Consider the following 57,671-nt stretch of genomic DNA (forward strand, 5'->3'; position numbering starts at 1 on the left):
AAGCTGCTGCCTTTGACTCATCCCACAAATAGCTTACATGCTTAAAATTCATATGTGTTGTATTTATATTCGACATTGGTTATAATTGGTTGGTTATTTGTTTTTTTTTATAATGAATTTCCGATTCCGACTAAAACAATCGAAAGCATAATTAATCCGATACCCCATAAAAAAGTTCTGAATGTCTTTTTTGACACTCCTGACCATTCTTTCAAATAGAATCCCCAGAAATTTGCTGTCAGGATAATGGTTGCCATGTGTAGAATCCATGAACTTGCTCCGTTTCCTAATTTGCTTTCTCCCATTCCGTAGAAGAAAAATTGCAAAAACCACATGGTTCCGGCAAGAGCAGAAAAAAGAACATTTTTAGTGATAGGAGTTGCTGTATTAGTATAGTCTCCAAACGTTTTGTTTTTGAAATTAAGATACATGCACCAAATAAAATTGGTTGTCAATCCGCCCCAAAGCAAAACGATATAGGTAACATTATTTTGGAATAAAGGGTTGCAACCAGATGCAACAGCTGCTTCAGCCATTGGTTTTCCAGCTTCAATTCCGAAGTTGAAAAATGAACTCAGAATGCCTGAAATTACTGCTATAATAAGTCCTTTTACAAGACTGAAATCTTTGTCTTTATCTTCATGTCCTGTTGCAAAATCTTTTTCTTTCAAAATTCCGGCTTTCCCGGAAATGGCAATTCCCAAAAGGCAAACTGCAACTCCCAATAAAACCAGTTGTCCACCTGGATTTGAAAGCATATGACTAAATGAGATTTTTCCTTCGGTAGGATATATATCATAATAAATAGAAGGTACTAAAGCTCCAAAAGCAGAACAAAATCCTAAAATGATAGAGTTTCCAAGAGACATTCCAAGGTAACGAACTCCTAACCCGTAAGTTAGTCCGCCAATTCCCCAAATTAATCCCATTGTATAGGTAAAGGCTTTGATTGTTGGTGATGCTGCCGCTATAACTTCTGTAAAGTGTGGAATCGTTAAATAAGCTGCAATTGGTGGTACAATTAACCAGGAAAAAAAACCTCCTACAATCCAGTAGCTTTCCCAAGCCCAATTTTTAACTTTTTTGAATGGCATATAAAAACTCCCTGAAGAAAATCCTCCTATGGAGTGAAAAATGATTCCTAATAATGATTCCATTTAGTATTTTTGTTTGTGGTTATTTGTGATAGTTAATCTCGTTTTGTAAAATAAGAGAATGTAGAAAACAAAACTATCCTGTACTATCCTTTATGATTTGCATTTATGTTAAAACCGAATAATATTGCAAAGAAGAACACATTTATAGTCGATAAATAAATTTAAAATTTCTATTTTAGCAATCGATTTCGCAATTGTTATATCCGCAATTAGCCTTTAAATAAGCAAATCACCCAAATATGAAAGTATTACCTTATTTAATTGGATACTTTTATCAAAAAAGCAGCAAAAAATGGTGTTCAGAAGCTTTTTCGAATTCAGCTTTTAATACAAATTATAATTCAGAATTATGTTACGCTTTTATTTAAAACATAATTTGTAAGACTTACAAAATGATTAAACTTATTAAAATCGATGAAGATTCAAGGGTTCCTAAATACAAACAGATTGTAGACTCTATATTGCAAAATATTGCTAACGGAAATTTGAAGATAAATCAAAAAATACCTTCGATAAATAGCTTTAGTGAAGAGTTCTATATGTCTCGCGATACGGTTGAAAAGGCGTATAATATTCTAAAGGAACGAAAAATTATTTCTTCTATCAGAGGAAAGGGCTATTATATTACCCGAACCAAACTTGAATCTAAAGTAAACATATTATTTCTTTTTAATAAATTGAGTGCGTACAAAATGAAAACGTACAATTCGTTTATTGATACTGTCGGCGCTAATGCTCATACTGATTTACATATTTACCACTGCGATGAAACCTTGTTTTTGAATTTACTGGACAAGTTTGAAGGTGCCTATGATTATTATGTAATCACAACGCATTTTAAAACCGATGAACTGAAACATTTAAGCTTTACAGATGATGTTGTAAAAGCTATTCAAAGAATTCCACAGGAAAAGCTGGTTATTATGGATAACATCAAGCTGAACATGGAAGGTGAAATTATCAAGATTTATCAAGATTTTGAAAACGACATTTACAACGCATTAAAAGAAGGTCTTTCAAAAATAAAAAAATACAAGAAACTTATTTTAGTTTATCCGGAGAAAGCTGTTTATCCTTACCCGCGCCGAATCTTACACGGATTTAGAAAATTCTGCGTGGAATATGAAATAAATTTTGAAATTCTGGATGAAGTTTACGATGATATGATCCTTAAAAAAGGAGATTTATTTATTACTATTGAAGAATCAGATTTGGTGAATTTGATGAAACAAATCAGAGATGAAGAATACGAATTAGGAAAAGATATTGGCGTTATTTCGTATAACGACACTCCTTTAAAAGAACTTCTCGGCATAACGGTAATGTCTACCGATTTTAATGTAATGGGAGAAACCGCCGGCCGAATGATTTTGAATAAAGAGAAAGGATCTGTAAAAGTGCCTTTTAATTTTATTGATCGAAATTCGATTTAGAATAAGTGAAGATTCCTTTTTATAAATACAATAAGCATAGTTTCAATATTTGTAAATAAATTTTCAAAATTGAATTGAAACGATCAGTTTTATAAAGAAAATCCTTTTCCCTTTTAGAGTACACCTAAAAGTTTATACCAATTTACAATTAAATTTTATAATAATGAGCTCGATATTGTATCGGGCTCATTCCTTTTATATTTCTTTCTTCAATAGTATAATTTAAATTACAGAATCAAACTTCTTATGATATATTTTTTTATCATAACTTTTAAACCAAGTAATGTCGATTCTACAAGTACTTTTTGTTTATTATTACGTATTAAAAACTTCAAAGGTATATTAACAATTTAAGAATAATTTTGTTAATATTACTTACAAAAAAAATGTTAAACCATTGATTTTATTAATTATGTTTGTTTTAATAGATAATAAAAAACAAATACTTTAATTAAGAAATCTTAACATGTATAAAACTTCTTCTCTAATAATTTCTATTAAATTTTTATTTCTCTACATTATCTTTTCTCCCTTACTATATAATTCCCCAACGTATTTCTCTTTTAGTATTAATACAACGGTATTTTATGTAAATGAAGATTTATTTCCAGATTAATCTCAAATATAAAAAGACCACCATACTATTATTTTGTAATAACAAATTAATAGCCGCCATGCATATGAATTTTCCAAAATATTAAATCATTAAAAATGTCCTGCTTATGAAATATTTTTTTCGTTTTAAAGTCTTATTTATTTATTTTCTATTTATAAATTTCTCTAATTCACAAGTTAGAATGCCCTTTAGTCCAGACGTAATGGCATTCAAGGAATATTCAGATTATCCTGTATCAGAATATACAGGAGTTGCAAGTATTGGATTCCCTATTCTTGATATGGATGGAGTAGCAATTAGTCTAAGATATCATTCATCCGGTATAAAAGTAAATCAGGAAGCTTCAAGTGTTGGTTTAGGCTGGAATTTACAAGTCGGTGGTGTTATAACTCAGGATATAAGGGGTTATGATGATTTTGATACCAGATATCCTTTCCCCTCTCAAAATGATGCTTTTTGGCAGTTAAATGGAGTAAACGCCAACAATCATTATGATAGGGAAAATATGCTTAGTGAAGTAAACCGTGCTCATCCTTACGTACCTTATACAGGTATTGATTATACAATTAAAAATTATTATACTGGAGTTGTAGAAGGACTTGTACAACCGGATATTTACAGTTATAGTTTTGGTGGTTATGATGGTAAGTTTGCAATAAATCCCGTTACAAAAGAGGTACTACTATTTGACAGAAGCCAAAACATTAAATTCGTATTCACTTTTAATACACTTAACCTGACTTCATTTACCGCTACAACACCAGATGGTACTAAGTATTACTTTGATAATGTTAAACAATCCTATGAATCTGGATACTATGCAGACAATGTACAACCTTATATTAGTCATAGTTTCTATTTGGATAGAATTGTAATGACTGATGGACAGCAAATAAAATTTGATTATAATGCTCCGCAGGGGACTTATGCCAATCCATATGGTAATATTATTGCAAAAGAAGTTGAAGTAAAAACATTAGGACCTAATATTGCCGTTTATGACTCTTATGCTGCAATTATAGAAGGGGGTTCTGCTCAAGCGTCTACAGGTACCGGCTCTAATCCATTTACTGGTTATAATAAATATACAAGTACTTCTAAATACAACAAGGTTACCTTAAAAAGTATAATAAGTGATAAAATTAAAGTTTATTTTGATTCTAGTCCCCGATTGGATTGTATGGATGAAGATAAAATAGACAGAATAAGAATAGAAGATTATTCTGGAAATACAATTAACAAATTTGATTTCTCATACTCTTATTTTAATGACGGCGTTACGTATTCTACAAATCAAGCTCGATATGATAATTTACGATTAAAATTAAATTCACTTACCGAAACAGGAAAACCTCCTTATCTGTTTAATTATAACGATAAAATACTTCAGGTTCAATATTCTCTGCCAAGTAAAAAAAGTTACAATTTTGATTTTTGGGGATATTATAATGGTAAAAACAACACTAGCGGTATAATTGATCCTAAACAAATGCTTTACTATGATGCTAAATACTTTGATAAAGATGATGATTTTGAAACTCTATTAAATCCTGGAGCTCTTTTTTGGGCCCCACCTGCACCAAGCTTTTTAGGTATTTATTATACGGCAAGTTATACTGGTGGAGGAACTGCCGATAAAATCGCAAGCGAAGATCATAATAAAATTGCAATACTTGATCAGATCACTTATCCAGAAGGAGGTAAAACTAAATTTACGTATGAGAGTAATACTTTTTCTAATAGAATATATCCATCTCAGGATGATATAGTGGCAGAAGTCGTGAGGGATGATAATTTTAACAAGAAATATGTTTTTTTTGAAGTTAAAGATACTGTAGGAATAAAAATTAAGACCGATTTCAGCATGGGAAATAATCCCGCTAATTTTGAAAAAATAATGGATCCTAACTCATCCTATATAAAAATTTATTCCTTTGCATCCGCGAAACCTATAGAAAACATCTCCACATCAGACACCAAAACTCTTATTATTAGTAAGGCCTGGAAATGGAAGGAAAGTATTCCTAATTATACCACAGCAACTTTGACAGATTATATATCTTATGGTGAGGATTACTATAAATTCTATCCTGGAAAATATATGATGGAGGTAGAATTAAGTGATAACTGTGGTGTACAGGGAAGTCCAGCCAATCACGCATACGTTTCGGCACAAATTGCTTATGCAAAAAGAAAGGTACGTATTAAGGGGCAGGATTACAGTAGTATGATTGGTAAAGGTGGCGGTTTGAGAATTAAGGAAATTAATAATTATGATTATGATAATCGACTTACTTCATTTCAAAAATATAATTACGATGAGCCAAATAAAACATATGGCAAATTAATACTTCCTGTTTTATTTAAAACGCATACGAAAGGCAAAGCATTAGAAATTTTAAACTTTGTTTTTGGCGGCTCAGGTAGTTTTGATTGTTCAGGCCAAGACTTAGCTCGGGATATAAATAGTAAATTAGCCAAAGCGGGATATCCAAATATACAATTAGATTTGCCTTCCTGTACAATGATAAGTGGGAGCGCTAGTTATACATATTCAAAGGCTTATTTATTGGGAGGACTCGATGTTTATGCTTTTGACTCTAATCCTGTTCCTGATATGTCAACTTTTGGATATGAGTATTTTGTTGGATATGACAAAGTAAAAGTTGAGAAAAGCAGTGATGGTGGTGGTTTTACTTATAAGTATTTTATAAATAATGTCGCAAAAGCGAATGGCCAATTATTAAAAGTTCCTGCAATTCCTAACACCCTTAATGGAAATATATCTAAAATAGAATTCTTAAATTCCAGCAAGGAATTACTTAAAAAAGAGGAGTATGAATATCAATCTTTTGATAAAAAATATCTAAGGGGATGTTTTGCACTTGATACTTATGCAGGAACTGCCAATTTTAAAGATACAGCATACACAAGTTTATATGTATATAACAATCCGGCTCCGGGAACACTAGTTGAAAAAATAATGGCAGGACGTTATCATATGTATTTTTATCCTATAAATTCTTCATTAGATGTAATTTCTAAGCATAAGGAAACCTTTTATTTTAATCAGGGAAATCCAGTTGTTAAAGAGACAAATTATTTTCATAACACTATTGGCCAACTTATAAAAGAAACTCTTTCAGAAAGCAATTTAGTAGTTTCATCAACAGAATATGAATATCCGTTCGATACTAATAATAATGCACTTTTAGAAAAAAACTTCCTTAACAACCCAACAAGAATAACAACAAAAAGAGGAAATACAATTTTAAAGGAAGATAAATTTTATTATGATATGCAAAGTACCAAAGGACCATTATTAAATTACAAAACAAGTGCTATTGGGGGGCAAACTGATTTAACAACTGATAATTATTTTTATTCTATTTATACTGATGTTTACAATAATTCTATAGCCAAGATTAATGAACAGGTTCAAACATACGGAAATGGTATTAATCCAACATATAACATACCTAATATCGTAAAAGGTCCTAAAACTAAGTATATATATGGATATAATTATAAATATATTGTCGCTAAAATCGAAGGAATTGATGCCGCTTCAACTGAAACTTTTATTGCTGATGCCGCTATTCAAAGTTATACTGGAATTGCTTTAGAAAATTATTTAAATCAAAATTTAAGAAATAATGCACAAGTAATTGCTTCGAATTTAATGGTAACTACGTATAATTATGATAGTACAACGGGTCAGCTTTTATCTACCACTGATCCTAAAGGATTAACAATAAACTATACTTATGACGCCTTACACCGATTAAAATATATAACAGATAATGATGGCAAAGTGATCAAGAGTATTAATTATAATTATAAACAATAATTGTATGAAAAAGTATTTACTAATTCTGGTTTTAATATATATAAAGTCTTATGGGCAATTAAGTCCAAACAAAAATTATATTTCAATAATTAAACCTAAGTCACCCGTTACAGTTTCAGAAATAACAACTACTAATTACACTAAAGATCAAGAAGTTAATTATTTTGATGGATTGGGCAGAAATATTCAAAATATTATTTTAGGAGTAACACCTTCTGGCAAAGATTTAATATACCCGATTGAATATGATAATCGTGGTTTAAAGAGTAGAGATTATTTACCTTATCCTGCTAATGCAAATAATAATGGAGCATATTCCAGTTCTGCGACAAGTGAGACTGCGAATTTTTATTCGCTGCAATTCCCCACAGAAGTTTCAAGTGCAGGACCAACTAGTTTTATGAATTCTTTTTCTGAAAAAATTACAGAAAACTCTCCTTTATTAAGAACTACAGAAATTTCAGCTCCAGGAAAAGACTGGAGAACATCTGATTATGCCTATATTTATACTTTTCCCGCTTATAGTTATTCATGGTCTTATAGCGAATTTGTTACAGGAAATGTAGCTGCTGGTTCCCCTATAACTTTTAATGTAACTTCTAACGGTCTGCTAAACATTCTTTTTAATTTTGGCGGTCCTGAATTTAAATTTAATTTGGGAAATATTAAATTTTTAGGATATGTACCCGATGCAGATTTAGGATATATAAAAAACGGAGGCGCTAATAGTTCCTATTTTCTTAGTATAAAAAATGGATACTTAAATATTGCTTCAAGTATTAATGAACCCTTACAAAATGTCTATTCTACTTTTTCCTATCAATTTGATAAAAAAAATACTCGACTTGGTTCTGCAAATACCATGAAAATTGAAAATGGAACAAACAAGCTAAGTCAGGTTATAAAATATGAAGTAGAATTAGATTCTGATAGAAATCCTAAACTACTGTATAAAGACTTTTATGACCAAAGTAAATTATTTAGAACGATCGTTAGAGATGAAAACTGGAAACCCAAGTATCATGTAGAATGGAATTGTAACGATTTTAGTTATTTAAATGGCGCTGTAACGGGTTCGAATATTGTTTTAGATATAAATAACAAAGTCTTAACCTTCGGAGTAAATCTTAATGTTAATCCATGGAGTGTAATAAAAACGGGGCCAGTAAAGACTTTTGATTTTGAAATTAATGATATGAATTTGGGCAATCTGGTAGATATTACTACAGGTCTTACACTATACAATGTTTATATTGAAAAAAATGCTCTTTGCATTAAAAGAATCTATACTGGAACTCTAACATCAGCAGTCAGATTTAATACTACTCTAACTGCTAACATACAATACTATAATAATTATAATGATAATTTAGGAAATACTGAATTTAAGGATTTTAATGACCGATTAATAGTAAAACGAAACTTAAACGCAGATCAAATTCATGATACTCAATATGTCTATGATAACTATGGTAATTTAACTTATGTAATTCCACCAGCTGCAACTGATGTATTGGTAAATTCCTTAAAAAATATTACGTCGGATGTTACCGCAGCAAATACTATAACAAGTGGTAGTACAGCAAATCTTACGGCATCAAATTCCATAAGATTATTACCTGGTTTTAATGCACAATCCGGAAGTAATTTTACAGCTTCAATAATAGCAGGCGGTTCTGCTATTTTGAATGATTTATGTTATCAATATAAATACGACAGTAGCAATCGTTTGATTGAAAAGAAATTACCTGGAAAAGACTGGGAATATATTGTCTATGATATACAAAGCAGGCCTATTTTAACTCAAGATGCAAACCTGAGAGCCAGCAATAAGTGGTTGTTTACAAAATACGATGTTTTTAACAGACCTGTTTATACCGGTCTTTACACAAATACTACCGAAATTACTCGTACAGCTATGCAAACCCTGGCAAAAACCAGTGCTGTTATATACGAAAAGAAACTAATAACAGGAAATCCAACAACACAATATTACAGCAATCTAGCTTTTCCAAGTTCAGGAATCGATGTATTAACGCTCACTTATTATGATAACTATTATATGTTTGATCTCGCTGGAGGAGTTTCAGAACCTTCCTATACTGTTACACCAACAACCAATGTTAAAGGTTTAATCACAGCAAGTAGAGTACGTATTTTAGATACTGACAAATGGATTACCAATGTTAACTATTATGACAATAAAGCAAGACCTATTTATGTTTATAGCTATAACGATTACTTAGCAACCATAGACAAAGTGAAATACAAGTTCGATTTTGTAGGAAAAATAAATGAAACAACCAAAATCCAAACCAGAGCGGGAATAACTAATACCATTGTTGATACTTATACCTATGACAATGCAGATAGGTTACTTAATCAAAAACAAAAAATAAACGCTCAAACAGAAGAAATAATAGTCTCTAATACATATAACGAAATAGGGAAGCTTGTTACTAAAGAGGTAGGGGGCAAAATCACACAAAACAGATTACAAACTGTTGATTATAAATACAATATTAGAGGATGGCTCAAGAGTATTAATGATCCTAATGCAATAGGCAATGATTTGTTTAGTTTTCAAATAAATTATAATGATCCTACAGCGACAGGAACTGCTTTATACAATGGAAATATAAGCCAAACATTTTGGAAAACTAAAAATACGGACAGTAGTTTAAAAAACTATAATTATAGCTACGATGCACTTAATAGACTAACCCTCGCAACAGATAATTTGAATCGCTATAATGAAAATATAACCTATGACAAAAATGGCAACATCACATCTTTGCAACGTAATGGAAATACTGATGCAAATGCTACTGTTTTTGGACAAATGGACAATTTAACCTATAACTATTCAGGAAATAAGCTTCTTAAAATAGAAGATATTGCAAGTAATGAAGGATTTAAAAATGGCAGCAATACAACTGTAGAATATACTTATGATGGTAATGGAAACATGAAAACCGATGCTAATAAAGGAATAACAAATATTACATACAATTATTTAAATTTGCCTGTTCAGGTAACTTTGGCTGGCAGTACTATTAATTATGTATACGATGCTACAGGTGCAAAACAAAGAAAAATAGCCGGTACTACAAACACTGATTATGCCAACGGGTTTCAGTATGAGAATAATGTGCTGCGATTTTACGCAATTTCAGAGGGATATGCCAGTTACAATTTGGGAACTTTTACATACATTTATCAATACAAAGATCATTTGGGGAATGTACGTTTAAGTTATGCCGATAATAATAATGACGGGGCAGTAACAAACGCAGAAATTGTGGAAGAAAGTAACTACTACCCTTTTGGGCTAAAACAAAAAGTTGCCGGAGAAGTAATATTTAATAGTAGTTATAAATATAAATACAACGGAAAAGAATTGCAGGACGAACTAGGGCTTAACATGTATGATTATGGAGCGAGACTATATGACCCTGCAAGAGCAGGTTGGAGTAATGTTGACCCGCTTACAGAGAAGTATCCTAATGAAAGCCCTTATGTGTATTGTGCTAATAATCCGATTATTTACATTGACCCAGACGGTAAAGAAAAAATAGTCGTAGTTGGAGACCAAGAAGGCAGTCCGAATTCCGATAGAAAAAATAGGGATAATAACACAGGATATAAGTACAAAGAAAACTCAAGACATTTCTTGCAGGCTGGTTTAGATTCAGCAAGAAAATATAAAGAGAGTGCAGGAGATGAAATGGTTACTATGATAATATACAAAGGACAATATACCAATGATGAATTAAAATTATATCAAGAAGCTGGAGCAAAATCTGGAATAAACGTAAAAGTAATCTCTGATGATGCTGATATTATAGATTATGTTAACAAGAAAAGTGAGTTTGCATTTTCGTCAAGTGCCAGAGATAATGATTTAATCACAGATTTTACTTACGTAGGACACGGATGGACTAAATCAATGTTAGTTGGTGGTGGCTCAATAATCACTAGTGATGGAATTACTCCAAGTGATTTGAATACAAAGGCATTTGATGAAAACGCAAATATATTTTTAAACTCTTGCGGTTCTGGTCACGGAAGCCTATTTTCAGGAATGAAAGAAAAAACAAAAGGAACTGTTACGGGCTTTAATTCGACCGTTATTTGGGGAGAAGGAGGTTTAGGTACGTACAGAGGAAATACACAAGAATATTATTTTCCTTGGCAAAATAGAGAAAGTACCGCAAGAAAGGAATTACCCGCTAATGAAGTCGTTAAAACAGAAAAAGGAACTAGAAAATGAAAAATATTAAATATAAATTGTACTTACTTTTGTTCTTTTTGTTAATCAGCTGTAACAATAACAATGTTTTTGTTAATAATAAAATTGTTTACTTATCAATAAAACAAGGCGAATTTATTATTGAAGGCGATGTTGATGAGAATCTGAATTCAGATAAATTTGAATTAGAACGTATTTTATCAAAAAAAGAAATCAATAATCTAAATAAAATCATAAATGATTTAAATTGTCAAAAGGACAACATTGATATAATTGATTGCCCAGTTGAAGGGTGTTATGTTTTTTATGAAAAAGGATTGCCTAAAAAGGTAATATATAATCTTTCAAATGGTCAGAAATTGTTTATTTATGAAATTGGTAAACCTAAAAAAACAGTATATGTAAAAACAGATATTTGTAAAATACCCTGAATTCTAAATCACAGCTCCCGCACGAATTCTTTCGTGTAGCGCAAAGGGAATCGATAAAGCATTGAAAAAGAAAACCTCATCAATTGGCGAGGTTTTTTGTTTTATAGTGTTGTTACATTTTTAACAAAGAAGTCTTTGAATTTTTTATTGGTTAGCATCTTGTCAATAAGCTTAAAGATGGTTTATCTTTTTCTTCTAGTTGTTTGATTAGCCTCATTTGTTCAATAATTGTTTTTATCAGGGTTCCTGAAACGTTTAATATTTTTGTATCGAAAAGACCGGACATCGAATTGAATTTTAACGACAATGTAGTAAAGAGGACTATTCCTGCTAAGGCACCTACACCTACCAATTTAAATGAATTTAATTCTAAATTATGATATAAGATGAAAAATATAATGGTTTTACTTTTTATAATTTTAAGTTATTCCTGTAATAAAGCAAATATTGATGATAATATCAGGATAAAAAATACTGATCTGAAAAATAAGATATTACAGTTCGACCAGGATGCAAAGCATTATACAGGAAAAGATACGGACAATACTGTTTCAGTTGCTTTCTGGAAGGATAGTAATGAAATTCGGGTCGGATTCTATTCGTCAAAAAAGCTTAAAGACCGGGATTACTTAGGAAAAACCAATGTGGATAAAATAACGGTCTATTTTTATTCGACTGATGCATCTGCTTTTAAAGATTTAATTGACGTCACATTTAGGGCAAAAACAATAACAAACAAAAAAGATGTTTCTCACACTTATACTTGTTTTTATGTATATAAAAAAGGAAAATTGGAGCTGATTACCCCAAAATAATCCATAAGTAATCTAATTGGATATTCTTTTAATTTTATTGATGAAATTCTATCTAAGGTACTAAGTTGCTAAGATACTAAGTTTCTAAGATTTTGCCACGAAGGCACAAAGACACTAAGTTTCTTTTTTAATCTCGCAAAGACGCAGAGTCGCAAAGTTTTTTTTTAATCATTTTAATAAATAAAGATGCAGAGTCGTAAGATTTAAGTTGTAAGATTTAAATTTTGCGACTCTGCGTCTTTGCGAGATTAAAAACTCCCTACAACCTTTGGACCTTTGCCCCTTTGTCACTTTGAACCTTAACCAAAACAATATTTGGTTTCGGAGCCGGTTTCATGTCTTTTCCCATATAAAAACTGGTATGTGGTGGCTGATTGTAGCCCACATTTTGCCAGGCAATACTCAATCTGTATTGCGGGTCGTGCATTAGTGTATATTGTCTCACTTCAGTTGGAATTGTTGTCGAATAAATTCTTAGTTCTTTATTGTCTTCCGATCTTAAAATCAATTCTTCTCTCCAGTCTCCTAAAATATCTGCAGAAAGTGCCGGTGTAGATTTTGTACCGTTATTTGATGCGGTTCCGTTAGCGGTAAACAATCTTCCAACATTATATTTATCGATATAGTTAGCATTTAGAAGTTCTCTTGAAGTATCGCCATCCCAATAAATTAAAAAATTAGTTGATGTTGGTGCTTTACCAATCACGTTTCCTTTCATGTCATGCAAGTCCGGAGAACCAGACCACCAGCATTGGGCGCCTTTTCTAGTTGGATCAATATTGTCTGCCACGCCACGTCCGACATCTTCATTTATAGAAGCAGTAAACAAAACTTTTCCATCAGCAGCAGAAAAGAATGTTACTCCCGGACCTGTTGTACCGTTTTCGATTTCATGTATTCCAAAAACTTCTAAACCCGGAACATCCAGATCAAGATCCGTAACATGCAAAGCATCGCCATGTCTGAAACCTGTTGTATACAAACCTTGTCCGTTATCATCGACACACATGGATCCGTAAACAATTTCATCTTTTCCGTCATTATCTACATCAGCAACTGAAAGTCCGTGATTTCCCATTCCGGAATATGGATTTTCGGAATCTTTACTATCAAAAACCCATCTTGAAGTCAGTTTTCCATTTTTAAAATCCCAGGCCGCCAAAACAGTTCTTCCATAATATCCACGACACATCACTACACTTGGATGAATTCCATCTAAATAGGCAATACAAGCCGTAAAACGATCAATTCTGTTTCCTTTGGTATCATTTCCACCACTTCCTCCGTGTCCTCCCCAGCCACCAAGATCGCCACGCTCTGCGATGTAATCGACGGTCGTAATCAGTTTTCCAGTTCTTCCATCAAAAACCGAAAGGTATTCCGGGCCTTTTAAAATTTTACCGTAAACGGGAGAATTCGGGTCTCTGTCTACCCAGTCTTTAGAAGCGTCTCCCACTACATTATTTTGGCTGTCCGTTGTTCCGTCAGCCGTTTTGCAAACAAATTCTGAAATCCCGTCACCATCTAAATCATAGACCATAAACTGCGTATAGTGTGCGCCTTCGCGGATATTTTTTCCTAAATTAATTTGCCATAAAAATTTTCCTTCTAATGTATATGCCTGAAAAATTGGAGGATCTGTGATTCCGGTATGCGAATTGTCATGACCTTTTCCAGTCATATGCACAATCAAATCATATTTTCCGTCACCATTCAAATCACCAACAGAAAGATCATTCGCAATATATCCTTCAATTGGTTTTAGTACAATGGACAAATAATCTTTATCCGGACTTGCTGCCGGAATCGTAAAACTTCCTTTTGCATCCGTTTCTTTTCCTTTCAAAACCGTTTTTACAAACCAGGTATTTTCTTCCTGTGGATTTGCTTTGGTATCTACAAAATTGGTAGCACCTGAAATTGGTTTGTCATTTAATTTGATCGCTTTTTTAGCACCACTTTTTCGGTATAAATTAAAAGAAAGATCATCCGAATCGGTTCCTAAAACACGCCAGCCAATAAAAAACTGACCTTTGTCTTTAACCGCAATAATACCACGATCTAAATTTTCCATTTGTCGTTGCGCAAAAATGGAACAGGAGAAAAATAATAGTAAGAATAGAATTCTATTTTTCATAATTGATTTTTTTTGAATTATAAAGTTTCACGCAGATTCAAAAGGATTTTGGCAGATAAACGCAGATTATTTCAAAGTATTCTTGTCATTCCGAGGAACGAAGAATCACAAAAAACCTTAGCACCTCAGAACGTTAGTATCTTAGATCTTAGAACCTTTAAAAATTTAAAACATTTTCTTAAATCCTTCACTTTTAACCTTCCATGTTCCGTCTTTTGGGAAGCCTGGATTTTCCTCTGTCGTTCCATCCCAACCCGCACACATCATCGCTACAGCGGTTAATAATCCTCCGTTTCCGGGAAGGTATAAAGTCAATCTTTCTGCCTGATAATTATGACCATTTTTCAAATACGTGTTTGTTGTAACATTCATAAACAAAGCATCAATAGCTTTTTCCGGCATATTCAAACGTGCTGCAGACATGGCTGTCATTGGGAAATCCCAACCCCAGGTTTTATCCCATGACCATGTTTCCCAAACCAGATCAAATGTATTTTTCATGATTTTTTTATCCAAAAGAGAAGTTTCAGGAAGCATTCCGAAAGTGCCTAAAACGGATGGATGATCTGTTTTAAATTCCGGATTGGTGTATGAATCTGTTGCACTTTCTGTTGCCAGATAAACCTGATTAGCAACTGGTAATGGAGATAATTTAGCTAAAACCGTTTCCCATTTTTCCGGCACTTTTTGGTTTAATTTTTTCTTCCATGCGATAGCAGTTTTCAAAGCCCAATTCCAATACGCCAATTCATAAGTTGGGTTAAATGTTTCCATTGCTTTAAAACGTTCCTGTGCCGGAATCACACCAGGCCCTAAAACATATCGATCATTTTTAGCATCGTAATTAGCGAACGAAGCCATGAAATCTGCTGTTGCAAAAACACGTTCACTGTATAAATTTAAAGTAGCCGTTGTTGGTTTATCGCGATACATTAATTCGGCATAAGTTATGAAATGCGGTTGTTGCCAAATCAAAAAAGAACCTACAGATGACGGGCTTTCGTTCCCGTCCGGATCTGTCATTTTTTGCCATCTTGCGCCTTCAAAACCTTGTCTTTTTGCAATATTTTTTGCTTTATCAAAGACCTTTTGATACCACGGAAGACTTTTCTCTAATAATTCGGGTCTGCTCCAAAGTGCAAAATGAACACCATGCCACCAATGCATTTCTAAGTGTGGTTTTCCGTACCAGCTATTATAAGTCAAACCTGTTTCCTGAGGTGGCACTTTTCCTGTGCATTGTACTTTTGTCAAGTATTCTGATAGTATAACTCTTCGCTCTAATTCGTGTGCACGTTTATCTGTACTTCCAGAAAAATCAACTGCTGCTCCACTTTTCCAGAATTGCTCCCAGCCTTTTATACTACTGTTTTGAATCTCAGCGAAAGAAGAATTTGTAGCCGATTTTTTATCTGCTAAAGCAAAAAGACAACTTAATTCCAAAGTATTTGTATTAGACGCTTCAACAACAAAATAATGATCGGCAGTCTTTTTAATTTGTGCATTTCCTTTCCAATTCAAATTGACATTGTATGAAATGCTGTCCATTACATGAGTTACAACAGCTTCAGTTTTAGACTTTTCTACAAGCGTACTTTTATAATCGTCTTTTCCCTCCCATTTTGTTCCCATATCGGCCCAATCTCCGGTTGGAAACGGAATCCTTAAACTGATTTTTAAACGTTTTTGTAGTAACAAATCTGATTTTACCTTTACGCCAATCGCATCTTTCTCCTGATGAGAGGCCGTAACAACCGTTACCGGAGTTCCTTCTACTTCAAAATAACTTTCGATTTCTCCTGTCCATAAATTTAATTTTTGAGAAATTGCTTTAATATCTTCTGGTTTTACTGCACTTCCGTCTTTTTTAGTGATTTCAAAACCTAAATTTCCCAACTGCAATAAATGCGGATTTTGTCTAAACCAGTTTACAGCCTCTACTTTTCTTGCTGGTTCTTTAATCTGAACGGTATACGAAATGTCTCTTCCATACTGTTTGTAATCACGTAAAGTTTCTGAGAATTTATATCCTTTTGTATTTTTATAACTGTCCCAACCCCACTCTGATTGTGTTCCTAACGGGATTCCGTTTTGATATTTCTTCGGAAAAGTCTGCAATCCGGTCGCATCAACAGTAAAAGCAAAAGCACCATTTCCAACAGTCAAAGAAGCCAAAGTATCAATAGCTGTGATTTGAACATTGTGTCTTGTTACCAAAGCTTTTCTGTCTATTTTTTGTGCCGACAACGACAAGGAAAATAATGCCGTAATAATTAATTGATATTTTTTCATTTGCCTGTAATTTGGTTATGTCGCCTCGATGGGGCTTAAATCTTGGGGTTAATTTTATTCTATAAACATATTGCTCCTCTGGAGCATTTTTCAACTTTAACTTGAACAATTATTTAATTTTCTAATTGACACATTTTCTCATTACCACATTATCTAACTAAAGTCACACTCATCAACCCAATCACGACATCATTTGCAATAGTTCTCAAAGTAAGGTTCTTTAGTGTTTTATTTTTATTCAAAGGCAAATCTAAAATCGTTCCCGCACCGCCGTCAACTCCATAACTTGAGAATCCTTTTATGTTTGTGAAATCTTTAAAGTTTCTTGAAATTTCTCCTGATTTAAAATAGACTCTTGGAGGTTTTGGAGCATCTGTTGTAAAAGCTAATCCGTCTACAAAATAATCCTGTTCAATTGGCCACCAGTTTTCCGGGTTTTTTAGTGATAAAATTTCTGATGTTCCATCTGTATATTCCACTTTAATTTCACCATTTACAATTCTACTTTGCATTGGATTTGTTGTTCCGGCCAGCATAAAATAAGCATGTGAAGCTTTTCCGTCAAGCGGAATAATTATACTTTGGGGAAAATTATCCCACATTGAAGTGAAAACGATATTTTTCAGATTTTCATCAGAAGGTGTTTGAAACGGAATTCCGTTTGGCATTGTAATTTGTCCGTTTGCTTTTGCTTTTTCACGCAACCCTTTATCATCAATTTTTACGAAAACATTAGGATAACACCAATTTCCGATTCCTTGTTTTGGTAATTGTAATGTTGCCGTTTTGGGTCTTGGTGACAAATACTTATAATTGAAAATATCTGTTACTTTCGAATTAAAAAAGGATGAAAGCGAAACGGTTTCGAAACGTGTTGCTTTATCGACAGGAATATCCCAGTTTGCAACCAATAGTTCTGATTCTTTTTTAGTTTTTAAATTGAATTCAATTGGTTTCCACCAAGAAAAATCACCTTGCTTTAATTGTATAAAAAATGTTTTGTTTCCTTCTCCATTTACAGTTGATTGAAATGTTCTTTCTGTTTTTACAATTTCTCCCAAAACAGCTTGCGGATCATAAACCGAAACAATTTCTCCCTTACCAATAAGAATATTTAAAGCGTCGCCAGAATTGTATGAAGGTTTAGTGAAAATTGTTGCCAAAGTGGCGCTTTTCCAATTTATAATTATATCATAAACTTTATTGTAAGGCACTTCAATACTGATTCTTGGCGTTCCAACACTTTCCGGAATTACTTTCCAACTCACTACTTTTCCATTTGCTTTGATATTTTCTATTCCGTCAAAAGGAGTGTTTAAGATCAATTTCAGATTCATTTTTGATGTTAAACGGTTCTCGATATGATAAGTATCTTGTTTATTTTCTCTTTTGAAAGAAAAAGAAATATCCGGAATTTCTAAAGAAGCTTCGTTCCATTTTGAAGGAAAACCGGGCTTAATCGTTAAAATTCCTGCAAGTGCATCTGGCTGAATTCCGTACAAACCTTCAACTAAAGTTCTGGAAGCCATCCCGATTGGATCTGCAAAATCACGATACAATTCACCACGAATGGCATCCTGATATAAAAGCTGTTCAAAACCTCCGGGAGAAGCGCCCAAATACATACTTTCAATCAGCGCACTTTCCCACATTTTGTAGGCTTCTTCTGTTTTTCCTCCTTGCCAAAAAGCCAATGACGTATGTAATTGTTCAGCCAAAGCCACATTATTAATCGACCAGGTATAAGGCTGCCAATTCGTTGTGCTAATGACATAAAGATCTTTTTTATCCAATCCTTCTGCTGAAATAGGAATATGTGGAATCTGATTATCGACATAACCCAACATTTGGTAGCTTTCAAACGGGTTCGACAGCTCCGAATCTATCGTGTGGTAAATGCTCCAAACGCCGGGTGTGTCATGTAATAATCGGTTTCCGAGTGCATCTTTATATTCGGCAAAGATTCCTTTATTCGGAATCCAAAGTTGGTCGTTTGTGGCTTTTAAAATTTTATCGGCTTCTTTTAAAAAGGGAATTGCATTTTCGTTTATTTTTTTTGCCGTTTCTGCAACGGTCTTATTCGCATAATAATTATAGGCCGAAGAGTGAATCACGCCACCGCCGCTATATTGCAACGCGTCACTCGCCCAAATTGAAGCGTAAGCATCGTAAAGTCCGTCGTTATCGGCATCAAAATTTCTTTTCTCCCAATTCAAATGTCTCTGAATTGTTGGCCACATTTCTCTCATAAAAGCAGTATCTCCCGTCCATTTAAAATGACGCAACATCTGATCAATAAAAACCAAATTCATATCATAATGATGAGCAACCGTATTTTTATTTGGATTTCGACTAATGTACCCGCTGCTGAACATGGAAGTTCCTATTTCTTCTTTCTGGCGCGCTAAATTCTTTTCTTCGTCAAAAACAACTGGACCATTTTCCGGAGTTGTCACCTGCGATTTACTGTAACTTTCAAAATGCGATTTTGCGCGATCGTGCCATCCCAAAGGATCAGCAGTGTAGGCACCACGCCACGCATTTAAATACATTCTCCAGGCAATTGCACCATGAAGATAGGCGGGACTTTCCCAAATTCCGTCAGAAGCAATCGACAGTGCTGCGCCTAAAGTATTAATATAAGGATCTGGCGTCATAACTTTAACTCTGTTAGCCAAAAGTTGCGTTTGCTGAACAGATTTCTCATAAAGTGCTGCCAAACCTTTTTGAGAAACATCTATTTTAAGGTCTTCAGTTGCCAAAAGCCAATAATTGCTTTTTTCCGTAATTGAATTTATTTTTCCTGTAATAACGGGCAATGTTTCTGCATTAGAATTAAACAATTCCAAAGGTGTTTTTTGCTGATTTGCATTCGCTAAATGTGTTGCCGATTCGGGAAAAAATCCAACCAGACTTTTGTTGTTTCCGTTTTTTTGCTTGTTGCTTTCAGAACCATATTCTAACAAAAAAGATTGTTTTTGAATCGTATATTTATTGTTGATGCAATAATCAGGTTGCAAATAAAACACCGACTCCGGATCGGCACCAATATCGCCGTCACGACTGAATTTCTTTCCTGTTGCCCCACCAAAAGCCCAAATTAAACTACTGTTTTTAGCAACATTTTTGCCATATATTTTTACAATAAAGCCTTCTTTTTCTTTTAGTGCAACTACATCAACAAATAATTTTCCGTTTCCTAAAATGGCATCTTCTACTATATAGTGCATGGTTCCCAAAACGTATCTTGTATCAATTTTAGACGCTTCGGTAATCCATTTGCTTTCTTCTCCGTTTACAATTCCAAGTTTTAAGTTCCCTCCCATTCCCGGCATGTACATGGCAAACTCTGGCAAATCTCCTGTTTCAACTCTAAAACCTGTATTTGAACCGTACAAAGCGCGATTGAATTTTCGCGTTCCATTTTTCAAAACAAAACTATTTCCTTCAGGTACATAATGTATTTTACGCACTGGCTTTTTTTCCTGACCAAATGTGATTATTGAAAAGAAAAAAAATACTCCAATAAAAAAGAAAAAATGTTGTGTTTTGATTTTCATAAAATTCATGCAAAAGGCTAATTAACAATATTTACTAAACAAGCAACTTTATCAATTTATTCCTAATTATTTGATAATTTAACCGCAATTTCTTTGTTTTTTTATGGTATACTATCCTGTACCTACCTGATTTTTATAATATAATAATTTATAATTTTATAATATTTTAACATCATAGTACAGGATACTATATAAAAATGGAACTATTAGATTTGAAATTGAATAAACTAAAATCCCAAAAAATTGGTCAAAATCAGTACTTATTTATGCGTTGTTTTTTGTCTTATTATGCCGGCTTCTATTTTTGTCCTGCATGCTGACACTACTTTAAATAATAGTTCCCTTTTATCAGAAAAAAATTTATCTGATAGTATTAAAAACACAAAATCATTCTTCTTTTCTTTTGGAACTTCTAAAAAAGCAAAAGGTATTTTAATTAACAAACCTTTAGAATATAGTACTGCAACAGGATATGGTTTCGATTTTAATTCTTCTTCGAAAATAAAAATCAATCCTAATTGTTTTTCTTCCGAAAAACCAACCTACTTTTCTGTACAACTTCCGGAAGGAAATTATCAGGTTGAAGTTACCATGGGAAACAATGAAAAGGCTTCAAACATTTCTATAAAAGCCGAATCAAGAAGGTTAATGTTAAATCAATTGTTATTACCAAAAGGACAAAAAGTTACCAAAACATTCAATGTAAATATTAGAAACCCAAAAATCGATAACCAGTTAAATGTTACTCTTAAAGACAGGGAAAAAGATATTTTAGATTGGGATGATAAATTAACGCTTGAATTTTTAGGTGAAGTTTCAATTCAAAGTATCAAAATCACTGCAAAAGATAATCTTACAGTTGTTTATTTAGCCGGAGATTCAACCGTTACGGATCAGGATGTTGAACCCTGGGCTTCCTGGGGACAATTTATTACCAACTATTTTGATGATAGTGTTGTCGTAGCAAACTATGCTTACTCGGGATCTTCTTTAAGTTCTTTTAAAAACGGAAATCGTTTAAAAAAGATACTTTCACAAATAAAAAAAGGAGATTATCTGTTTGTAGAATTTGGCCATAATGACGAAAAAATAAAAGGTGAAGGAAATGGAGCCTGGGGATCGTATTCAGATTTATTGACGGAGTTCGTAAAATCTGCAAAAGATAAAGGTGCCATTCCGGTTTTGGTAACGCCAACACAACGTAGATTCTTTAATGAAAATGGTACTTTAAAAGAAACCCACGGAGAATTTCCGGATGCCATGCGTGCCGTTGCCCAGAAAAACAATGTTGCTCTTATTGATGTTACTAAAATGACAACCGAATTATATGAAACCTGGGGCGACGAGCCGTCAAGAAAAGCTTTTGTACAGTATCCTGCCCATACTTTTCCGGGACAAGAGAAAGCATTAGACGATAATACTCATTTTAATAGTTTTGGCGCTAATGAAATTGCATTTTGTGTACTAAAAGGAATTCGTGAACTTGATATTCCGTTAAAGAAACAAATCAAAAAAGAAACACCAGATTATAACCCGAAGAAACCAAATTATATTTCGAGTTGGACGCTCCCAATGAGCGACCGATTTGAAATTGCTAAACCAGATGGTAATTAACCATCGTAGAATTCACCAATTATGCAACTAAAAAACACTATCCAAAATCTTACTATTGCGGCGTTTACACTTTTTATTGCTCAAAACAGCAACGCACAGCAAACTGATAAAGTTTATCTTTCAGGAAAGGATTTTGAACATCCTGTACAATGGGATTTTTATTGTACGGGTGGCAATAACAGTCAAAAATGGTCAAAAATAAACGTTCCCTCACAATGGGAACTGGAAGGTTTTGGAGAATATACCTATGGACGTTGGTACAAGGAATTGGAACAAAAAGAGCCTAGCAAGGAAGAAGGTTTGTATAAATATGAATTTGGAGTTCCTGCTAATTATAAAGATAAAGACGTTTTAATTGCCTTTGGAGGCGCCATGACAGATACCGAAGTTAAAGTAAACGGAAAACTGGCCGGAGCAATTCATCAGGGTGGTTTTTATGAATTTAAATATGATATTTCTTCTTTATTAAAATATGGCGCAAAGAATCTTTTAGAAGTTCATGTCTGGAAACATTCTGCCAATAAATCTGTTAATGCGGCTGAGAGAAGAGCGGACTGGTGGCTATTTGGTGGAATTTATCGTCCGGTTTGGCTGGAAGTTTCTCCAAAAACACATATTCAGCATATTGCTGTAAATCCAAAAATGGACGGATCTTTAACAGCTGATCTGAATCTTAAAAACATTCCGAAAAATACAACTATAGAGGCCTCTCTTAAAGGTTTAAATGGAGAATATTTCCAAACTTTTACTTTTCCGATTAAAGCAAAAAGCACCTCAGCAACTATCACAGCACAATGGAAAAACATAAAACCATGGAATCCTGAAAATCCTAATTTATATGATTTACAATTGGTTTTAAAACAAAACGGAACAATTTTACATCAATATGACAAACGAATTGGTTTTAGAACTTTAGAGTTTAAAAAACAAGATGGAATTTATGTGAATGGTGCTAAAATTTTAATGAAAGGAATTAACCGTCACTCCTTTTGGCCAGAAGGTGGTCGAAGCACCAGCAAACGCATTAGCGAGTTGGACGGAAAATTAATTAAAGACATGAACATGAATGCTGTTCGCGGGCATTATCCGCCAGATGAACACTTTTTAGAAGTTTGTGATTCTCTTGGTCTTTTTGTTTTGAATGAATTAGCCGGCTGGCAAAACTCTTATGATACCGAAACCGGAAAAAAATTAGCAACCGAAATGATTACACGTGATGTTAATCATGCTTCGGTAATTATTTGGGATAACGGAAATGAAGGTGGCTGGAATTATGATACCGATAAAGTTTTTGCAGACCTAGATCCGCAGAAAAGAATTGTGATTCATCCCTGGGCCGATTTTAATGGCTGGGACACACACCACTATCCTACTTACTTAACCGGAATGCATCGTTTTAATGCTGGTGAAAATGTATTTTTCCCAACTGAATTTATGCACGGAACTTATGATAATGGTCACGGAGCAGCTTTAGAGGATTTCTGGAATCGTTATAAAGAAAGTCCGCTTTTTGCCGGGGGATTTATGTGGGCGATGTTAGATGAGGCCGTAAAACGCTCTGATTGGACTGGTAAAGCACAATTTGACTCAAAAGGTTCATTGGCGGCAGATGGAATTTTAGGACCTCATCGCGAAAGAGAAGGAAGTTATTATACCGTAAAAGAAGTTTGGGCGCCAATTCAGTTTCAGCCAAAACAGGTTTCTGAAAATTTTGATGGTTCTTTCTTTATTAAAAACGATTATCTGTTTAGCAATTTAAATACCTGCAAAATGGAATTCAAAGTATTGAAATCTGAAAAAGATGTACTTTATTCAAATGGAACTTCTGCAGCAATAAGTTCAGGAAAGATTGAACTGCCATCCATTGATCCGGGTGAAACAAGAAAAATTCAATTCGCTGTTCCGAATAATTTTGCAGAAGGAGATATTTTATCGATTTCGGCTTATGATCAATTTGGAAAAGAAATTTATACTTGGACATGGCCCATTCATAAAGCATTATTTTATGCCAATAAATTTCTGGCAGTTCAAAATACGAAAGCAAAAGCTTCAGCAGTAAAAACCGGAAATGAAATCACTTTAAAAGGAAGTGATATCACGGTTACTTTAGATGCTACGACTGGAGAAATTTCATCTATTAAAAATGCAACTTCAACTATTCCGTTGACAAATGGCCCAAGACCAATTGGAATGAAAGCCAAATTAAAGGATATTCAAGTTTCACAAGATGATGATAAAGCGGTTTGTACCGTAAATTATTCTGGTGGATTGTCTTCCATTAAATGGATTATGGAACCGGACGGAAGATTTAAAATGGAATTAATTGCCCTAAAAAATGCTTCTGGAGGCGAAGGTTTTGATGGTGCCTTTTTTGAAGATAAAATCAATTCTTTCGGAATCACTTTCAGCTTTCCTGAGAAAGAAGTTACCGGAATCAAATGGTTTGGAAGAGGTCCGTATCATGTTTGGAAAAACAGAATTAAAGGAACTACTTATGGCATTTGGGAGAAAGACTATAACAACACTATTACAGGAGAAAGTTTTGAGAATTTGATTTACCCTGAATTCAAAGGTTATCACGCCAATTTATTGGGTGCAAACTTAAAAGCGGGTACGTCATCTTTTAAAGTTTTCAGTGAAAATGACAATTTGTTCCTAAGATTATTTACACCTGATTTGCCTAAAAATGGTTTCCCGGGAAGTTATCCACAACCGGCATTTCCGGAAGGAGATATTTCGTTTATGTATGAAATTCCGGCAATGAGAGATTTTAAACCTTTAGAGCAACAAGGCCCGCAAAGTCAACCAACAAATATTCGTATTAAAAGCGGAGATGACGGAATTAAAATGAATTTGTGGTTTGATTTTAGAAATTAATTTTAGTTTCAGATTGAATGCTACCGAATTTAACCACAAAGCGCACTAAGATTTTTTAATATTAATTGCGTTGAGAAAACACAAAGTTCACAAAGCTGTGCGTACATCGCGTACCTCTTTGCGAACTTTGCGGTTAAATACAATCATTTCACATTTCACATTTCACATTTCACATTTCACAATTCACAATTCACAATTCATAATTCATAATTCATAAATATGAAATCAATTAAAATACTCTCTGTCTTATGTCTGACGGTATTATTTTTCAATTTTACTTCAAAACAAGACAATAAACCAACCGTATATATGGTTGGAGATTCGACCGTGAAAAATGGCAAAGGTGATGGAGCCGGCGGACTTTGGGGCTGGGGAGATTATATTGGTCAATTTTTAGACACTACAAAAGTTCATATTGAAAATCATGCTTTAGGCGGAACCAGTAGTCGAACTTTTCAGGATAAAGGTTTATGGATTGAAGTTTTGAATAAACTTAAAAAAGGTGATTATGTCCTGATTCAGTTTGGTCATAATGATGATGGGCCAATCAATGATACGATTCGCGCCAGAGGAACATTCAAAGGCATTGGAAATGAAACACAGGAAATAGACAATCTAATAACTAAAAAACACGAGATCGTTCACAGTTACGGCTGGTATATTCAAAAAGTAGTTCAGGAAGCCAAATCAAAAGGTGCGATTCCGATAATTTGTTCGCCAATTCCGAGAAACGACTGGAAAGATGGAAAAGTGCCCCGCAACGATAAATCTTATGGATTATGGGCCAAACAAATTGCTGAAAAAGAAAAAGTAACTTTCATCAATTTAAATGAAAAGATGGCCACTGAAATGGAAAAATTCGGTGAACAAAAAGTAACCGGAACTTATTTTTATAAAAAAGATCATACCCATACTTCTGCTAAAGGCGCTGTACTTTCTGCTTCGGTAATTATCAACGAACTAAAAACGAGTAAAAATTCTTTAAAAAATTATATTTTAGAAAATCCAAAAATTGTACTTCCAGCTAAAAAGAAAGTTTTCTTAATTGGAGATTCAACTATGGCTAGCAACGATAATAATCCCGATGCTGTGGGCTGGGGAGTTCCTTTTCCTAAATATTGCGATACCACCAGAATTGAAGTAATCAATAAAGCCAGAGGCGGAAGAAGTACCAGAACTTTTGTTTATGAAGGACTTTGGGAGGAAGTTAAAAACCAATTACAGCCTGGAAATTTTATCCTGATTCAGTTTGGACATAACGATGCCGGTGCTGTTGACAAAGAAAAATTCAGAGGTTCCTTAAAAGGAAATGGAGACGAAACTCAAGAAATAACACGTCCTGACGGCTCAAAAGAAATTGTAAATACTTTTGGGTGGTATATGGCGAAATTCATCAGAGAAGCAAAAGAAAAAGGCGCAATACCAATTGTTTTAAGTCAGACACCACGCAACGAATGGCCAAATGACAAAGTTGAACGCAGAACCGATACTTACGGAAACTGGTCTAAAATTGCTGCTGACAAAGAAGGCGCTTATTATATTGATCTGAATGAAATTGTGGCTCAGAAATATGAAGCTTTAGGAAAAGAAAAAGTAAAAACATTTTTCCCAAAAGATCACACGCACACAGGCTTAGAAGGCGCAACTTTAAATGCATTGACGGTTGCAGAAAGCCTTAAGAAAATAAAAGAATGTAATCTGAAAGATTATATAGAAATTCCGAAATAATTGTGAATTGTAAATGGTCAATTGTGAATGCAAAATGACGATTGTCCAGGCTTTTCACAATTCACAATTAACAATTCACAATTAACAATTAACAATTCACCATTTACAATTAAAAAAAAAACCTCGTTTAAATTACTTAAACGAGGTTTTGTTTTTGAAATACAAAATGTATTATTTTTTTGATTCTTCGATAGAAACTTTTCTGAATTCTTTTAAAAGTTTTTCAATTTCTAAAGTAGCTTTACGAGCTCTTGGTCCTGCAGCTTTGATACCTTTTTCAGTTAAAGATTCAGCTTCTGCTTTGAATGCGTCAATTTCGGCGTTGATTTTTACTAATAGATCTTTCATGCTTATACTTGTTAAATTAAGGCGCAAAAATAAAAGTTTGCTTGATAGATAACGCATGTTTAGTGTTAAAATTGTAACTCTTTTTACTCTTTCAGTTAATAATAAATTAACCTAATCTCTTTACACTTTATTATCAATCACTTACGAAAAATAAAATCCAATCTTTTTTTCTTCTTAATACTTATTTACAGTAACTTTTCTATCATTGTGCTATTTAATATTCTCATTATTAACTTTTTTAGCATCTTTTTTAAATTGATTTTCAAGAGCAATTTTCATTTTTACTGCTATTACTTCATTTTGGTTCCAGACATTATTCTTTTCTTCCGGATCTTTTTCTATGTTATAAAGTTCATAATCTGCTGGTATTGCTTTGGGATGTCTCGTTCTGATTATTTTCCATGGTTTACTGATTAAACATTCCTGCAAATGGCCTCTGATGTAAATTTCCTGATTAGGAATCGTTTTATTTTCAGAAATACCTGCCCAGACATTTTTTCCTTCAACACTTGGGGGTAAATTATTATCACCTGCCAAAAATAAAATGCTTGGCAGCAGGTCGATAACCGAAATATAGCTTAAATTTTTATAACTTTTCAAATGCTCTTTCCAATACATTATACACGGTACTCTGACAGCACCTTCATAATTGGAGGTTTTCCAATCCCTAAGCGGCTTGTTGTCCCCAAGTGTGGTATTGGAGGGATGAATACCGTTATATTCATTTTTAGAATCCCAATTTTCCATAGCACCATTGTCACTCATAAAAATTACCAGCGTATTTTTATCCAGTTTTTGTTGCTTCAATTTTTCAAGCAGTATCCCGATACTGTTATCCATATGAGCTACTGCGGCGGCATAATCCCTTCGTGAACTGTCTTTAATGGAATTCATATAAGGATCTTTCCATTTTTGTTCTTCCTGCAAAGGAAAATGTGGTGCACTGTAAGCTACTTGCAAAAAGAAACTTTTATTGGAATCCCTTATTTCCGAAATCCATTTGATGGTTTCCTCTGTGATTAAATCGGTAGCATGGCCTTTCTCTTCGACAAACTCACCATTTCTATGCCAGCTCTTATCCCCATTTTTATACAAATGTGTGTACTGGTCAAGCTGTCCGTGCAAAAAGCCATACGAATAATCAAACCCATATGCTTTAGGCCCACTGCTGAGTTGCAATTCTAAATGCCATTTCCCTATAAGTGCTGTCTGATAGTTATTTTGATGTAATAATTTCGGCAAAGTAGGTATTGAATCGGGCAATTTTGTCTGATCTCTATCACCAATTGGGGCGACGATGCCCAGGCGGCTTGAAGGTCTTCCTGTTAAGAGACTGGCTCTGGTGGGAGAACAAGTAGGATTGACATAAAATCGGTTGAGTTCTACACCGTTCTTAGCTAAATAATCAATGTTTGGTGTTTTGATTACTGAATCGTGATAACCAACATCATTCCATCCCAGATCATCGGCAATAATCAAAATAATATTTGGTTTTTCTATTAGTTTCTTTTGAACTTCCTGACTATATGAAATTGAAAAACAAAGCAATAACATCAGTAATAATTGTGTTTTTATATTTCTGCTTTTCATTACTTTAAAATTTAAATTAAATCTTTAAATATTATTTTACCGTTAGATAATCCAGTACAATTCCGGTTTGATTGATTTCAACCTTAATGGTATGTTTTCCTTTCTGAAAATTTGACGCTGGCACTTTTACAATCGCACTATTTCGCAACACATTTTCCTTCCATGTTTTATCGCGATCTTTTGTATTGATTTTGAAAAACTGAGTTGTTTTTCCATCTATTTGGATTCCGATTTCATGATCAAAATTATTGGAATGCGTCGGAAGCAAATGAATTTCAATTTCATGTTCTCCTGCATTTTCTATTTCAAATTCATATACAACAAAAGGTTTTTCGGTTTTAAAATAGTGCTGTTTCAACGGAAATAAAGTAATCGCATTATTACTATATCCTAAACCGTTAATTGTCTTCCAATTGTAGTTTTTAAATCCTTTTTGAGCAACAAACTGATTCGCCTGAATAATAATTTCGTTTGAATTTAATTTTGATACTTCTTTAGAAAATGCATTCTTTTTAACCGAATCAAAAACCGGAAGATTCCTCGGGCGCATTGACATCATATTATTCCATTTTCCATTGCTCAGTTTGGTATTATAATATGCTGTCAATTCTTCAATTTTCTGATACGCTTCTGAGGCTAATAATTGATATTTTTCTTTTTGATTTTCATCAGAAGTTGTCGCTTCTAAATTCCAGTACAAAAATTTATAATTCATATAAGCTGCCCCTTTTACAGGATAAACAACTAGCTGAAACCAGGCATCTTTTCTTTCTGATGGAATCAAGTCAGACAAATTATTCACTTTTTCAACCAATTTGTCATACGCCTTTATTCTGTTCCAAATTTCTTTTTCAGAAAAATCAGAAAGTTTTACGGCTGTTGTTGGTTCGGTTTGGCTCCAACCCATATATTCCGGTTTTCTTAGAAATGCCAAACGATAATATTCTTCAAAAATCGCACTTACTTCTCTACTAACTTTAGATGAAAATTCTCTTGCCGCCCAATTTTCAGTATACTCCTTTAGTCCATCTGATTTGATGCTGTTGATATTCCACGCCAAATCCAAAAAAAGTTCGACATCATACTCTGCTGGTTTAATGTCACCTACATTTACAATCCACATTTTTTTTGCACCGTTTTCATACGCTTTATTCATTTCGTACCAAATTAAACCCGGCTGCGTTGTGCTCAGCCAAAGATAATCGTGAGGTCGTCCCCAATAACTAATGTGATAATAAACGCCACTTCCTCCTGCTCTTTTTTGTTCCTCTTCGTTACTCAAGCGGCGGATATAACCGTAATTGTCATCAGGCCAGACCAAAGTAATATCGTCAGGAACTTTTAATCCGTTATCATATAATTCTAAAACCTCTTTGTAAGGAACAAAAGCTTGTGGAATGGCTGACAAAGGTTTTTTAAAAGTATTCGAAAGCATTTCCCGTTGATTTAAAATGATTTTTTCGACCATTTCAATTGATTCTTTTAAATCTTTTGCACCTTCCATTTTACTATCATGCACACCACGCATTCCCAATGTCATAATTGTTTCATTTTGAGCCGACTTTAATTCGTCTAAACGATCCTGCCAATATTTATCGACCTGGGTTTTATTAGTGAAATAGTTGTAATCTCCGTAAATTTTGGGTTTCCATTCATCAACATTATTTCGAAGCATCGGTTCTGCATGAGAAGATCCGATAACAATATGGTATTTTTGCGCCATTTCCTTATTCCCCGTAAGGGTAAAAAATCCTTTTGTAGACGGGTGCATCGCTGGCCAAATGGTATTGGCTTTCAATCGCAACAACAATTGAAAAATTTTCTCGTACGTTTTTGGGCCAATATCTCCGGTTTCCGGTTCAAATGTTTTGGCTGCCCAAGGCTGTAATGCCCAATCTTCATCGTTTAAAAAAATACCTCGATATTGTACCGAAGGCGAAGAAATTATTTTTTGTTCCGAAAGTTTTAAGGAAAGTTTTTCTTGCTTTATAGGATGAACATCTGCCCACCATTTCCAAGGCGAAATTCCGAGACGTTCAGAAATTTCGAAAATTGCATAAACGGTTCCACGGACATCAGAACCTGTTATTATAAGATTATCATTTTCTTTTTTGATGGAAAATTTCTCCCATTGATTAGAAAGTTCTTTTTGTTCTTTTCTTGTTTTAAACGATTCATCTGAAACTTCTCCAATGTAAATTCCGTCTTTAGAAAATGAATTTGCCTGAAGTATTTCTGGTCGTTTTCCGGTTAATTCTTTGACATCATCTGCCAATTCATTTACTGCCCAGAGAATTAATGGATCTGTGTTTTTGTCGATGTAAATGTTTACTGCATTGTTTAAATCACAAATTAAGAAGTCGCCTGCGTTTTTGTTTTGGCAGAAAACATTTATGGATAAAATCGAGAAAATTAATAGCAGTATTTTTTTCATTTTTATTTTTTTTCGCCACTAAGGCTTTAACATACTTGTTATCCCGAGGAACGAAGGATCTCACAGGTTACTCGACAAAGATTTGGGGGCTTCTATGCGGAGTTTTTAGTATGATCCTTCGTTCCTCAGGATAACAAAACAGAAAACTAAAACTTCGGAATGACAAACTTTATGGTTACTTTGTGTTAGACGCACTGCTGTGCGCCTCTACGGAAAACCTTTGAACCTTTGCAACTCTAAACCTTTGAACCTATTCTAAAACTTTCTTATTCACAAAAACATTTTTAAAAGTCACTCCGTTTATCAAACTTTTATCAATGTCTGCTTTAACAGATTCAATATTCAAGTTTTCAAAAGTAAAATTGGACAAACGTACATTTGGGTCGTTTTCTACTTTATAGAACATTTCACATTTAAGATCAATATTTTTTAAAGTAACGTTATCTCCATACGATAATGGAACATCAGGACGACCTTTCAAATCAAAAAATTGTTTCCATGCTAAAATAGCCAGACCGTTTTTGGTTTGTCCTTTAATATCTTCAAGTCTAATAAACTCGTAAAGCTGTGGTGTATCTGGTCTCATTTTAAGATGCAACAATATTGACGGTCCATCAACTTCGCAATTGCGCATAATAATATTTCGGTTATGAATCGCCTCACTTCCGTTCGTTAAAGCCGAATGGCAATATCCAAATTTGGAGTCTTCAATAATAATATTGGTGTTTGGCCCATTATTTTTATCCTTGTCTGCATACGGTCCTTTACCTCCTTTTAGCGCTATAGCATCATCATTTACAGACATATTACATCCTTTTATAAGTACGTTGCTGCAAATATCAAGATCAATCGCATCTGTACTTGGAGCATCGCCTTTTTTGTGTGGAGAAAAGATATAAGTGTCCAGTATTTTTATATTATTGCATTTGTAAAAATGACTTGTCCAAAAACCGGAATTGATCAATTTTACGTCCTGAAATTGTACGTTATTTGAATTCCAAACAAAAACTAATCTTGGTCTTGAAACCTCAAGATTGGTACATTTTGGATTCTCTTTTCGGCGCGCCCAGAAAGCATCCCAATATTTTCTTCCATTTCCGTTGATAGTTCCTTTTCCTGAAATCGAAAAATTATCAACGCCGTACGCATTTACTAATGCAGGAAAATAATCCAAATTCTGACCTTCCATTCTTGAGGGCATAATTGGGTAATTTGCTATATCATCTGATCCTTTTAAAACTCCGCCTTCACTTACATATAAGGTGGTTTTTGGTTTAAAAAATAAAGCACCGCTCAGGAAAACCCCTTTCGGAATTATGATTACGCCTCCACCATTTGCAGCGGCCTTATCAATTACTTTCTGAATCGGAACAGTCTGAAGTTTTGTGCTGTCTTTACTCACTCCAAAATCAGTTATAGTATATTTTTTTCCTAAATCTTTTAATTGAAGTTTAGTATAATTTTTAAACCAGGGACTGATTTCACTTCCGTCAGGAAATTTATCATTGGCATATTTTTGCGAAAATGTGACTTGAGAAATTCCCAGAACACATAGAGCTAAAGCGAAAAACTTTTTCATTGTAAGATATTTTTTGATTTTATAGAATAGCTAATTTTTTATTTTGATTTGATAGAGTGAAATATAGTTTCCTGTACTTCCGTAATTTGATTTTCTTTTATCCGACCAATTTGGTCTTTCTCCTGTAACCGAAACGGTTAATTTATAAGTGTCTTTTTTCAAAATTGGAGATTTGAATACTTGCATCAAATCAGAAGATTTACTGTACATATCAATAACTGCGGTTACTATTGGATTTCCTTTTTTATCAGCTAAAATAACGCTGGCATAACCATTTTCAGGACCAACAAAACTTGTCAGGCCAATTTGCTGTCCTTTAAATTTTATTGAAAATGAGGCATTTTTATCATCTGATTCACTTTCATAAACCATATTTCCATTGGTTACATATTTCCAATTTCCTTTATATTGAATTTGTTTATTTCTGTTGTTCAGAATTTGATCTTTTTTATCCAAAATAGAAACAACTCCTGTAGAAATATCTATTTGCCAGGCTTCCTGATAATTTGGCATTGAGATCGAAGTTCCGGAAAACACAAGTGGCTGCCAAACATAAGTTGCCGATGAAGCCTGTTTAGGAAACGACCAGCGATCGCCCATGAACATGTATGTCGTTTCTTTTGTGCCTTGAATTGGCAATACAAATGTCGATTGCGAATTCCACGTAAGCGTTTCTTTTGGTGCAATTAAACCTTGAAATTCCCAAGGGCCTTTAATTGAATTTGAGGTATAATAATAGTTGTCATTTTTCTCCCAGCTCGTTAAATGTGAACCTATAAAATAATACAGACTTTCTTTTTTCAGCATTGTAGGTGATTCAAATCCGGTTGTTATATTTTCATTTATTTTTTCGGTAACCGATTTATAATCGTCACTTAATTTATAAATTTCACCGCCATGAACCAGAATATATCCTGAATTATCCGTATCCTGAAAAGTTCCCATATCCCATTTTTTGATTGGTTTTCCATCAAACAAAAGCGGACCTTTAAATTCATACGGACCTTCAATATTTTTTGAAACCGCATAACCCACAAACTGATCTTTATAGGTTAAAGTATCAGCGTGCATGTACATAACGAACTCATTTGTTTTAGGGCATTTCATCACTTTTACACGTTCGCCAACACGATTTGGTCCCAATTTTCCAGATTCTTGTAGAGGAAGTGCCTGGCGCTCAAATTTCCAATTATAAAGATCTTTTGACGAGTAACAATTAAATCCCGCAAAAGCGTTGCTGGTATCGCTGTGCGCTTCTCCAAATAAATAAAATTTATCTTTCTCTTTAATGATGTTTGCTCCGTGCGCGCTTACAATATTTCTGTTTTGGTCAAGCCAAGGAACTCCAGAATAAATCGCATCCATTTTCTCTGATTCTTGCGCAAAAGAAACCGCCACATTGCTAAAAAAAACAATGCAGATTAACCAACACAAAACAAAATAATTCTTTTTAAACATTTTACTATTTACTTTTCACAATTCACAATTCACAATTCACAATTAATCATTTACGTTTCAGCCATTCTTTCGGCACATTTACAATACAGATATTCATCGTTCTATTATCTTTAGAAAGCATTGCCGACTGAATCTGAATTTTAGTTCCGTCTCTGTTAAAAGTGGGATGAATGTGATCTGCTGCTGTATCTTTATGTCCGGTTGTCAGCATTATCATTTCGTTTGTTTTTCTGTCGATTAAATATAAACTTCTCGAAAAGTCATCTCCAACCGCCCATCTTCCGTCAGCAGAACCATGAACGTGCCATAAACCGCTCCCACTTTTGGTTTGTCCGGCAATAATCATTTCTCTTGTTCTTAAATTAACAATTGCCAAACCTGTTGGTTTTTCACGTGTTCCTGAATTTCCCCAATTGCTTTCCTGTCCCGGATTTTGCGGATTTCGTATTTCTGTGCTTCCTGTAACTTCAACTGGCGTTTCTTTCTGAATATCAATTTTACGGTGTCCCATAATCGCCATGGCAACCTCATCTTTAGAAATTACAGCTTCGTGCGTTACCCATTCAAAATCAGATTCCGGATATAAGGGTCTTAAACCCGTTCCGTCTGCCATAACGGTCCACGTTCTTTGAGGTGACTTTCCTCCCGTTTCCCAACAAAAAACCAATTCGCCCGGATTCCAAATATTCGATTGAATGTGTCCAACCTGAAATGGAACTGAAATCACATGTTTGAATTCGCCTGTTTTTATATTTAAACTGCCAATTCCACCCGGGCCTGCGCCCATATTTCTTGGTCCAAAACTTTTTTCAATTTTAATATTCGGGTCTAAATGTCTTCCAGCTTCTTCTTTTCCAATTCTAAAATAAACGATATCTTCATCAGCATCTAAAGCCATATCGCCAGAAGCGCCCATTTCTGGATTTGTAATTCCGCAAACACGTTCGTAAGCCGAAACTGCTTTCATTTTTCCAGCCTGACTGTCTTTAAAAACGGCTTCCAAATTCACTTCCATAATTTGCATTTTATCGCCGTCGCCTTTTCGCATAAAATACAATTTCATTGATTTTTGCGCCATGCATAATGTTCCGGTATAACCGCCTTCGGTAACCTGAACCATTACACCTGATTTCTCGTTTACTGCCATAGCTTCTCCGTTGGCTCTTTTGGTTCTGAAAATGAGCCATTCGCCATCAGAAGTCCATTGTGGATGCGTTGGATAGGTTTTGGAATCACCAGCAGATTTTGTTGTTAAGAAGATTAAATCAACACCTGTTACCGGATCTTTGATAATCTTTTTTTCTGATGGGAATCGGGTTCCAATCTGACTAAAAGTTACTATGGTAAATAACAGAAAAAGTATATTTATTGTTGCTTTCATATGCTGTTGGTATTTTGCCACGAAGGCGCGAAGACACAAAGTTTTTCTTTTAAATTATTCTGTCAATGAATCTCGCAAAGGCGCAGAGTCGCAAAGTTTTTTTTGTTTTGAACATAGAATTTGGCTAAAGCCGATTATGTTGACTTATATTTTACTGCCAGTTAAAACTGGAGGCAATTCAAAATTTTAAACTTTAAAACTTTGCGACTCTGCGCCTTTGCGAGAATTGATTTTACTCATTGCGTGAACACAATAAACAACTCATAACTCATAATTCAAAACTCATAACTTCATTTTTATTTATGCAAATTATTTTTCCCTTCGATTTTTAATTGAATAGAACTATCATTTATTTGAAATTGACTCTCATTCAACAATAAAATCACTTCGGCTCCAGCCAATAAAACAGGACCGTAACCGTGAGCGGCGAAAACATTTACCGGACGATAGTAATAAAATGCCGGATCAAAACCCATTCCGGTTCCAACGCAGGTTCCTTCCACCTGACCTTTATCATTCACTTTTGTAGCTACAGCATTCCAAGCCAATAAAACAGCCGGAGCGTATGTCATTTTATCCACATAACCGCGATTAATAGCCCTTGCAATAGAATACGCATAAATAGCTGTTGCCGATGTTTCCAGATAAGAATCATTTCTATCTAATAATTGATGCCAAAAACCAGTTCCGTCCTGATATTGAACCAATCCGGCAATGTGTTTTTGCAATTGCGCCAAAACCTGAGGATAACCCGGATGATTTTTTGGTAAAACCTCTAACAATTCAACCATTGTCATAACTGCCCAGCCATTAGCTCTCGCCCAATGAAATTGCGGATGTACCGTCATCGACTCGACCCAGCCATGCATGTAAATGCCTTTTTGTTCGTTAAACATTCTTTTAGAAAACTGATTGACTTGCTTTACAGCATCATCAAAATATTTGACATCCCCAGTATAACTTCCCATTTGAGCTAAAGCCGGCACACTCATAAACATATCATCTAACCAAAGCGTATTATCCTGCGGTCTGTTTCTGGCTAAGGTTCCGTCTTTTAATCTAAATTGCTTGTTGCTGATAAAGTCGATATAATTATTTATCAGAGGATCAGCATTTGCTTTTAAACCTTCTTTTTTTGCTTTAATAAATGCTGCACAAAGCGCTCCCGCAAAATCTAATGCTTCAGGATGAAGTGTCTTAAGCATGTCTTTGTCTTTGATGTTTTTCTCATCGTAATTGGCTGCAATATCAGCAATCAACTGTATCCTTTTATTGGTATAATCTGCAAAGTATTTTTCACCCGTAGCTTTAGATGCTAAAAGCATTCCGGCGTAGGTTACACCCCATTCGTAACTTGTCAATCGAAAAGCGCCTGGCTCAAAGACAATGTCCTGATTGCTTTTTTTATAGTCGGTAATGGCAACTTTAGTAGTCGCATCTACAATTTTAGAAGCCGAATTTTTATCTAAAAAATTATAGACTCTGTCTAATACGACTTTTATATTTTCTTTTTGCGGAATCACATATGGTGTTGGGTAATCCGGCTGCATTAAATGCAATGGCGCAGTGGCATCTGTTTTTTGTGCACTTACTGCTGTACATACTCCAAAAGCAAACAAGGCTACAATTTTGGTTGATTTATAATTCATGGCTAGTGTGTTAGTTTAGTTAAAAATGAGATTGTTTTATTTACTTATCTCAACATTTATTTTGGCTGAAAGTTGTTTGGCCAAAGTGGTTACATAATTGCTGAAATAAGCATAATCCTTAAAGTTTTTATCAGCACTTAACTCCCAGCCTGCGATGGCGTAATAGCTGATTTCTTTATTGTTTTCTACTGATAATTTTGCCAGATAAGAATCTGTTAATTGTCCTGTTTTAGGAGCTTCGATATATCCTTTGTACAATTTCTTCGGAACCAGAATTGCCGTTCCTAAAATCCACGTACGTTCGTAGGTTAAATAATCATGTTGGATAAAACAAACCCAATCTCCGGCATCTACAACTTTCAACGGATTTTTATTGTTTAGGTTTGAAATTGCTGCCAGAAAAGTTTCATTTCCTTTAATCCCCTCAATCTTAACCGTATTTTTATAACCGTACATTCCGGGCCAGATTGAAGTGGTTTCCTGAACCTGATATTTGTTTCCTGAAGCTTCCCAATTTTGATATTTATAACTCAAAACCGAATTAACAGGACCTTCACTTACGATTTTAAAAGTTGTTTTTTCGACATTATTTATAGTGTCTGTTCCTAAAATTCCAAGTCGGTTGATTTTATCATTGATTAATAAAGCGTAACCGCCTAAACCCGCTGAATTTCCAACCGGAAAAATATCTCTTCCCCAATCGTACATTACGTGGTAATTATCTTCAACAGCACCTTTACTATTAATACCGACATCTTCGGGAGTAATCGCAGGTATTTTTTTTCCGAAAACATCTTTTGAATTTCTTCCATCCAAATAATGTCTGAAACCTACTTTATCATTTTCCCAGGTTGGTCCGTCGGTTTGATATTTCTGAAAACCTAACTTTTTGTGTACCTGATTCGCCATTAAAACTTCTTCGGTTGCAGGCTGAACCGGCAAATTCTTTGCTTCTCTTTTTCCGAAACGAGCACTTGTTTTTATTGGAAATTTAGGATCTACAGAAGACCATTTTAATTCTACCGTTTTCTTTTCGTTTGGAGCAAAATCTGTTACCAAAAAAAGTTCGTCCCATTTTCCATCTCCATCCAAATCATTTAACTGCGCTGGAATGGTATCCTTTTTATGGATTAAAATTGGGTAAGCAACACCATTCTCTTTAACAGAAAGCTGATTTCTTTTAATCGTAATTGCTTTTTGAGGCACCGCCAATTCAGAGGTGTTTTTTAAAGTGATTTTAGTTCCTGCTACTTTCTGTTGTGCTTTACAACTTGACAATAGCATTGCTGATAATGCGATTGTCAAATAAAGATTCGTTTTCATTTTTTTTATTTTTTGTTTCAGGTTTTTTTGTTTCAGGTTTCAAGTTTGCAACAGTTGAATCATTTAATCCAAATGAAAAACTTCTTTTAACGGGACAGAAACTGGCGAATTATCAGGATATGTTTCCATTATATCAGCCATATATTCCCACCATTTTTTTACTATTGGATGATTCGGCAGCAGCTTTTCATCAAAATCAATACTGATTTTTTGAACTGCAAAAAGCGATAAGGTATCTTCATCTAAAAAAATACTATAATCCTGAATTCCGCTCTCTGAAAGTAACGATTGTAATTCAGGCCAGATTTCGTCATGTCGTTTTTTGTATTCTGCTTCAAAACCCGATTTTAACTGCATTTTGAAAGCGTTTCTGATAGTTTGATTATTTTTCATTTTTTTGGGGTTAAAAATTAAAGTTTATTTAAACTATTTTAAAAATAAATCCGGAAGAAGTTTCATACTTTCCTCCTTGTGAAGCGGTAAATAAATAGGTTGCTTTTCCGTTTTGAAATAATAATTGCGGACGTTCTGCACGGCCATATCGGTTTAAATGTTTAGGAGCTTCGGGCTGTTTTATATATTTATTTAGGGGCTGATATGAAATTAAAGGATCACTCCAATGAATGCCATCGTCAGAATCCATATATAAGCCGTTGTCAATTCCGAAAACGCCCATATCACGCGCTAACATTTTGAATTTCTTATTTTCATACCAGACAAAAGCGTCTTCGCATTGTTTGTTATCTCCGAGTTTAGAAAAATCTATTACCGGATTGTTTTTGTATTTTTCATAAGGACCGTGTAATGATTTCGAAATTGCTAATCCGTATTTTCTGTTTCCTTTAATGGGGAATTTTGGATGTTCATAATTCTCTGTATCCAATGATTTATAATAAAGCCAATATTCACCATTTGGATGTTTTAGAAAAGAAGGATTTGTGGTTAAAAGATCATCCCATTCTCCTTGTTTTCCTGGGAGCAATAATGGTTTATCAGGCCTTTCCCATGGTCCATAAAGTGAATCAGCAGTGGCTAATCCGACGCGTTTCGTGTTCATTTTTCCATTAGAATTTCCCATAAAAAACAATGCATATTTTCCGTCTACAAAATGAATACTCGGATTATGGCAGGTTGTTGCATCCCAAAAACCTTCACCACGTGGCGCCAAAATAGTACTTACATATTCATACGGTCCTTCAGGTTTATCTGCAACCGCATGTGCGATTTCAGAACTGCTAATCCAGCCACTCATTCCTTTTGCTTTTGGCCATCTCGAAAAAAACACATGAATTTTACCATCCGGACCTTCAATTGGACTATTACACCAAACATAATAATCTTCAAATTCGAGCGCACGCCCAACTGGTTTAAGTCTTTTTTCAAAATCTGAAAGTTTTGGATCATCCAAAAAGTCACTTGACATAACCGGAAACGGAAGGCAAAGCGCCATAACAGCAAGAGAATTTCCTATGATAAATTTTCTTCTATTCATGCTGATTTTTAATGCTTTAAATTAATTTGAACAGGTTGATCACGATTACAAACAATTTCACCATTTACATATTCCAGTTCTGCAACCTGTATCGAACTCCTCTTCGTTTCAAAACTGTCTACTCCTTTATTTTCAGGGGTCCTTCCAGGATGTGTAAAATAAAAAATGTAGGCGCGATCACCATTTACAACCACATCAGGATGTCCTCCAATTACTTTGTCATCTTCTCCAGTTCCGGGAGTTTGCAGGATATTCTTTTCTTGTCGTTTCCAGTTCAGGAAATCTTCTGAAGAATACACATTTAAACCTCTCCAGGAATCTGTAATCATCCAGTTTTTACCTTTCCATACAAAGACTTTTGGTCCTTCTCCCCTATCTTTTATAATTTTTGTTCCGCTATCAACCCAATTATACAAATCTTTACTATCTGCATAATATATTGATTTACCTTCATTTTCGTTGTTGTAAAACATTCTCCAGGTTCCGTTTGGTAATCTGAAAACTGAGGCATCAATACAACGTTCCGAAGCCAATTTTAATTCGGATTCAAACTTCCAGTCCATTAAATTGCTACTGGTCAAATGAATAATGGAGCGTGGATGATACCAATCATTAAAAATTCCAGGCACGATTGTTAAATACATATGATATTTGTTTTTGTATTTAATAACATCTGGTGCCCAATGCGTTACGTCTTTTATTCTATAATTGATATTACAGGTATCTTTATATGTCCATTTTGCACCATCACTGGATGTTGCCACACCAATTCTCGTTCCATGTACCCACGTAATTCCCTTTGCTGTTGAATCTTTGGCTCTTCGATTGGTGTAAAACATGAACCATTTTTTCTCTTTGTCATTCCAAATAATTATTGGATCTGCTGCTCCATCAAAAATTGGATCTCGAAATAAAGGTTTATTTGCTATATGTTTTTTGTCATTCTCCGTTTTATTTTGTGCCAGAAGTGGCATGCTAAACAATAGTAAAGCGAGATTGAGAAAGAGATATTTTAGGTTTTGTTTTGGCATTATATTGTTTTATTTTTTCTTCTCATTTTTGTCATTTCGACGAAGGAGAAATCACACTAGAAACTCACACACAGTACGTCGCTCTCTGAATGTGATTTCTCCTTCGTCGAAATGACAGATTGAATGAAGTAGAACTTTGATTTTAAAATTTAAATTATTTCTTTTGAACTCCAACTTCCCAATCATCTGTTCTGAAAGGTGATGCAGGTAAATTTTCATTATTGAATAAATTCGGTTCCGGAACTGCTTTCCATGCAAAACGAACTGCTATTGGATTTTTTACTTTTGATGAAGAAACCACAATCGTTTTTCCATCAATTTTGGCTTCCGCCGAATAAAAAACCTGATCGTTTCCGGCAATTTCAAATTCTTTTAAATCTTCTTCCTGCTTTTTAAAACCCGAATCTAGATCATCAAAAAACAATTGAATTTTATCTTTTTTAATTTTCAGGTGATTGTAAATTGGCCCAGAATACACTAATTTATTTTCTCCATAGGTTTTTGCCCTTGCAATTAAAGCCAATCGATAACCTACAGTTTGTTTGTCAATCGGATGAATATTGGTGGCATTTCCAATATCTGTAGTAACAACCATACCCGTATTTGAAATCGTTTTTGAGGCAATTAATTGTGCTTCTCTGATGTCAGGATTTTGACCTTTATGCGGAGCAATCTGAACATAATAAAACGGAAAATCACCTTGTTTCCAATCGTCTCGCCAGCTTTTTACCATGGCCGGAAATAAGCTTCTGTACAAAAACGCTTTTTCGGCATTGCTTTCGCCCTGATACCAGATTACGCCTTTCATTGTATAATTAATTACAGGATGAAGCATTGCATTATAAAGAACGTACGATGTTTTGTTTGCTTCTTTTTTAGGCTTTTTTAATTGAATTTTAGATAAATCATTTGCATTGGCAATTCGTTCATTCTTTAAATTCAAATAATACGTTTCCAGTTTTTCCTGATACAGTTTTTCGTTTTTAGCATCCTGTTCCAGAATCGGTAAAAAATCGGTGTTTTCTTCTAATATATTCTGAGGGGTCCAGGCTTCTGCTTTTGTACCACCCCAGGAAGTTGAAATTAATCCGACTGGCACTTTTAATTTTTGGTATAATTCTCTTCCGAAGAAATAGGCAACTGCAGAAAAAGTATTGATAGTTGTTGGCGAACATTCCTTCCATGAACCCATTACATCTTCTAATGGTTTTGGAGAAGCATTTGTTGCCACTGTAAATAATCTGATATTTGGATAGGACGCATTTTTGATTTCTTCTTCGTAGTTTTTAACACCTGTTTTCCAGGTTCCTTCTTCCTTCCCAACAGGGAAATACATGTTGGATTGACCGGAGCAAATCCAGACTTCACCAATCAGAATATTTTTCAGTATAATTTTATTGGAAGCCTCAATTGTAATATCGTATGATTTTTCACTTCCAGACGGCGTACTTACAGCGGTTTTCCAATTTCCATTTAAATCTGCAGTAATTTCTATGGGAATATTTTGCCAGCCTAAGTGAATGTTTATTTTTTCATTTGGAGCGGACCATCCCCATAAATTTACTTTTGAATTTTGCTGTAAAACCATGTTATCTGCTACTAAAGCAGGCAATTTTACCTGAGCAGAAATTGTTAAGCGCAACCCTAAAAAAATGAATAATAAAGAAAACTTTCTCAAATAAATCATCGGTAATGTAATTTTAATACTAAAACTTTAAAGATATAGTACTAAATCGATATCGGTATCCTGTTCTACCCTGTAATTTAGAGAATAAAAGAAACAAAAAAGGCAGTAACCGAGTTACTGCCTTTTGTAAAATTAAAACCACTTAATTTTACTAATTACCACTTAAATTCCAAACCATTTTATTGAAAAATTTAATAATCAAACTTACTCATTAAATAACTGATAACTATCCTGTTGTACCCTGCCTGAGAATAAAAAAAACCGTCTCAGAAATGAGACGGTTTTCAAAAACAAAAATATAAAAAATGTACTAGTAACCAGGGTTTTGCATTGCTGCTTTTTCAGCCGCTGTCAAAGGTTTTCCGTTTGCATATACAGCATCAAGGAAAGTTTGCGGAATAGGACGTAAATTATGGTATTCCTGAATATTTGCAGCCGCTTCGATGTTATACGCTTTGGCTCTTGCCAGCAAAGTTTTAGTTCTGCTTAAATCTCCCCAACGGTGGAATTCGCCACAAAGTTCTCTCGTACGCTCATTCAATATCAGACATAACATTCTGTCATAATCACTACCATAGCCTAGTTTTGTAATTACTGCCATATCTTCTGCAGGTAAAGCATTAACACTCGCAATTGTTAAACTTGTTGCAGTTGTTGCAACTGCAATATTATTAGATTCGTAATAGGAGTTTTCCGGAATATACGAAATCGGGATTCCAGCCTGACCCGTAGTCGTCCACGCCGCTGAACCATCTACATAAGCTGCACGGTTTTCTCCAGATTTGTAAGCTGCACGAGTACGAACTGTGTTAATATAAGGCAGAGCATCAGCAAATGAAGCAGATCCTAGTTTTGCCAAACGCACTTTTGCTTCAGCAGCCATTAAATAGGTTTCTGCAGAACGTGCCAAAATGATATCACGTGATCCTTTAATATTACTTAAATCTATCCTGTTACCATCCATATACTTACTTAGTGACGGGAATCTAACATCAGCCATTAAACCTACTTTATCTGCTGCATAAGCAACATAAGCACTTGGAATTGTTTTTCCGGTTTTTGGATAAATTATAGCATCTGTGTTTTTAGTTTTCGCAAAACGTGTATCAGCTGGTGTATTTACAATATACATAATACCCAAGTCGCCATTTTTATAAACGGCACCCGATTGATTATTCACGATGCTTTTTGTTTGAAAACTTTTCCAGAAACGAGAGTCGTTTACATGATCAAAAGTATCATATACAAAATAAGTTGGTGCCAAACGGCTAAATGGTCTTCCACCTGCAAGATTACGTCTCATTTGAGGCAACTGATCATAAGTAGAAAGGAAATATAAGTGTTGTTGATTTCCTCCCGTAGTTAGTGTACTGGCATTAAACTGTGCAGATAAAATTAGTTCTGGAAGTTTTTCGTTTGCACCATCAGCAATTGTATAATTCCATAGATTATCATAATTTGCTGCTAATGGATGATGAGAAATTACCTCATCAGATAATGTAACTACTTGTTGCAAATCTGCTGCTTTTGTAGTTCCGTTCCAGCTGTCATTAATTTCACTGGCACGCATTAAATAAGCTTTCGCCAAATAATGAGCTGCAGCATCTTTGGTAATTTTAGCAGGAGCTCCGGCATTTCCCAATAAAGCATAAGCTTGTTTGAAATCCTCAATTACTTGTCCTAAAACTTCTTGTGGTGCAGTTCTTGTAAATTCTAACTGAACAGTAGAACTAGTCTTTAGTTGTAAAGGAACAGCACCATATTGACTTACTAATTTTAAATAATTGAAAGCTCTTAAAAAATATCCTTCTCCTAATGCTGTTTTCTTGATCGCATCATTTGAAGAAACGATTTCTGTAGCAGCTTCGATTAATTGATTCGCATTTCCAATTCCAATATATAAATTGTCCCAATTGGTGTTTGCTGCTACAGTATTAGCATTTGATACTGTTACAAAAGCTTTGAAACCAGAAGAATAAGAGTTCCAGATCCAGTTAGAAGGATCTCCTCCGGCATGAAATTCATCTGTACCGGATTCTGTTGCTGAAAGCGGAACTTCGCCTTGAAATTCTGCTGCAAAAACCTGATAATAAGTTCCAATGGCAAGTGCCTGAATTCCTGCTTCGGTTTTATAATAATCTTTACTATAAGCTGTGGTCAACTCTTCATCAAGAAAATCTTTGTTGCATGAACTAGTTAAAGTCAATGCGGCAACAAGCATTAAATTGATATATAGTTTTTTATAATTTTTCATAATGATCTTTTTTAAAATTAATTTAGAATTCTACATTTAACCCTAAAGTCATACCTCTGTTTGAAGCTGTTGTCTGTGTATCCAAATCAGTCCATTTTACTTTTGTGAAAATCATACCCGGATTAGTCGCCTGACAGTATAATCTCAATTTAGAAAGTCCTAGTTTTTGCACTAAATCTTTGTCGAAATGATACGCTAAGGAAACATTTCTCATTTTTAAGAAAGAACCACTACGATATCCTAATATTGGATAATATGGATCTCCTGTTCCTGCAGAATAAATTGGTTTTTGATATTCAGCATTGGTATTATTATCAGTATAATAATCAATTGATCTCTGACTTCCTTTTGCTCCTTCGTTTTCTCCTAATGTATCATAATAGTAGCCCATACGACCATAGATAAAGAAGGATAATTCTACATTTTTGTACGTAAAAGTATTGGTTAATCCCATGATATATTTTGGATCTTTAGAACCAATAATCACACGATCATTGTTGGCATCAATTTTATAATCACCATTTTGATCTACCGGTCTTGCATTACCAAAAGTAAAAATTGTAGAACCAGCAGCCGCATTAAATTTTGCCATTTCGGCAGCATCTTCAGGTTTCCAAATTCCGTTTGATTCGAAACCATAAATCACATTTTGAGAATTCCCAATAAATAAGTTATTGGTAATATCATCAAATTTTCCATTTTGCAGCGATACTATTTTACTTTGTTGGTAGGAACCATTAAAAGTAGAAGTCCATTCAAAATCTTTTGTTGTTACGTTTACTGTATTTAAAGTAAGTTCTACTCCGCTTCCTTTAGTTTCACCAACATTTTGATATGAATCTTTAGCACCATTTACTGTTGGAATTCCTCTTTTAAACAATAAATTAGTTGTTTCACTTGTATAATAATCTAAAGCTCCTGCTACTCTGCTGTTAAATAATGAGAAATCGATCCCGTAATTAAACTGAGCTGTTTCTTCCCAACCCAAATCTAAATTCCCTAATGATGTATTATTAACAACACCTGATCCGTTTGGATAAACGATTCCTGTCAATGGAGGCTGAGTACCGTAAGCAGCAATTGCAGAGTTTCCAGTAACACCATAACCAATTCTCATTTTTAATTGGTTAATCCAGGATACATTTTCAAGAAACTTTTCTTTATTTAAAACCCATGCTCCAGAAGCACTTGGAAAAAATGCCTCTTTGTGTCCTGGCGCTAATTGAGAAGCGGAGTCACTACGAAACGATCCCGTAAATAAATACTTATCTGCAAAACTGTAATTTACTCTGGCCATATAAGAATACAAACCAGATTCTATTAAACCTGAAGAGTAACCTGCAAGAGTTACATTAGAAGGAGTCAAAGCATTCCATTTGTTTCTTGGATCTTTTATATCATTAGCTGACATCGCACTTTGTTCATTATGATATTGAGTTTGACTTAATAATAAAGTTCCTCCAACCGTATGATTTCCGAAAGTTTTGTTATAAAAAAGCAAGTTATCCAAAGTATATGAGATAGTCTGTTCTTTAGTCAAAGAAGCAAAACTTGTTCCTGAACGAATTGCTGATTTACCATCTAAATAAACCCCATCACGGTAAGAAGTAAGATCAGGACCAAAATTAACACGGTATTTTAAACCGTCTAGTTTAGAAGAAAAACCTCCTAAATCAAATTGTGCATATAAACTACCAAAAGCACGCATTGTGATACGTTGATCCTGAGATAATTTATATTCATCAACAGGAGTTCTAATGGTGGAATCCCCTCCAGGACTATCAATTCTGTTTCCGTTAAGATCATAAGGAACAGCGTAAGGAAGATTGGTACGGGCAGTTGCATAAATTCCTGTAGAACTTGTAACAGCCGTTCTTCCTACGTTTGATTGTCCGTATTCATTTATACCATAACTTGTATTAATACTAACTCCCATTTGGAACCATTTTGTTGGCATAATATCAACATTGGCTGTACCACTGTAACGTTTGTAACTTTGTCCAAATAATGTTCCTGTATTATTCAAATATCCAAAAGAACCGTAAGCCTTCATTTTTTCAGTACCTCCACTAACACCTAATGTATGCTGTACTGTAATTCCGGTGCGGGTTACAAATTTTGTCCAGTCTGTAGTGGCTACCTTAGAACCATCCCAGGTTCCGCCAGCCCATCCTTTTTCGATGTTTGCCCAAGCAGCCGGATCAGCAGAAGCAAGGAAAATTAATTTATCATTTTCTATTGTAGGAGCATCTCCTTTTGGAAAAGCACTTGGATTAGAATAATATCTTCCCCAACGACGAAATTCGATATATTCTCCAGCGCTCATCATCGGAGCATTTTCATGTATCTCTTCTGTTACGATAGAAGTGTCATAATTTAATGTAAATCTCCCATTTTTCCCTTTTTTTGTTGAAATGATAACAACACCATTAGCACCACGAGAACCATAAATCGCTGTTGCAGAAGCATCTTTTAATATATCAATCGATTCAATATCCGTAGGATTTAAAAAGTCAATTCCTCCCGAATTTTGATCGACACTATTCTTTCCTGTAGTGGCATCCGTATTAAGCCTTGTATTTAAGGGAATACCATCTACGACATAAAGTGGTTCATTAGAAGCCGAAATAGAACGAGCTCCACGAATGGTAATACTCGCAACGGTTCCCGGACGCTCTGTAGTGGTAACATCAACTCCGGCAGCCTTTCCTTGAACCGCCTGAACTGCATTAACAACAGGTCGTGAAGCAATTTCTTCAGCACCTACGCTGACGATAGATCCCGTAAGATCTTTTTTCTTCTTTGTACCGTATCCAACAACAACAACTTCTTCAAGAGAATTGTCATCTTCTTGCAATACGACATTAACTGAACTTGCATTTCCAACGGTAATTTCCTGTTTTTTAAAACCGATGAAACTGTAAGTAAGAACATTTCCAGGAGCTGCATTGATGGAATAACTTCCGTCAAGATCAGTACTAACTCCATTTTGGCTTCCTTTAATGAGGACGTTTACTCCCGGCACCGGTAGTCCTGATGCATCTTTAACGGTACCTTTAACTACTTTGTTCTGTGCGTAGCCTGATGCATGAAATAATGCAATCATTGCTATCAGCAACAGAACACTAAATTTGTTTTTCATAAAAGTTAAAATTTGGTTAATTAATTAGTTATTCCAAATTTATCCAGAAGTTAATTCCGCACCGTCCTGTAGTATCCTGTATAGCGCTATACTACTCTTCTAACCTACAGTGTTTTACAGCCTTTTTTTAAGCTTTTTTTAACCATAAAAACCTTCAATACATTGATTTTCAAGCAAAAATCAATTAAAAAAATGATAAATACACATATAAAAATTAAATAATATTTTTTTTCAACATACCGCAATTTTGTTCAAAATTTTTTATTAAATAGAAAAAATATTACTAAAAAGGATAGATATTCCATATTTAAAAAAATCTGATAAAAATCAATATGAATGATACAATTTTTTCTTTCTATCATTCCAATTTAGACATAAAAAAACCGCCTCAAAAATTGAGACGGTTTAAAAAAATAACAAATAAAAAGATTATTTATATCCTGGATTTTGCCATTCTGCTTTTTGCGAAGCAGATAAGTTAGAACCATCATCATTCAATAGACCATCAATAAAAGTTTGTGGAATTGGACGAAGCTCATGTTTATTGGCAGTAATATTTGTTGCAGCTTCAGCATTGAATGCTTTTGCACGTTTGATAAGCAATCCTGTACGAGATAATGTTTCCCAACGTTGCCATTCTCCTAATAATTCACGAGTTGATTCATTAAGAATAAAGTTTATCGCACGTTCCTTATCTGTTGCAGCTCCCACTTTAGCAATAACCGCTTCATCTTCTGCAGGCAGGTTATTAGGGAAAGTTGTCAATCTTAAGTCAGATGCTGCTGTTGTAACAGGTATAGTTGGATTAGACAAATAATACGTATTCATATCTAAATTTGAAGTCGTAAAGTTTGTTGCATTAGTTCCTGTATTTAAAGGGTTAACTTTAAACGCCTGAGAACCATCATTATAATAAGATCTGTTTTCACCTGCTTTCCACTGTGCTCTGGCTCTCACAACGTTAATATCCTGCATTGCATTTCCAAATTGATTAAGACGAACATAACATTCCGCGCGAATTAAATAAGTTTCAGCAAGACGCGCCATAATTACATCACGATGTGCATCACCTCTTTCAGCAGTACGGGAACCATCTTCTGTTTTGTTAATTCCAGCAAAGAAATTACAGATTGGCTGATTTTTAAATGTAGGAGCTACATAAGTTCCGTTTTGGTACAATACTAAAGAGTTCGGTACAAACTGTCCTTTTTTAACTGCTAAAGTTCCTGAAGTAGGAGTTTGTCTGGCTCCTGTATTCCACTCTGGTAAACGACCCGCTGCATCTGTCCATGTTGGAGCCTGAACTGTGGCACCGAATTTAGCAGTATTATAAGTGTTATCGTTTTTAGTATTCAAAATCATTACAATAGCCGGATCTCCAACTTTCACTCCAGCCGGGTTAGGAGTTATTACACTATTTGCACCATAAACGGTTCTAAAGGTTTTCCACATACGGGCATCATTTACGTGATCGAAAACCGAGTAAGTATATTCGGTAGGACGACAACGTTGAAAATCCATACTTCCAATCCAAACACCACGTTTCACCCATCCTCCGGAAAAACTAGAAAACTGAGGAGCAAAATAGTTATAAGTACGGTTTCCAAAACGACCTACTGTAGCAGCATCACCATTGTGACCGGCAGCCATCAAAATTTCATTCAATTGCTCATTTGGACAATCAATTCCCGTCCAGTTTGCATATAGATCACTATAATTAGGTGTTAATGGCCCACGCGCTGTAATAGCATACGAACAAGCATCAATTGCTTCTTTAAGATCTGCATCTTTGTATTTACTGTTCCAGGCATCGTTACGTTCTGAAGAACGGAATAACAATGATTTTGCTAAGAAATGCGCAGCAGTTGCTTTAGTCCATGTAACCCCTTTTCCATAAGTAAAAACTTCACCCTCAAAAAGACTATACGCATTGCGGAAATCTGCTATAACCTGCTCCCAACATTGCTCTTCTGTAGCACGCACATAATTACGAACTACACCTTCAATAGGTTTTGTTTGAAGAACAACACCTCCATATTGAGCAACAAGTCTATAATAATTATACCCTCTTAAAAAATAAGCATGGGCTAAACAGCGATTTCTCGTTTTTACATCCGGAATTACTTTTTCTGCTTTTGCAATGATAGTATTACAAGATGCAATACCATAATACATTTCATCCCAAAGCGCATTAGGATTCGTCGCATTTCCATTAGCAGCTCCTGTAGCGGCTGATGCACCAACCGGTCCAAAGCGATTATCATAGGTATTCCACATTTCATTGGTAAGGTCATTTGCATTGGTAAACTCATCGGTACCATAAAGTGTATTTCCATAAGACCATTCAAAACCAAAATGCCAACGGATATTACCATAAAGCGATACTGTTAAAGCCTGAAGACCTTCAGGAGTATCAAAATAAGCGGTCGAATATGCATTTGTTTGTTCTTCGTCCAGAAAATCTTTCGAACACGAGGTAAAAGACAACCCCGCCATTAATAAAAGACCGATTCCGATATTTTTTATATTATTCATTTTTTTACTTTTATTGTTATACTTCAATTCGCCACAATACATTATTAAAACCCAACCTCAATACCCATAACGAAACTACGATTGAAGTAAGTTTTATCCGTGTCAAAATCATACCAGTCTAAAGATTGGTAAATACTTCCAGGATTTACAGCCTGTAAATAAAGTTTCATGTTTGCTAATCCAACTTTATTTGCAACATCTTTAGATAAATTATAACCCAAAGAAATATTACGAATTTTTACAAATGATGCCTTTTGAAAACCAACAAGTCCTGAGAAAGGATCTTGTGAACCTGAAGATGCCTGACCAAGAATTGGTTTTTGGAATTCAGCATCTGTATTATCCGGAGTCCAGTAATCTGTTTCACGTTGGTTGGCGTGAGCCGTTAAAGCTTCACCTCCTAAAGACGCTGTGTATCCTGTACGACCGTAAATATTTATTCCTAAATCAAAACCTTTGTAGGTAAAGTTGTTGTTCCATCCCATTGTCCAGTTAGGATTACTGTTCCCAACAACAACACGATCAGCAGCATCCATTTTATAATCACCATTTTGATCTTTAGGACGTACATTACCCGGAGTGAACTTATAGCTGTTAGCATTCCATTTTGCCATTTCAGCAAGATCTTCCGGAGTGTTTTGCCAAATTCCCTGATAATCATATCCGTAACGAACAGCAATAGACTGCCCAATAAACCATGAGTTACTTACCATGTCATTTGCACCATTTGCTAGTTCAACTATCTCATCTTTTTGCCACGCACCATTTAAATTAGTTTCCCATGTAAATCCGCTGGCAGTTTGTATTGGAATAAGATTAAGCGTTACCTCAACCCCATGATTTTTTGTTTGACCAATATTCGAAACGATATAAGGATAACCTGATACAGGTGGTATATCTACTCTTAATAATAAATCTTTAGTATCAGATTTATAAGCATCAATAGTACCACTAATTCTGTTGTTTAAGAAACTAAAATCAACTCCTAAATTATATTGTGTCGTTTTTTCCCAACCCAAATTTTTATTAGGCATTCCAGTTTGAGTATCTGTATAATAAGGTTCATTTGTTGTAAAACCTGCCTGATTACTCATACCATTGAAAGGGAGGAATATTTGACTAATATTTCCTAATGTTCCATAAGGATTAACTGATGAGTTACCTGAGGTACCTACACCTAAACGAAGTTTTAAATTCTCAACCCAATCTACATTTTTTAAGAATTCTTCATTGTTGATACGCCAAGCCAATGCTGTTGATGGAAAAAAGTCCCATTTATGTCCATCAGACAACTGTGAAACTCCATCCCAACGTCCTGAGACAGTTAATAAATAACGATTATCAAATCCATAATTAGCGCGCGCCATGTAAGAAGTAATCTTACGTTGATTAAGTCCAGAGCTCATACGTGCATTATTAGCAGCATTTGTAGCATCTACCGAACTCATTGCATTCCATAAAAAAGAAGGTTTAGGAATATTATTAGCACTCATTGCAGAAGTCTCATAATCCCAAGATGATGCTGTCTGTAACAAAGTTGCACCAACTTTATGCTTAGCAGCAAATGTACGGTCGTAGCTAATAATATTATCTAACGTCCATGAAAGATCACGACGGTTTTGAAGACGGGCAAAGTTAACACCTGTACTACCATTTGAGTTAATTTTTAGTGATGATGTTCCATCAATATAAACTCCTTCTCTCCAATGACGGAAATCAGGTCCAAAATTTATTTTATAAGTAAGTCCCTCTAATGATTTGGTCATTTTACCAAAGTCTAAAGTAGCAGCAAAATTAGCCAAAACACGCATGGTTTGTGATTGCTGGGTACTTTTATCCCATTCATTCGCAATGGTATAAATTCCTGATTCTCCACCTGGATTGATAATCAAATTGCCGTTTGCATCATAAGGAACAGCAATATTATAAATAGATTTAGCAGCTCCATAAATAGCGTCGGGCGCCGTCCCACTTCTTGCGTTTAAAGTCGACATACCATAATCTTGTTCACTCCACGAAACATTAAAAGAGGCATTCATTTTAAACCAGGCCACCGGAGTAATATTTGAAGTCAATTTTGCTGTATAACGTTTGTACCATTGTCCTTTTTGAGTACCCTGATTATCCAAATAACCAATAGATCCATATGTATTTACTTTTTCAGAACCTCCACTAGCACTAATAACGTGCTCTGTACTTATTCCTCCCTGAGTTACTAAATCAGTCCAATCTGTATTGGTTACTTTTGAGGCATCCCATGTTCCGCTGGCCCAACCTTTTAATACATTATCTCTTGATGTCTGACCGTCTAAGGCACTATCAAAAATTAATTTATCATTTGCCAAAGTAGGTGAATTTGGATTAGCATATTTAGTTGGATCAAGATTGTAAGCTGCCCAACGTCTGAATGTAATAAAATCAGAGGCACTCATTGATGGCGCTCTGTCGACAATTTGAGAAGTGGTTACAGTACCGGCATAGTTTAATGTAAACCTGCCCGTTTTACCTTGTTTAGTTGTTACAATAATAACCCCGTTAGCTCCACGCGATCCATAAATAGCAGTTGCAGAAGCATCTTTAAGAATGTCCATCGATTCAATATCCCTTGGGTTAAGTGTTTCAATAGCAGACTGAGATAACAATGGCACACCATCTACAACATATAAAGGATCATTACTTGCTGTCAAAGAGCGATTACCACGAATACGTACTGTACCTAAAGATCCCGGACGCTCGTTTGTCGTAATATCAACACCCGCTACTTTACCTTGCAACGCTTCAGTTGCACTTGTAACAGGCCTGTTCATTAATTGTTCAGCAGAAATACTTGAAACCGATCCTGTTACATCAGATTTTTTCTGAGTTCCGTAACCAACAACCACAATCTCATTAAGTTGTGATACTTCTTCAGCAAGTTTCACATTGATTTCTGAAGTAGTACCAACTGTTTTTTCTACAGTCTTTGAACCGGTAGAAGAAAAGATCAACACCTGACCAGCACTTGCATTAATGGAGTATTTACCGTCAAAATCAGTACTAGTTCCCTGTTTTGTTCCTTTTAAAAGCACATTTGCTCCTGGAATAGGTAATCCCGAGGCATCTGTAATGGTACCTTTAACAACTTTGTTCTGCGCATAACCTGCTGTTTGCAATAAAGCAAACAGGGCCAAAATCAGCAAAAGACTAAATTTGTTTTTCATAAAAAGTTTAAATTTGGTTAATTAATAGTTAATCCAAATTTATCCAGAAGAGGTTCACACAGCATCCTGTAGTATCCTGTTAACTTTCAGTATCTTATGAATTGTTTTAACATTTTTTTACGAGAAAGAACTCGAACTAATTGATTTTCAATATTAAACAAGCAGAAAAAACAGAATCTAATAATATCAAAATAAAAGAATATTTTTTTTTCATATATCGTATTTATGTTCTAAAAAAAATATGAAATAGAAAATATTAAAACAATTCCTTCATAATTTGATTTGTAAGAAATTAAACAATAGAAATACAGAAAAGTTTTATCACAGACTTCTTATTTAAGAGGTTTCCATCAAACAAAAACCGCCTCATAAATGAAGCGGTTTCTTTCTAAAACAAAAAAAATAAAAATACTAATTAATCATACCCAGGATTTTGATCGTAAAGCCCAGGCACAGCCAAAAGTTCCTGTAACGGAATAGGGTACAATAACGAGTTGTTGTCAATTACCCTAATTTTATTCCCGGTATCTTCAGCTATTCTCCATGCATTCATAGTAGTTACTGCCTTTCCAGATCGGATTAGATCAAACCATCTTGTACCTTCTGAAAAGAATTCTTTTCTTCTTTCATCAAACAATTGATCTAAATTGATATTTACTGCATTTTCTGCCACTCCCGCTCTTTTTCTGACCTGGTTCACAATTGCATCCACATCTGCCTGAGTACCGCCACCACCATGCAATGTACATTCTGCCATTAACATCAAAACATCTGTATAACGTGTTACCATAAAATCTACACCCCAGTCTTCACGACCATTTCCGTATCTTGTCGGGTCTATATATTTTATAAAAACAGGCTCCGTATAAGTTCCTTTGTAAGTTCCGGAAGCCACAGTATAACTTGTGGCAATACCAGCAATTTTTCTTTTATCAGCCACATCAAACATATTTAAAAACCCTTTCGAAATTGGTTTGGCTTCCAAAGATCCTTGCGCAGATAAATTTACCGAAGCAAAATAAGGCTCGTAGCCAACTTCAACCATAAAATTTCCTCCAACGGGAGTTGAAATATTTTGCGTGTACGGAATAGTCAATACATTCTCCTTATTTGCAAGTCCTTCTACTTTAAAAATGGCTGCGTAATCTGCTCCAAAAGTGTACAAGCCACTTGTTTTAATATCATTGAGTTCCTTATAGGCTTTATCCCATTCGTTTAATCCAAGCATAGCACCATCAATTCCGTATTTTGGACTAGAGCGCGTCATATAAACCAAACCTAATAATGATTTTGCACCATATTTTGTTACTCTTCCAAAATTAGCAACATCATAAGTAGGACTAAGATCGGCAATAGCTAAATTTAAATCGGAAATAATTAAATCATAGATCTGACTAACAGGAGTTCTTCCAACTTTAGAAGCTTCCTGAGCCGTCATTGTTCTATCAATTAACGGAACTCTACCGAACCATCTGATTAAATCAAAATAACAAAACGCTCTTAAAAAACGGGCCTCAGCTACCATTGAAGTTTTATCTGCAGGATTTGTAAAGATGGCATCTCCTTTTTCGGCAAGTTTTTCTAACAACTGATTTGCTTTATAAATTGCATTGTAATTACTTGTATAAGCTTCTTTTACATAAGTATTAGAGCTGATTGAAGTGTAAAAACTATTAATTCCTTCCCAATCTCTTGAAGCGGTAGTGGTAGCATACAAATTATCAGATCTAGTTTCACTTAAATTCAAAACTCTGTTTGCATAACCATAGGTTCCTGCTCCGTGAAAAGCCACGGAATAAGTTGCATTTCTGGCCTGTACAAAATCTCCAGGAGTAGCATAAAAATTCTCTATTGTTCCAGCTGATAAAGGCAACTGTGTCAATTCATCTGTGCAGGACCACTGTGTCATTAGCAGTAAAACTCCTGCTGTTATTAAGATATATTTTTTCATTTTCTTTTAATTAAAATTAATATTAAGTCCGATAACTAACGATTTTGCTAAAGGCGCTCCACCGTAATCAACCGGTACAGCAAAATCAGAGTTTGAACTTGCAGAAGTATTTACCGCTTCAGGATTAAAACCAACTTTGTATTTATTCCAATAGAACCAGTTTTCACCTGTTACGTACAATCTTGCGTTATCAATTCTTTTAATTCCTTTTAATGCTTGTCTTAAATTATATCCGATAGAAATATTTCTAACACTTATATAATCAGATTTATATAACCAGTCAGAGTTCGCCTGATAGCCAAAAGAAGTTCTCCAATTTCCTCTAACTGCCGGATCAACATTTAGTGAATTCTCTACAGATCCCATTCCGGTACGATCAATGGCACGACCAGTTAATCCGTATACTGTTCCTCCATTTTGTCCCTGAACTAAAATATTCAAATCAATGTCTTTGTATTTAAAAGTATTGGTGATTCCCCATGTATATTTTGGAGTTGGATTTCCTAAATCTATACGATCCTCTGAGTTAATTTTTTTATCTCCGTTTTGATCTACATATCTTGGATCTCCAAGAACTAATTTATTTCCACCAATAGTTGTTCCGCCTGTATCAATGTCAGCCTGAGTAACTACTCCATTTTGTTTAAGTCCAAAAATGGTATACATTGGTTTACCAACTTCTAATTTTATAAAAGGAATTCCTCCATCAAAAGAGTTGCTAATTTCAATTTTATCCTGACCCGGACCTAAAGCCACCACTTTATTTTCGTTATGGCTAATATTTGCTGATGTTCTCCATTCAAAACTAGATGTTTTAACATTTAGAGAATTCATTTCAAATTCCCATCCTTGATTTTGTACTTCACCAATGTTGGTTTGAAACGTTTGAAATCCAGAAGAACTAGGAGTCGGAACTCTTAAAAGCAATTCGTTATTATTTTTTCTATATACTTCAAATGATCCTGTAAGTCTGTTTTTTATAAATCCAAAATCCAATCCAAAATCTATACTTTTTGATTCTTCCCAATGTAGATTTGGATTTGGGATCGAGGCTGCTCCCTGACCAGCTGCGGCTGCACCACCTAATGAATAATTGAAAGATCCAAGGGTTGCATACTGAGCGTAACTTCCAATATTATTACTTCCGTTTGTACCTGCACTAGCTCTTAATTTTAATTCGGTTAACCAGTCAACATTTTGCAAAAATGCTTCTTGTTTCACTCTCCATGCTAAAGAAAGAGAGGAGAAAGTTCCCCATCTTCTATCCGTACCGAATTTCGAAGAACCATCACGTCTTATACTTGCTGCCAGAATATATTTTTCTTTGAAATTGTACTGAAGACGAGTGAAATAAGAAAGTAATGTATTTTTTTCTGCAGTGGTCGAACCGATAGATCCCGCAGGTAATGTCTCTATAGTTGAGCTGTTATAAAGCGCTCCTGAAGACATAGTAGATTTTGTAATTTCATACTTATTAAAAGATTGTCCTAAAAGCACATTAAAACTATGATTTCCAAAAGTTCTATCATAAGTCAGCGTATTTTCATTTACTATATTTTGTCTTCTGTAGGTATTGTAGGCTCCCCTGATACTTGCAATTACATCATTTGGTGTATAACTTTCGTTCACATTATCTGAGTTATCAAAGTTAATGGTGCTTTTAAAAGTAAAACTCTTAGCAAACTGATAATTCGCATATCCAGAAATTAAAGTTCTATACATTGAGTTTCTACCTGTTCTGGCTAACGCATTTAGCATATTGGTTGTACTGGATCCCCATGCATATCGCGTTGTATATTTTTCTCCGGCAGCATTTGCAGCACTTTCAAAAACTGGAGTTGCAGTAAGGGCTTTA

At 34.6% G+C, this 57,671-nt stretch carries 30 protein-coding genes (1 of these 30 running past the window's edge); 8 read left to right on the top strand and 22 right to left on the bottom strand.

All coding sequences use genetic code 11. The annotated features are described in order from the left end of the window. Positions 1-107 precede the first annotated feature (107 nt). Positions 108-1,157: an L-rhamnose/proton symporter RhaT gene (gene rhaT / locus AC1RRN_RS17175; protein ID WP_492968469.1), complete on the bottom strand. Its 1,050-nt coding sequence runs from the start codon at positions 1,155-1,157 to the stop codon at positions 108-110. Between the two features lie 392 nt (positions 1,158-1,549). Here rhaT and AC1RRN_RS17180 point away from each other — a divergent pair, with 392 nt between their 5' ends. The 5 genes from AC1RRN_RS17180 to AC1RRN_RS17200 all read left to right on the top strand — a co-directional run bounded on the left by AC1RRN_RS17180 (position 1,550) and on the right by AC1RRN_RS17200 (position 12,554). Further along, positions 1,550-2,590: a GntR family transcriptional regulator gene (locus AC1RRN_RS17180; RefSeq protein ID WP_492968470.1), complete on the top strand. Its 1,041-nt coding sequence runs from the start codon at positions 1,550-1,552 to the stop codon at positions 2,588-2,590. 722 nt (positions 2,591-3,312) lie between these two features. Next, positions 3,313-7,056, top strand: a complete 3,744-nt coding sequence (locus AC1RRN_RS17185; RefSeq protein ID WP_492968471.1) for an RHS repeat domain-containing protein — start codon at positions 3,313-3,315, stop codon at positions 7,054-7,056. A gap of 4 nt (positions 7,057-7,060) precedes the next feature. Beyond that, positions 7,061-11,329 carry an RHS repeat domain-containing protein gene (locus AC1RRN_RS17190; RefSeq protein ID WP_492968472.1) on the top strand — a complete coding sequence of 1,423 codons (4,269 nt, stop codon included), beginning with the start codon at positions 7,061-7,063 and terminating at the stop codon, positions 11,327-11,329. Continuing rightward, positions 11,326-11,739 carry a hypothetical protein gene (locus AC1RRN_RS17195; protein WP_492968473.1) on the top strand — a complete coding sequence of 138 codons (414 nt, stop codon included), beginning with the start codon at positions 11,326-11,328 and terminating at the stop codon, positions 11,737-11,739. The genes AC1RRN_RS17190 and AC1RRN_RS17195 overlap by 4 nt, the downstream gene beginning before the upstream one ends. A 386-nt stretch (positions 11,740-12,125) precedes the next feature. Beyond that, positions 12,126-12,554, top strand: a complete 429-nt coding sequence (locus AC1RRN_RS17200; RefSeq protein WP_492968474.1) for a hypothetical protein — start codon at positions 12,126-12,128, stop codon at positions 12,552-12,554. A 259-nt stretch (positions 12,555-12,813) separates the two neighbouring features. On the opposite strand, the gene AC1RRN_RS17205 is transcribed toward AC1RRN_RS17200, so the two are convergent. From AC1RRN_RS17205 to AC1RRN_RS17215, 3 genes are all read right to left on the bottom strand, one after another. Continuing rightward, on the bottom strand, positions 12,814-14,691 hold the full coding sequence (locus tag AC1RRN_RS17205) for a rhamnogalacturonan lyase (RefSeq protein ID WP_492968475.1): 1,878 nt from the start codon (positions 14,689-14,691) through the stop codon (positions 12,814-12,816). Between the two features lie 165 nt (positions 14,692-14,856). After that, a complete protein-coding gene (locus AC1RRN_RS17210; protein WP_492968476.1) occupies positions 14,857-16,983 on the bottom strand; it encodes a hypothetical protein in 2,127 nt (708 codons plus the stop codon). Positions 16,984-17,132: 149 nt separating this feature from the next. After that, positions 17,133-20,543: a DUF4450 domain-containing protein gene (locus tag AC1RRN_RS17215; protein ID WP_492968477.1), complete on the bottom strand. Its 3,411-nt coding sequence runs from the start codon at positions 20,541-20,543 to the stop codon at positions 17,133-17,135. Between the two features lie 243 nt (positions 20,544-20,786). Here AC1RRN_RS17215 and AC1RRN_RS17220 point away from each other — a divergent pair, with 243 nt between their 5' ends. The 3 genes from AC1RRN_RS17220 to AC1RRN_RS17230 all read left to right on the top strand — a co-directional run bounded on the left by AC1RRN_RS17220 (position 20,787) and on the right by AC1RRN_RS17230 (position 26,762). Further along, positions 20,787-22,157: a rhamnogalacturonan acetylesterase gene (locus AC1RRN_RS17220; protein ID WP_492968478.1), complete on the top strand. Its 1,371-nt coding sequence runs from the start codon at positions 20,787-20,789 to the stop codon at positions 22,155-22,157. A gap of 21 nt (positions 22,158-22,178) precedes the next feature. After that, positions 22,179-25,034, top strand: coding sequence for a glycoside hydrolase family 2 protein (locus AC1RRN_RS17225; RefSeq protein ID WP_492968479.1), 2,856 nt, complete (start codon positions 22,179-22,181; stop codon positions 25,032-25,034). A gap of 219 nt (positions 25,035-25,253) precedes the next feature. Beyond that, on the top strand, positions 25,254-26,762 hold the full coding sequence (locus tag AC1RRN_RS17230; protein WP_492968480.1) for a rhamnogalacturonan acetylesterase: 1,509 nt from the start codon (positions 25,254-25,256) through the stop codon (positions 26,760-26,762). A gap of 171 nt (positions 26,763-26,933) precedes the next feature. On the opposite strand, the gene AC1RRN_RS17235 is transcribed toward AC1RRN_RS17230, so the two are convergent. The 18 genes from AC1RRN_RS17235 to AC1RRN_RS17320 all read right to left on the bottom strand — a co-directional run. After that, positions 26,934-27,110: an Hc1-related histone H1-like protein gene (locus tag AC1RRN_RS17235; RefSeq protein ID WP_029272605.1), complete on the bottom strand. Its 177-nt coding sequence runs from the start codon at positions 27,108-27,110 to the stop codon at positions 26,934-26,936. Positions 27,111-27,320: 210 nt separating this feature from the next. Beyond that, complete coding sequence (locus AC1RRN_RS17240; RefSeq protein WP_492968481.1) at positions 27,321-28,700, bottom strand: sulfatase-like hydrolase/transferase; 1,380 nt, start codon at positions 28,698-28,700, stop codon at positions 27,321-27,323. A 31-nt stretch (positions 28,701-28,731) separates the two neighbouring features. Next, the gene (locus AC1RRN_RS17245) at positions 28,732-31,134 is read right to left on the bottom strand and encodes a glycosyl hydrolase 115 family protein (RefSeq protein ID WP_492968482.1); all 2,403 of its coding nucleotides are present in this window, start codon (positions 31,132-31,134) and stop codon (positions 28,732-28,734) included. 250 nt (positions 31,135-31,384) lie between these two features. Further along, positions 31,385-32,713, bottom strand: coding sequence for a rhamnogalacturonidase (locus AC1RRN_RS17250; RefSeq protein WP_492968483.1), 1,329 nt, complete (start codon positions 32,711-32,713; stop codon positions 31,385-31,387). Positions 32,714-32,743: 30 nt separating this feature from the next. Then, complete coding sequence (locus AC1RRN_RS17255) at positions 32,744-34,078, bottom strand: family 43 glycosylhydrolase (RefSeq protein ID WP_492968484.1); 1,335 nt, start codon at positions 34,076-34,078, stop codon at positions 32,744-32,746. A 139-nt stretch (positions 34,079-34,217) separates the two neighbouring features. Continuing rightward, complete coding sequence (locus AC1RRN_RS17260) at positions 34,218-35,552, bottom strand: hypothetical protein (protein WP_492968485.1); 1,335 nt, start codon at positions 35,550-35,552, stop codon at positions 34,218-34,220. Between the two features lie 296 nt (positions 35,553-35,848). Continuing rightward, positions 35,849-37,201, bottom strand: a complete 1,353-nt coding sequence (locus tag AC1RRN_RS17265; protein ID WP_492968486.1) for a glycoside hydrolase family 88/105 protein — start codon at positions 37,199-37,201, stop codon at positions 35,849-35,851. 36 nt (positions 37,202-37,237) lie between these two features. Continuing rightward, positions 37,238-38,524 (bottom strand): DUF4861 domain-containing protein, encoded by a 1,287-nt coding sequence (locus AC1RRN_RS17270; RefSeq protein ID WP_492968487.1) that lies wholly within the window; start codon positions 38,522-38,524, stop codon positions 37,238-37,240. 63 nt (positions 38,525-38,587) lie between these two features. Beyond that, the gene (gene rhaM, locus AC1RRN_RS17275) at positions 38,588-38,917 is read right to left on the bottom strand and encodes an L-rhamnose mutarotase (protein ID WP_492968488.1); all 330 of its coding nucleotides are present in this window, start codon (positions 38,915-38,917) and stop codon (positions 38,588-38,590) included. A gap of 28 nt (positions 38,918-38,945) precedes the next feature. Then, on the bottom strand, positions 38,946-40,016 hold the full coding sequence (locus tag AC1RRN_RS17280; protein ID WP_492968489.1) for a glycoside hydrolase family protein: 1,071 nt from the start codon (positions 40,014-40,016) through the stop codon (positions 38,946-38,948). 8 nt (positions 40,017-40,024) lie between these two features. Continuing rightward, positions 40,025-41,047, bottom strand: coding sequence for a family 43 glycosylhydrolase (locus AC1RRN_RS17285; protein ID WP_492968490.1), 1,023 nt, complete (start codon positions 41,045-41,047; stop codon positions 40,025-40,027). A gap of 154 nt (positions 41,048-41,201) precedes the next feature. Next, positions 41,202-42,734: a sialate O-acetylesterase gene (locus tag AC1RRN_RS17290; RefSeq protein WP_492968491.1), complete on the bottom strand. Its 1,533-nt coding sequence runs from the start codon at positions 42,732-42,734 to the stop codon at positions 41,202-41,204. 310 nt (positions 42,735-43,044) lie between these two features. After that, positions 43,045-44,988, bottom strand: a complete 1,944-nt coding sequence (locus AC1RRN_RS17295) for a RagB/SusD family nutrient uptake outer membrane protein (protein WP_492968492.1) — start codon at positions 44,986-44,988, stop codon at positions 43,045-43,047. Between the two features lie 22 nt (positions 44,989-45,010). Further along, a complete protein-coding gene (locus tag AC1RRN_RS17300; protein ID WP_492968493.1) occupies positions 45,011-48,130 on the bottom strand; it encodes a SusC/RagA family TonB-linked outer membrane protein in 3,120 nt (1,039 codons plus the stop codon). Between the two features lie 429 nt (positions 48,131-48,559). After that, complete coding sequence (locus AC1RRN_RS17305; RefSeq protein WP_492968494.1) at positions 48,560-50,665, bottom strand: RagB/SusD family nutrient uptake outer membrane protein; 2,106 nt, start codon at positions 50,663-50,665, stop codon at positions 48,560-48,562. 44 nt (positions 50,666-50,709) lie between these two features. Beyond that, a complete protein-coding gene (locus AC1RRN_RS17310; RefSeq protein WP_492968495.1) occupies positions 50,710-53,865 on the bottom strand; it encodes a SusC/RagA family TonB-linked outer membrane protein in 3,156 nt (1,051 codons plus the stop codon). A 415-nt stretch (positions 53,866-54,280) separates the two neighbouring features. Then, positions 54,281-55,816 carry a RagB/SusD family nutrient uptake outer membrane protein gene (locus AC1RRN_RS17315; protein ID WP_492968496.1) on the bottom strand — a complete coding sequence of 512 codons (1,536 nt, stop codon included), beginning with the start codon at positions 55,814-55,816 and terminating at the stop codon, positions 54,281-54,283. A 6-nt stretch (positions 55,817-55,822) separates the two neighbouring features. Next, positions 55,823-57,671, bottom strand: partial view of a SusC/RagA family TonB-linked outer membrane protein gene (locus AC1RRN_RS17320; RefSeq protein ID WP_492968497.1) — the 3' portion only. The gene runs 1,295 nt beyond the window's last position; only the last 1,849 of its 3,144 coding nucleotides appear in the window; its start codon lies beyond the right edge, outside the window — the gene reads right to left on this strand; its stop codon occupies positions 55,823-55,825.

The sequence above is a fragment of the Flavobacterium sp. GW821-FHT11G01 genome, assembly GCF_058808175.1.

Bases quoted from the DNA above. Each gene is read 5' to 3' on its own strand.
- AC1RRN_RS17225 (WP_492968479.1), top strand. From the start codon at position 22,179: ATGCAACTAAAAAACACTATCCAAAATCTTACTATTGCGGCGTTTACA.
- AC1RRN_RS17230 (WP_492968480.1), top strand. From the start codon at position 25,254: ATGAAATCAATTAAAATACTCTCTGTCTTATGTCTGACGGTATTATTT.
- AC1RRN_RS17250 (WP_492968483.1), bottom strand. From the start codon at position 32,713: ATGAAAAAGTTTTTCGCTTTAGCTCTATGTGTTCTGGGAATTTCTCAA.
- AC1RRN_RS17205 (WP_492968475.1), bottom strand. From the start codon at position 14,691: ATGAAAAATAGAATTCTATTCTTACTATTATTTTTCTCCTGTTCCATT.
- AC1RRN_RS17280 (WP_492968489.1), bottom strand. From the start codon at position 40,016: ATGAATAGAAGAAAATTTATCATAGGAAATTCTCTTGCTGTTATGGCG.
- AC1RRN_RS17195 (WP_492968473.1), top strand. From the start codon at position 11,326: ATGAAAAATATTAAATATAAATTGTACTTACTTTTGTTCTTTTTGTTA.
- AC1RRN_RS17185 (WP_492968471.1), top strand. From the start codon at position 3,313: ATGAAATATTTTTTTCGTTTTAAAGTCTTATTTATTTATTTTCTATTT.
- AC1RRN_RS17290 (WP_492968491.1), bottom strand. From the start codon at position 42,734: ATGATTTATTTGAGAAAGTTTTCTTTATTATTCATTTTTTTAGGGTTG.
- rhaT (WP_492968469.1), bottom strand. From the start codon at position 1,157: ATGGAATCATTATTAGGAATCATTTTTCACTCCATAGGAGGATTTTCT.
- AC1RRN_RS17240 (WP_492968481.1), bottom strand. From the start codon at position 28,700: ATGAAAAGCAGAAATATAAAAACACAATTATTACTGATGTTATTGCTT.
- AC1RRN_RS17200 (WP_492968474.1), top strand. From the start codon at position 12,126: ATGAAAAATATAATGGTTTTACTTTTTATAATTTTAAGTTATTCCTGT.
- AC1RRN_RS17310 (WP_492968495.1), bottom strand. From the start codon at position 53,865: ATGAAAAACAAATTTAGTCTTTTGCTGATTTTGGCCCTGTTTGCTTTA.
- AC1RRN_RS17300 (WP_492968493.1), bottom strand. From the start codon at position 48,130: ATGAAAAACAAATTTAGTGTTCTGTTGCTGATAGCAATGATTGCATTA.
- AC1RRN_RS17245 (WP_492968482.1), bottom strand. From the start codon at position 31,134: ATGAAAAAAATACTGCTATTAATTTTCTCGATTTTATCCATAAATGTT.
- AC1RRN_RS17260 (WP_492968485.1), bottom strand. From the start codon at position 35,552: ATGAAAGCAACAATAAATATACTTTTTCTGTTATTTACCATAGTAACT.
- AC1RRN_RS17315 (WP_492968496.1), bottom strand. From the start codon at position 55,816: ATGAAAAAATATATCTTAATAACAGCAGGAGTTTTACTGCTAATGACA.
- rhaM (WP_492968488.1), bottom strand. From the start codon at position 38,917: ATGAAAAATAATCAAACTATCAGAAACGCTTTCAAAATGCAGTTAAAA.
- AC1RRN_RS17215 (WP_492968477.1), bottom strand. From the start codon at position 20,543: ATGAAAATCAAAACACAACATTTTTTCTTTTTTATTGGAGTATTTTTT.
- AC1RRN_RS17190 (WP_492968472.1), top strand. From the start codon at position 7,061: ATGAAAAAGTATTTACTAATTCTGGTTTTAATATATATAAAGTCTTAT.
- AC1RRN_RS17270 (WP_492968487.1), bottom strand. From the start codon at position 38,524: ATGAAAACGAATCTTTATTTGACAATCGCATTATCAGCAATGCTATTG.
- AC1RRN_RS17265 (WP_492968486.1), bottom strand. From the start codon at position 37,201: ATGAATTATAAATCAACCAAAATTGTAGCCTTGTTTGCTTTTGGAGTA.
- AC1RRN_RS17235 (WP_029272605.1), bottom strand. From the start codon at position 27,110: ATGAAAGATCTATTAGTAAAAATCAACGCCGAAATTGACGCATTCAAA.
- AC1RRN_RS17255 (WP_492968484.1), bottom strand. From the start codon at position 34,078: ATGGATGCGATTTATTCTGGAGTTCCTTGGCTTGACCAAAACAGAAAT.
- AC1RRN_RS17210 (WP_492968476.1), bottom strand. From the start codon at position 16,983: ATGAAAAAATATCAATTAATTATTACGGCATTATTTTCCTTGTCGTTG.
- AC1RRN_RS17295 (WP_492968492.1), bottom strand. From the start codon at position 44,988: ATGAAAAATTATAAAAAACTATATATCAATTTAATGCTTGTTGCCGCA.
- AC1RRN_RS17285 (WP_492968490.1), bottom strand. From the start codon at position 41,047: ATGCCAAAACAAAACCTAAAATATCTCTTTCTCAATCTCGCTTTACTA.
- AC1RRN_RS17305 (WP_492968494.1), bottom strand. From the start codon at position 50,665: ATGAATAATATAAAAAATATCGGAATCGGTCTTTTATTAATGGCGGGG.
- AC1RRN_RS17180 (WP_492968470.1), top strand. From the start codon at position 1,550: ATGATTAAACTTATTAAAATCGATGAAGATTCAAGGGTTCCTAAATAC.